This window comes from Candidatus Saccharimonadales bacterium (assembly GCA_036397795.1).
Classification (GTDB): Bacteria; Patescibacteriota; Saccharimonadia; order Saccharimonadales; family DASWIF01; genus DASWIF01.
Genome location: DASWIF010000040.1, coordinates 1 through 57,671, shown reverse-complemented (window position 1 = coordinate 57,671; position 57,671 = coordinate 1). Strand labels below are relative to the sequence as shown.

56 protein-coding genes and 4 tRNA genes (1 of these 60 running past the window's edge) are annotated in these 57,671 nt (G+C 50.1%); 30 read left to right on the top strand and 30 right to left on the bottom strand.

The window, feature by feature from the left end; genetic code table 11:
• Both VGA08_02740 and VGA08_02735 read right to left on the bottom strand, forming a co-directional pair.
• On the bottom strand, nt 1–44 hold the 5' end (the start) of the coding sequence (locus VGA08_02740; GenBank protein HEX9679512.1) for a hypothetical protein. 226 nt of this gene lie to the left of the window's left edge; only the first 44 of its 270 coding nucleotides appear in the window; it begins with the start codon at nt 42–44; the stop codon falls past the left edge of the window.
• 157 nt (nt 45–201) lie between these two features.
• A complete protein-coding gene (locus tag VGA08_02735; protein ID HEX9679511.1) occupies nt 202–414 on the bottom strand; it encodes a hypothetical protein in 213 nt (70 codons plus the stop codon).
• A gap of 76 nt (nt 415–490) precedes the next feature.
• On the opposite strand from VGA08_02735, the gene VGA08_02730 reads away from it, so the two are divergent.
• The gene (locus tag VGA08_02730; GenBank protein HEX9679510.1) at nt 491–952 is read left to right on the top strand and encodes a hypothetical protein; all 462 of its coding nucleotides are present in this window, start codon (nt 491–493) and stop codon (nt 950–952) included.
• A 334-nt stretch (nt 953–1,286) separates the two neighbouring features.
• Here the strand turns inward: VGA08_02730 and VGA08_02725 are convergent, their stop codons facing one another.
• From VGA08_02725 to VGA08_02705, 5 genes are all read right to left on the bottom strand, one after another.
• On the bottom strand, nt 1,287–1,418 hold the full coding sequence (locus tag VGA08_02725; protein ID HEX9679509.1) for a hypothetical protein: 132 nt from the start codon (nt 1,416–1,418) through the stop codon (nt 1,287–1,289).
• A 124-nt stretch (nt 1,419–1,542) separates the two neighbouring features.
• Nucleotides 1,543–4,107, bottom strand: a complete 2,565-nt coding sequence (locus VGA08_02720) for a valine--tRNA ligase (protein HEX9679508.1) — start codon at nt 4,105–4,107, stop codon at nt 1,543–1,545.
• 185 nt (nt 4,108–4,292) lie between these two features.
• Nucleotides 4,293–4,787, bottom strand: coding sequence for a hypothetical protein (locus tag VGA08_02715; GenBank protein ID HEX9679507.1), 495 nt, complete (start codon nt 4,785–4,787; stop codon nt 4,293–4,295).
• A 103-nt stretch (nt 4,788–4,890) separates the two neighbouring features.
• The gene (gene tsaD, locus VGA08_02710; GenBank protein HEX9679506.1) at nt 4,891–5,967 is read right to left on the bottom strand and encodes a tRNA (adenosine(37)-N6)-threonylcarbamoyltransferase complex transferase subunit TsaD; all 1,077 of its coding nucleotides are present in this window, start codon (nt 5,965–5,967) and stop codon (nt 4,891–4,893) included.
• A gap of 37 nt (nt 5,968–6,004) precedes the next feature.
• Nucleotides 6,005–7,306 (bottom strand): hypothetical protein, encoded by a 1,302-nt coding sequence (locus tag VGA08_02705; GenBank protein HEX9679505.1) that lies wholly within the window; start codon nt 7,304–7,306, stop codon nt 6,005–6,007.
• Between the two features lie 102 nt (nt 7,307–7,408).
• On the opposite strand from VGA08_02705, the gene VGA08_02700 reads away from it, so the two are divergent.
• Complete coding sequence (locus tag VGA08_02700) at nt 7,409–8,686, top strand: UDP-N-acetylmuramoyl-L-alanyl-D-glutamate--2,6-diaminopimelate ligase (protein ID HEX9679504.1); 1,278 nt, start codon at nt 7,409–7,411, stop codon at nt 8,684–8,686.
• Here the strand turns inward: VGA08_02700 and VGA08_02695 are convergent.
• The gene (locus tag VGA08_02695) at nt 8,679–12,077 is read right to left on the bottom strand and encodes a metallophosphoesterase (protein ID HEX9679503.1); all 3,399 of its coding nucleotides are present in this window, start codon (nt 12,075–12,077) and stop codon (nt 8,679–8,681) included. The two genes, VGA08_02700 and VGA08_02695, sit on opposite strands and share 8 nt — an antisense overlap.
• Nucleotides 12,078–12,218: 141 nt before the next feature.
• On the opposite strand from VGA08_02695, the gene VGA08_02690 reads away from it, so the two are divergent.
• Nucleotides 12,219–13,502: a hypothetical protein gene (locus VGA08_02690; GenBank protein ID HEX9679502.1), complete on the top strand. Its 1,284-nt coding sequence runs from the start codon at nt 12,219–12,221 to the stop codon at nt 13,500–13,502.
• Here the strand turns inward: VGA08_02690 and VGA08_02685 are convergent.
• The gene (locus VGA08_02685) at nt 13,499–13,792 is read right to left on the bottom strand and encodes a hypothetical protein (protein ID HEX9679501.1); all 294 of its coding nucleotides are present in this window, start codon (nt 13,790–13,792) and stop codon (nt 13,499–13,501) included. The genes VGA08_02690 and VGA08_02685 overlap by 4 nt on opposite strands.
• Before the next feature lie 78 nt (nt 13,793–13,870).
• Between VGA08_02685 and VGA08_02680 the strand changes: the two genes are divergently transcribed.
• Complete coding sequence (locus VGA08_02680) at nt 13,871–14,725, top strand: hypothetical protein (protein ID HEX9679500.1); 855 nt, start codon at nt 13,871–13,873, stop codon at nt 14,723–14,725.
• A 229-nt stretch (nt 14,726–14,954) separates the two neighbouring features.
• On the opposite strand, the gene VGA08_02675 is transcribed toward VGA08_02680, so the two are convergent.
• Nucleotides 14,955–15,383, bottom strand: coding sequence for a hypothetical protein (locus VGA08_02675; protein ID HEX9679499.1), 429 nt, complete (start codon nt 15,381–15,383; stop codon nt 14,955–14,957).
• Nucleotides 15,384–16,581: 1,198 nt separating this feature from the next.
• On the opposite strand from VGA08_02675, the gene VGA08_02670 reads away from it, so the two are divergent.
• From VGA08_02670 to VGA08_02660, 3 genes are all read left to right on the top strand, one after another.
• Complete coding sequence (locus tag VGA08_02670) at nt 16,582–16,851, top strand: co-chaperone GroES (GenBank protein HEX9679498.1); 270 nt, start codon at nt 16,582–16,584, stop codon at nt 16,849–16,851.
• 105 nt (nt 16,852–16,956) lie between these two features.
• Nucleotides 16,957–18,597: a chaperonin GroEL gene (groL, locus tag VGA08_02665; protein ID HEX9679497.1), complete on the top strand. Its 1,641-nt coding sequence runs from the start codon at nt 16,957–16,959 to the stop codon at nt 18,595–18,597.
• A gap of 101 nt (nt 18,598–18,698) precedes the next feature.
• Nucleotides 18,699–19,838, top strand: coding sequence for a hypothetical protein (locus tag VGA08_02660; protein ID HEX9679496.1), 1,140 nt, complete (start codon nt 18,699–18,701; stop codon nt 19,836–19,838).
• Nucleotides 19,839–20,032: 194 nt separating this feature from the next.
• Here VGA08_02660 and VGA08_02655 read toward each other — a convergent pair whose 3' ends face one another.
• Complete coding sequence (locus VGA08_02655) at nt 20,033–20,611, bottom strand: hypothetical protein (protein ID HEX9679495.1); 579 nt, start codon at nt 20,609–20,611, stop codon at nt 20,033–20,035.
• 93 nt (nt 20,612–20,704) lie between these two features.
• Between VGA08_02655 and VGA08_02650 the strand changes: the two genes are divergently transcribed.
• Both VGA08_02650 and VGA08_02645 read left to right on the top strand, forming a co-directional pair.
• A complete protein-coding gene (locus VGA08_02650; GenBank protein ID HEX9679494.1) occupies nt 20,705–21,742 on the top strand; it encodes a bifunctional phosphoglucose/phosphomannose isomerase in 1,038 nt (345 codons plus the stop codon).
• Nucleotides 21,743–22,070: 328 nt separating this feature from the next.
• Entirely contained in the window at nt 22,071–22,316 is a 246-nt protein-coding gene (locus tag VGA08_02645; GenBank protein ID HEX9679493.1) for a hypothetical protein, read from the top strand.
• A gap of 435 nt (nt 22,317–22,751) precedes the next feature.
• Here the strand turns inward: VGA08_02645 and VGA08_02640 are convergent, their stop codons facing one another.
• The 3 genes from VGA08_02640 to VGA08_02630 all read right to left on the bottom strand — a co-directional run bounded on the left by VGA08_02640 (nt 22,752) and on the right by VGA08_02630 (nt 25,716).
• Complete coding sequence (locus VGA08_02640) at nt 22,752–23,375, bottom strand: sortase (GenBank protein HEX9679492.1); 624 nt, start codon at nt 23,373–23,375, stop codon at nt 22,752–22,754.
• Between the two features lie 377 nt (nt 23,376–23,752).
• Complete coding sequence (locus VGA08_02635) at nt 23,753–24,970, bottom strand: ABC transporter permease (GenBank protein ID HEX9679491.1); 1,218 nt, start codon at nt 24,968–24,970, stop codon at nt 23,753–23,755.
• An 8-nt stretch (nt 24,971–24,978) separates the two neighbouring features.
• Complete coding sequence (locus VGA08_02630; GenBank protein HEX9679490.1) at nt 24,979–25,716, bottom strand: ABC transporter ATP-binding protein; 738 nt, start codon at nt 25,714–25,716, stop codon at nt 24,979–24,981.
• A 40-nt stretch (nt 25,717–25,756) separates the two neighbouring features.
• Between VGA08_02630 and VGA08_02625 the strand changes: the two genes are divergently transcribed.
• Complete coding sequence (locus tag VGA08_02625; GenBank protein HEX9679489.1) at nt 25,757–25,993, top strand: hypothetical protein; 237 nt, start codon at nt 25,757–25,759, stop codon at nt 25,991–25,993.
• A gap of 296 nt (nt 25,994–26,289) precedes the next feature.
• Here VGA08_02625 and VGA08_02620 read toward each other — a convergent pair whose 3' ends face one another.
• Entirely contained in the window at nt 26,290–27,399 is a 1,110-nt protein-coding gene (locus tag VGA08_02620; GenBank protein ID HEX9679488.1) for an inositol-3-phosphate synthase, read from the bottom strand.
• 151 nt (nt 27,400–27,550) lie between these two features.
• On the opposite strand from VGA08_02620, the gene VGA08_02615 reads away from it, so the two are divergent.
• Both VGA08_02615 and VGA08_02610 read left to right on the top strand, forming a co-directional pair.
• Complete coding sequence (locus VGA08_02615; GenBank protein ID HEX9679487.1) at nt 27,551–28,480, top strand: LysR family transcriptional regulator; 930 nt, start codon at nt 27,551–27,553, stop codon at nt 28,478–28,480.
• Nucleotides 28,481–28,546: 66 nt separating this feature from the next.
• The gene (locus VGA08_02610) at nt 28,547–29,104 is read left to right on the top strand and encodes an NAD(P)H-dependent oxidoreductase (GenBank protein HEX9679486.1); all 558 of its coding nucleotides are present in this window, start codon (nt 28,547–28,549) and stop codon (nt 29,102–29,104) included.
• A 278-nt stretch (nt 29,105–29,382) separates the two neighbouring features.
• Here VGA08_02610 and VGA08_02605 read toward each other — a convergent pair.
• Nucleotides 29,383–29,472: transfer RNA gene (locus VGA08_02605), tRNA-Ser, on the bottom strand.
• Nucleotides 29,473–29,523: 51 nt separating this feature from the next.
• On the opposite strand from VGA08_02605, the gene VGA08_02600 reads away from it, so the two are divergent.
• Both VGA08_02600 and VGA08_02595 read left to right on the top strand, forming a co-directional pair.
• Nucleotides 29,524–30,309: a DUF5996 family protein gene (locus tag VGA08_02600; protein HEX9679485.1), complete on the top strand. Its 786-nt coding sequence runs from the start codon at nt 29,524–29,526 to the stop codon at nt 30,307–30,309.
• A complete protein-coding gene (locus tag VGA08_02595; protein ID HEX9679484.1) occupies nt 30,309–30,809 on the top strand; it encodes a dihydrofolate reductase in 501 nt (166 codons plus the stop codon). The genes VGA08_02600 and VGA08_02595 overlap by 1 nt, the downstream gene beginning before the upstream one ends.
• A 20-nt stretch (nt 30,810–30,829) precedes the next feature.
• Here VGA08_02595 and VGA08_02590 read toward each other — a convergent pair.
• The 5 genes from VGA08_02590 to VGA08_02570 all read right to left on the bottom strand — a co-directional run bounded on the left by VGA08_02590 (nt 30,830) and on the right by VGA08_02570 (nt 33,242).
• A tRNA-Arg gene (locus VGA08_02590) sits at nt 30,830–30,906 on the bottom strand.
• Between the two features lie 212 nt (nt 30,907–31,118).
• On the bottom strand, nt 31,119–31,736 hold the full coding sequence (locus tag VGA08_02585; GenBank protein ID HEX9679483.1) for a hypothetical protein: 618 nt from the start codon (nt 31,734–31,736) through the stop codon (nt 31,119–31,121).
• Nucleotides 31,737–32,139: 403 nt separating this feature from the next.
• Nucleotides 32,140–32,232, bottom strand: a tRNA-Ser gene (locus VGA08_02580).
• A 415-nt stretch (nt 32,233–32,647) separates the two neighbouring features.
• A tRNA-Ser gene (locus VGA08_02575) sits at nt 32,648–32,735 on the bottom strand.
• A gap of 39 nt (nt 32,736–32,774) precedes the next feature.
• Nucleotides 32,775–33,242 carry a phosphoribosyltransferase family protein gene (locus VGA08_02570; protein ID HEX9679482.1) on the bottom strand — a complete coding sequence of 156 codons (468 nt, stop codon included), beginning with the start codon at nt 33,240–33,242 and terminating at the stop codon, nt 32,775–32,777.
• Between the two features lie 314 nt (nt 33,243–33,556).
• Here VGA08_02570 and VGA08_02565 point away from each other — a divergent pair, with 314 nt between their 5' ends.
• On the top strand, nt 33,557–34,024 hold the full coding sequence (locus tag VGA08_02565; GenBank protein ID HEX9679481.1) for an Hsp20/alpha crystallin family protein: 468 nt from the start codon (nt 33,557–33,559) through the stop codon (nt 34,022–34,024).
• A 68-nt stretch (nt 34,025–34,092) separates the two neighbouring features.
• On the opposite strand, the gene VGA08_02560 is transcribed toward VGA08_02565, so the two are convergent.
• Genes VGA08_02560 through VGA08_02540 form a run of 5 tightly spaced genes read right to left on the bottom strand, consistent with a single transcriptional unit; the run spans nt 34,093 to nt 36,226 of the window.
• Nucleotides 34,093–34,461 (bottom strand): pilin, encoded by a 369-nt coding sequence (locus tag VGA08_02560; GenBank protein ID HEX9679480.1) that lies wholly within the window; start codon nt 34,459–34,461, stop codon nt 34,093–34,095.
• A 56-nt stretch (nt 34,462–34,517) separates the two neighbouring features.
• Complete coding sequence (locus tag VGA08_02555) at nt 34,518–34,961, bottom strand: hypothetical protein (GenBank protein ID HEX9679479.1); 444 nt, start codon at nt 34,959–34,961, stop codon at nt 34,518–34,520.
• A 2-nt stretch (nt 34,962–34,963) separates the two neighbouring features.
• Nucleotides 34,964–35,488: a hypothetical protein gene (locus VGA08_02550; protein HEX9679478.1), complete on the bottom strand. Its 525-nt coding sequence runs from the start codon at nt 35,486–35,488 to the stop codon at nt 34,964–34,966.
• Nucleotides 35,485–35,841, bottom strand: coding sequence for a hypothetical protein (locus tag VGA08_02545; GenBank protein HEX9679477.1), 357 nt, complete (start codon nt 35,839–35,841; stop codon nt 35,485–35,487). The genes VGA08_02550 and VGA08_02545 overlap by 4 nt, the downstream gene beginning before the upstream one ends.
• A gap of 1 nt (nt 35,842) precedes the next feature.
• Complete coding sequence (locus VGA08_02540) at nt 35,843–36,226, bottom strand: hypothetical protein (protein HEX9679476.1); 384 nt, start codon at nt 36,224–36,226, stop codon at nt 35,843–35,845.
• Nucleotides 36,227–36,374: 148 nt separating this feature from the next.
• Between VGA08_02540 and VGA08_02535 the strand changes: the two genes are divergently transcribed.
• The 10 genes from VGA08_02535 (at nt 36,375) to VGA08_02490 (ending at nt 49,200) form a co-directional block, all read left to right on the top strand.
• Nucleotides 36,375–37,319, top strand: coding sequence for a hypothetical protein (locus tag VGA08_02535; protein HEX9679475.1), 945 nt, complete (start codon nt 36,375–36,377; stop codon nt 37,317–37,319).
• A gap of 55 nt (nt 37,320–37,374) precedes the next feature.
• Entirely contained in the window at nt 37,375–39,861 is a 2,487-nt protein-coding gene (locus VGA08_02530) for a hypothetical protein (protein HEX9679474.1), read from the top strand.
• A gap of 53 nt (nt 39,862–39,914) precedes the next feature.
• Complete coding sequence (locus tag VGA08_02525) at nt 39,915–40,871, top strand: PrgI family protein (GenBank protein HEX9679473.1); 957 nt, start codon at nt 39,915–39,917, stop codon at nt 40,869–40,871.
• 77 nt (nt 40,872–40,948) lie between these two features.
• Complete coding sequence (locus tag VGA08_02520; GenBank protein HEX9679472.1) at nt 40,949–41,323, top strand: four helix bundle protein; 375 nt, start codon at nt 40,949–40,951, stop codon at nt 41,321–41,323.
• Between the two features lie 60 nt (nt 41,324–41,383).
• Nucleotides 41,384–42,250, top strand: coding sequence for a hypothetical protein (locus VGA08_02515; GenBank protein ID HEX9679471.1), 867 nt, complete (start codon nt 41,384–41,386; stop codon nt 42,248–42,250).
• 10 nt (nt 42,251–42,260) lie between these two features.
• Complete coding sequence (locus VGA08_02510) at nt 42,261–42,653, top strand: four helix bundle protein (GenBank protein ID HEX9679470.1); 393 nt, start codon at nt 42,261–42,263, stop codon at nt 42,651–42,653.
• Nucleotides 42,654–42,705: 52 nt separating this feature from the next.
• Nucleotides 42,706–44,640: a DUF87 domain-containing protein gene (locus VGA08_02505; GenBank protein HEX9679469.1), complete on the top strand. Its 1,935-nt coding sequence runs from the start codon at nt 42,706–42,708 to the stop codon at nt 44,638–44,640.
• A gap of 3 nt (nt 44,641–44,643) precedes the next feature.
• Complete coding sequence (locus tag VGA08_02500) at nt 44,644–47,271, top strand: hypothetical protein (GenBank protein HEX9679468.1); 2,628 nt, start codon at nt 44,644–44,646, stop codon at nt 47,269–47,271.
• 38 nt (nt 47,272–47,309) lie between these two features.
• Nucleotides 47,310–48,542 carry a phage tail tip lysozyme gene (locus VGA08_02495; GenBank protein ID HEX9679467.1) on the top strand — a complete coding sequence of 411 codons (1,233 nt, stop codon included), beginning with the start codon at nt 47,310–47,312 and terminating at the stop codon, nt 48,540–48,542.
• Nucleotides 48,532–49,200, top strand: a complete 669-nt coding sequence (locus VGA08_02490; protein ID HEX9679466.1) for a hypothetical protein — start codon at nt 48,532–48,534, stop codon at nt 49,198–49,200. Before VGA08_02495 ends, VGA08_02490 begins: the two co-directional genes overlap by 11 nt.
• On the opposite strand, the gene VGA08_02485 is transcribed toward VGA08_02490, so the two are convergent.
• The 3 genes from VGA08_02485 to dnaA form a co-directional block, all read right to left on the bottom strand.
• Entirely contained in the window at nt 49,188–50,249 is a 1,062-nt protein-coding gene (locus VGA08_02485; GenBank protein HEX9679465.1) for a DNA replication/repair protein RecF, read from the bottom strand. The genes VGA08_02490 and VGA08_02485 overlap by 13 nt on opposite strands.
• 17 nt (nt 50,250–50,266) lie before the next feature.
• Nucleotides 50,267–51,355, bottom strand: coding sequence for a DNA polymerase III subunit beta (gene dnaN, locus VGA08_02480; GenBank protein ID HEX9679464.1), 1,089 nt, complete (start codon nt 51,353–51,355; stop codon nt 50,267–50,269).
• Nucleotides 51,356–51,616: 261 nt separating this feature from the next.
• A complete protein-coding gene (gene dnaA, locus VGA08_02475; protein HEX9679463.1) occupies nt 51,617–52,969 on the bottom strand; it encodes a chromosomal replication initiator protein DnaA in 1,353 nt (450 codons plus the stop codon).
• Between the two features lie 302 nt (nt 52,970–53,271).
• Here dnaA and rpmH point away from each other — a divergent pair, with 302 nt between their 5' ends.
• From rpmH to VGA08_02455, 4 genes are read left to right on the top strand one after another with little or no spacing between them, the layout of a single operon-like run.
• Nucleotides 53,272–53,409 carry a 50S ribosomal protein L34 gene (gene rpmH / locus VGA08_02470; GenBank protein ID HEX9679462.1) on the top strand — a complete coding sequence of 46 codons (138 nt, stop codon included), beginning with the start codon at nt 53,272–53,274 and terminating at the stop codon, nt 53,407–53,409.
• A 6-nt stretch (nt 53,410–53,415) separates the two neighbouring features.
• A complete protein-coding gene (rnpA, locus tag VGA08_02465; GenBank protein ID HEX9679461.1) occupies nt 53,416–53,775 on the top strand; it encodes a ribonuclease P protein component in 360 nt (119 codons plus the stop codon).
• Between the two features lie 34 nt (nt 53,776–53,809).
• The gene (locus VGA08_02460) at nt 53,810–54,664 is read left to right on the top strand and encodes a YidC/Oxa1 family membrane protein insertase (GenBank protein HEX9679460.1); all 855 of its coding nucleotides are present in this window, start codon (nt 53,810–53,812) and stop codon (nt 54,662–54,664) included.
• A complete protein-coding gene (locus VGA08_02455; protein HEX9679459.1) occupies nt 54,661–55,164 on the top strand; it encodes a R3H domain-containing nucleic acid-binding protein in 504 nt (167 codons plus the stop codon). The genes VGA08_02460 and VGA08_02455 overlap by 4 nt, the downstream gene beginning before the upstream one ends.
• Nucleotides 55,165–55,173: 9 nt before the next feature.
• On the opposite strand, the gene VGA08_02450 is transcribed toward VGA08_02455, so the two are convergent.
• On the bottom strand, nt 55,174–55,446 hold the full coding sequence (locus tag VGA08_02450; protein ID HEX9679458.1) for an ArsR family transcriptional regulator: 273 nt from the start codon (nt 55,444–55,446) through the stop codon (nt 55,174–55,176).
• Nucleotides 55,447–55,611: 165 nt separating this feature from the next.
• On the opposite strand from VGA08_02450, the gene VGA08_02445 reads away from it, so the two are divergent.
• Nucleotides 55,612–57,671, top strand: a 2,060-nt coding sequence (locus VGA08_02445; protein ID HEX9679457.1) for an SGNH/GDSL hydrolase family protein, incomplete at its 3' end; no start/stop codon positions are given.

The following is a 57,671-nucleotide window of genomic DNA, read 5'->3' as shown; positions in this document are numbered from 1 at the left end:
TCGATTAGCTGGCGGCGCCAGTCTTTGAACGTCCTAGCGGGCATCGGGCACCCGCCTGACGAGTCGCAACCGACCCCGGTCGAGCCACCAGCCCAGCGCTTCGCGTTCGCCCTCGGTCGGGACTCGCTGGTTCTTTTCGAGCCAGATTTCTAGCCACGGTGGTAGCTTTTCCAAGTTTTCTCCTTGCCTGTCAATGGGCGATCAGCGGCGCCCGCGGGCTCTGGCGTTCAACCAGACACCTACGCCGATACCGATACCGATCGCTAAACCCAACAGAGTCAACCATCTCCCCCTTACTATCTTGATCATCCAATCCATGAACCATGGGTGTCTGACGACCAAAAACAGCAGCCCCACCATCAGGGCAAAGCTCAACACCTGTTTGAGGGACGGCACGTGACTCTCCTTGCTCACCGAAGTTCGCAACTTACACTATTAAATCATTTTTTTTGGCATTATTCAACGTATAGAAGCGGCGTATAATATCGATATGGAACGAACCGGACCAGACCGCCATTTACACTTCTCCGCGGTTGCGCTGGGAACAGAGATACCGGAGGGTTACGAGGCTGGCTCCGAAGGACTGCTCGATTTGCGCGCGCGGCAAATAAACAACGTCATCTACGACGAGCTGTTCCACCAAGGTCTGGAGTTGGAATTCACGTCGACATCCGATGACGACGGCGAGCCCGCTCTTATAAGCGCTTCGTTGCAACCTGAGCCGGCCAGTCTTAAGTCGATTACATTAAGGCAGGACTTTAAAAACTATCGTCTGGCCTATAACCTTTCTCTTGAAAGCCGACCCAATCGCACTTTTTCAATTTTTGATCGAGTTTACGGTAATCAGTTACTACTAGCTTATCAGGCCAGGATGGATGGCAGCCACCTCGAGGAAATGATAAACTTAGCCCAAATTGTCTTTAGCCGTTCTCCCACTTTTCAAAACCCTTGAGTCTTAGATCAAAGTCTTTGAAAAGTTGAAGATCAAGCAGAAAGGTTGGTCCTAAAGACCAATAGGGTGACGGCCCGAGTTGGCCGCCCCCTTTTAGTGTGGCTGTGGTCTCAACGAGACTGGTTGTCTCGGTCTCGCTGAAACTCATTGAGCGTGGCTGTTGCTCGCCACAGAAAGGCGAACACCACCACCGACAGCCCTCCCGGTATCAAAGTGCTCCCCAATGAGCCGGTCTGCTCAAAACTGCCGCCGGTCCAAAGCAGTAGGACCACGAGCAGTAGTAAGAGGGCCGAGAAATTGCGCGACGCGCGCCGACTGGCTCGTTCGTAGCCGGTCATGTTTCCAGCCAGTCTGCGGCCAGGGAGTCATCGACTTCGTAGTCGCCCCGCCGGGCAGCCTGCTCGATCAGGTCGATGACCGTCACCAGTAGGACGATTGCGAACAACGTCAAAATGAACGTCAACACGGTAGTTCCTTTCTGCTTGTGAAGAGGCCGTTTAGCCCCTGCAATTCCCGTGAACAAAGACCACGAGAATCAACTGTAATCTAAGCATAAACCGATTAATGAGTCAAGAGCGGCCACAGGGGTACTAGTTGTTGATTGTCGCTTCGGCAGCCGTAATTTGCGCGTCAATTCTTTGCCGGCTGGCTTCAATCTCGCCAAGCTCGGTTTTACTCTCGCTGACGAGTGCTTTGGGCGCGTTCTTAATATAGGCTTTGTTGTCCAGCCTGGTTTTGATTTGCTTTTGACGGGATTCGAGATCTGTTTGCTGCCGGCGCAAGTTTTCCAGATATACCTTGATGACGTCGTGTTCGACGTCCAGCCAGGCCTCGACGCCCGGTTGACTCAGGTGCAGGCCGGTACCCGATTCTACTTCGCGGCAATCGATTATCCGGGCCAGTTTGGCAATCAGTTCGGCGTTTTCGGCAATGATTGGATCACCTTGATGATATAGCGTGTTCTGCCTTAGCCTAAGTTGGCTTTTGAGTTCTCTAATCTCGGTTACGACGTTCTTCACGAGCTCAAAGTCTTCGGCGCCACTAGCCGCCGCTTTAGCGGCTTTGGGCCAGCGGCCGCTAATGAGCTGGCCTTCGGTCCAGCTGAGGGTCTGCCAGATGGTCTCTGTCACGAACGGCGCAAACGGATGGGCCAGGGCAAGTAAGGTCTTTAGCCCATGGGCCAGCAGGTGCTCGTTTTTATTGATTTTGCTGGCTTCCAGGTACCAATCGGCCAAATCGTCCCACAACAGGTGGTGGAGGCGTTCATAGGCTTCCGAGAAGCGGTACTCGTCCATCAACCGGCCGATATCGCTCACACCCAGGCTAAGCCGATGGATGAACCAGTCGTCGGCGGGGTATTTGGCCTGGGGCTCAAGATAGGCGTAGTCGTCGCCTAAAACCCCTTCGATATAACGGGCGACATTCCATAGTTTGTTGGCAAAGTTGCGCGCCCCGATAATCTTATCCTCGGCAAAGGCACTGGCCACCCCGGCCACCCGTCCGCTGATCAGCCCCATTCTCAGCGCATCCGAACCGTGGCTGGCAATTACGTCCATCGGGTCAACTACATTGCCTAACGACTTGCTCATCTTGGTGCCGTCGGCGGCAAGGACATAGCCATGGATATAAACAGTAGTGAAGGGCACATCGCTGGTGGCATAAAGCCCGAGCATTATCATTCTTAGCACCCATTGGTTGAAAATCTCGCCGCCAGTTTCCATGACAGAGGTGGGATAAAACCGCTTAAAGTCCTGGCCGTCTGGATAGCCGAGTGTGGTAAACGGCCACTGGCCGGAGGAAAACCAGGTGTCAAACACATCCGGATCGCGGACGTAGTGCTTCTTACTGACCTCGATAACTTCTTGGACCACACGCTCGTCAAACAGCCAATCATCCGGGTTGTCGACATTACGAAAAGCCGGAATCGGTATACCCCAGGCTATTTGCCGCGAAATATTCCAATCCTTGACGTCGCTTAAGTACTTCAGCGCTTGGGCTTTTTTGGCCGCCGGGTAAAATTTAATCTTGTCGGCTTTGATGGCCTTGATGGCCGTTTCCGCCAGCGGTTGCATGCGGATAAACCACTGGTCTTTTAAGAGCGGCTCGATGACGTTATGACATTTATAACAGATCCCGACCGAGTGCCGGTAAGTTTCTTGTTTGGCCAGCGCCTTGAGCTTTTTGAGGTCGCTAATTACCGCCTGGCGGGCGTCCTCGACGCTGAGGCCACGATATTTTTTCGGCGCTTCCGAAGTAATTTTGCCGTCGAAGCCGATGACCGATATAGCCGGCAAGTCGTGCCGCTGGGCGATGTCAAAATCGGTCGGGTCGTGGGCCGGCGTGACCTTGACGGCACCGGTGCCAAAACTGGCGTCGATGGCCTCGTCCGCCACGATTGGGATCTCGCGGTTTGTCAGCGGTAATTTGATAGTTTTGCCGATAAATTCTTTATATTTTTTATCTTTGGGATGGATCGCTACGGCGGTATCGCCCAGCATGGTTTCCGGCCGGGTGGTGGCCACTGTGATCTGGCCGCTACCATCGGTCAGCGGGTAATTTATATAAGTCAATTTGGTGTCGCGCTCGAGGTATTCGACCTCAATATCGGAAAAACTGGTGTCGTGCACGGTGCAGTAATTGACAATCCGCTCACCACGGTAAACCAGGTTGTCATCCCACAGTTTTTTAAAGGTTTTATAAGTCGTATCCACCACCGATTGGTCCAGGGTAAAGGTGTAGCGGCTCCAGTCCACGCTGGCGCCCATGGCTCTGACCTGTTGTTCCATCCTCCCTCGATTAGCCGCCACGAAATCCCAAACCTGCTTAAATAACTGGTCGCGGCTAAAATCAAACCGGGTTTTGCCGTCTTTATTAAGTTGCTTTTCGTAGACTACCCAGGTCTCAAAGCCAGCGTGATCCGCGCCGGGCAAGTATAAAGTAGCCTTGCCCTTCAACCGGTTGTAACGGACCATAACGTCTTGAATCGCGTTGGTCAGGGCGTGGCCGATGTGCAGCGGCGCGTTGGCGTTGGGCGGCGGCATGATGATGGTAAAGGTATCGCTGCTACCGGACGGCGCAAAGGCACCCGCCTGCTCCCATAACTGATAAATATCAGCCTCGTACAGTTTGGGGTTATAAGTTTTTGACAGTTTCATTTAGGTCTTGGGTCAATCCTCTTTCACATGAAAGACAAACAAATACATAACTAGCAACACTTTACTAGTATCCTAATCCCACCGTTATGACCGGGTTTGGTTTTAATGTTTGTTTACCCAACCAGTGTAACCAAATCAATAAAAAACCTCCAGGGGAGGAGGGTCATCACTTCAGTCGCGGCGGATTAAGCCCGCCACTCCGCTCTTAAATTGTCCAGTATGACACTCAATATGCCAGCCGATTGTTCGTGCTCAGCCGGATTGAACTCGTCGCTGTGCAGTCTTCGGTCGGCTTCGAGTAGACAATCTTCAATTAACCCGAAAGCTTCAGCGTAATCGATTTGCCCGTTATCATCAGTGACCATTCGCTCTACAACATCTTCCACCCGACCGGCAATTACCGCGGCTAAGCTGCCCTTAGAGTCACCGCTAGGGGATACGGCGGCTATTAAATTCTCCTCGGGCATGGCTAGTAATGAAACTATACTGTTGATGGTTTTGGCTCTAGTTTGAGCCTGGTCTTCGGCTTTGTCGTGACCGCGCAGCAGACTAAGCAAATCATCGGTGGCCAGATTGTGAGCATTGTTAGCCTGGTCTTCATCGTGAGCCTTCAACTCCCGCCTTAAGCCCTCGGTGGCGGCCCGGTGGGCGGCGTTTTCGGGGTCAATGGGAGATTCCATTGGATGAGAAGGTGATTGTTCGGTTGACATTTTGATTTTGAATTGAATCGTAATTAAATATTAGCATAAGTTTTATAAAAAAGCAAGTATCTGTTGTTTTAATTTATAGGACTAGGCTAGGATTTATGTCCAGCTTAAAGGGGCTGTCCGGCGCAGCTTTAGCCCGCGCGCGGTAGAAGCCGAGAGCCGCGATCATGGCGGCGTTGTCGGTGCAAAGCGAGATTGGTGCGTAACGGATATCGAGCGGCAGCCGCTTAGCTAGTTGCCGCCTGAGTTCGCTATTAGCCGCCACGCCACCGGCGATGACCACGGTCTTGGGTCTAAATTGACTATAAGCCGACTCGGCGGTGTCGACAAGAGTTTCGATCGCAATCCGTTGAAAGCTGGCCGCGATATCACTTATTTGCGTCTTATTGAGTTTATTAGCGAGCTCGGTTGAAGGAAAATTATAATCGACACCAACCAGTGCTTGGACGGCGCGAAGCACGGCCGTCTTTAACCCGGAGAAGCTGTAATCAAACCCCGGCATACTGGCTTTGGGTAATTTTAAGAAGTCGGGATGGCCGGCTTTAGCGGCGGCCTCGATGCTCGGTCCGCCGGGATAGGCTAAGCCTAGCAATTTAGCCACCTTGTCAAAGGCCTCGCCGACAGCGTCGTCCTGGGTTTGTCCCAGAAGTCGATAGCTTTGATGGTCTGATAGCAACACTAGGTGGCTGTGCCCGCCGCTGACAATCAACGCTAATAACTCAAATTCCGGCTCGGCCCAGGCGGTGGCGGTCGACAAGTCGAGTTTGGCTTTAGCGGAATGGTCCCAGTCAATAAAATTGGCGTAGACGTGCCCCAAAGCGTGATGGACACCATAAAGCGGCTTATTTTTTATCAACGCCAGCGTCCGAGCGGCCAAAGTACCGATTAACAGGCTGCCGCCCAGTCCCGGGCCATTAGCCACGCAGACGGCGTCAATCTCATCCCAACTCAGGCCTGATTGATCGATGGCTTGGTCAATCGTTGGAGTCATAACTTCAATGTGGCTACGAGCCGCTACTTCTGGCACCACGCCGCCGTAGAGCTTGTGCAGGTCGACTTGGCTCAAAACTACATTGCTTAAAAGCTGGCGGCCGTCTTTGACGACGGCCGCGGCGTTTTCATCACAGCTGGTCTCGATCCCTAGGACATTCACGCAATCTTAATTTTACCGCACGCGCCCGCGGCGGGGCCTAATCGACGGTAAAGTACATCACCGGCGACATATTGCCGCGGTTACCGGCTTTGTCCTCGGCACGAACGATCATTTTATAGACGCCGGCTGGCAGGTTTACGTTCAGGCTCCAATCGGCGTACAGCGGGTTGGCTGCGGGTGAACTTAAACTAGCCGGAATCCGGATAAGTTTGGCCCGCCAACTGCCGTCCGGTTTCAGCCAGGCGCCGTGAGTCATATCTTTGACACCAACCATAACCCGTTTAAGGCTGAGGTTGTCGCCAGCCACGCCTTTAAATGTCACTGCTCCGGCCGGGAAAACCGGCTGGGGGCAAACCCCGCTGACGGCGATTAAGCACTCGTAAGGTTTGGCGTATGGTTCAAGATTATCGCTAGTCGGCTGGTAATCATTAGCGTTGTCATAAAACCAGGGGTAGTTGCCCGTCCAGTTAATTTCTGAGGGTAGTGACACGGTCTGCTTGGTAATTGACCAGTCACCGGCTTTAGTCTTGGCCCCTGAGTTTTCAAACCGGATAAGTTTGGCCGATTTCAACGCGTTGAAACCCTGGCCCCAGCCCTTGGATTCGGCAAAATCCATCAGCAGCTTAGGAATCCTGGTCGGAGCGCGTTTATCATGGCAATAGGTGTCCGGATACCAACTGCGGTTTCGGACCAATACCCCGCCGATGGTGTAATCCTGGTTGCCGTTTTTAACATAAAAACCGTCGCTTAGAGTATGCTCCGGCACGACCGTCCAGATACTTCTGATCTGATAGGGCACCAAGTTTGTCAAGGTTGCCACGTCTTCATTGGCCGCGCCGGCCCGTTTGTAAAGCTGATATTTGATCTTGAGCGGAGTACTATCGGCCCGGATATCCCAAAAAACCTGATGTTGAAAGATTTGAATCTTGCCATTTATGGGCGCGACGATAAATTGACCGGTAACGTTGATCGGCGCCTGGCCGCCAGCGGCGTTCGGATTGGGTACGTTGGGATTGTCAACCTTGCCAAACCGAGCAGGCGACAAATCCATGCAAGCTAGCGGGTGGCCATACCGGTCTAGTTCTTTATCGGGGAATAAAAACGGCTCAAATGCACCTTGTGGTAGGGCGCGCGCTTCGGCCCTGGCGTTTTGCTCACACTGGTCTTCCAGCCAAGCGATTTGTGAAGCGTTAAGGCGCGATCGGTTGCCGGCAATCATGGTCTCGCAGCGCCGGTCGCGAACCGTCGCGTTTAAAGGCAGCGTGGTCTGGCTAAGCGGCCAGAACAAGCCGGCTAATAGCACCACCGCTAGAATTTTGAAAATCACGCGTTTAAACATAACACATCCTTAACATTCTTATATTATATAACGAATATTCTATGAAGTCAATATTAGTTACGGCGGTTGGCGGCGATTAGCCGCCATTGTATGATGTAGTCAATGATGGCTTGGTTAAAACGGATAGTCCCGATTTCGCTGGCAAAACCCCTTTTGCCCGCCTATCATCGGCTGCAAGCGATAGCGGCCAACCTTCGTTACGGCCTGCCCGCTCGGTCGCTTAAAGTAGTGGCCATTACCGGCACCAACGGCAAGACTACAACGGCGGCTCTACTGGGCAAGATCCTGCAACAACAAGGCTGGCGGGTCGGAATAAGTACGACCGCTTTTTACCAGGTCGGCGACCGACAAACCCCGAACGACACCAACATGACCGTGACCGACCCGTTCCGCCTATTTAAGCTGCTAAAGCAGTTCAAGCAAGCCCAGGTTGATTGGGTCATACTGGAGACTACCTCGCACGCGCTCAGCCAATCCCGCATATGGGGCATCCCGATCGAGGTAGCGGCCATTACCAACTTAACGCAGGACCATCTTGATTGGCACGGGTCGATGGATGCTTACGCCGCCGCTAAAGGCAAGCTCTTTAGAAGAAAGGCTCGTCTGCATATTCTCAACCGCGACGATGAGTGGTTTCATTTTTTTGACAAGTTCGAGCCAAAAGACCGGGTAATAACCTACGGTGTCGATCCGGATGCCGACTGCCGGATAGCCGCCGCCAAGCTGGGCCCGCACGGTTCGGTGTTAGAACTCAAGCTGGAACGAGCCTTAATCAAGGTCAAACTAAAGCTGACCGGCAAATTCAACGCTTATAACGCGCTCTGCGCCGCGGCCATCGCCCACGGCTTGGGCTTGGAGCCGGAGGTTATTAGCCAAGGTCTTAAGAACCTGGAGCAAGTACCGGGCCGGATGGAGAACTTGCCGACAAAACGAGGGTTCAACATCATTATCGACTATGCTCATACGCCCGACGCGCTCAAGAACGTGTTAGAGACCCTCCAGGGCGTAACTAAGAGACGAATTATCACCGTGTTCGGCGCCACCGGAGATAGAGATGCCAGCAAGCGTCCCCTCATGGGCAAAATCGCCGCCCGTCTTAGCGATGTCATGATCGTGACTGACGACGACCCTTACAGCGAGAACCCGCTGTCGATTCGGGCCGCTGTACTGCAAGGGGCTGACAGCGTAGTCGACGGCGCCGAGATTTATGAAGTCGGCGACCGGCGGGGTGCTATCGCCAAAGCAATGGAGCTAGCAAAACGGGGAGACACGATATTACTGGCCGGCATCGGCCACCAAACATACCGAGTAATCGGCGATCAGAAAATCAAATGGTCAGAACGAGCGGTCGCCGAAGAATTATTGGCTAAATCTAATTAACTGAGAAAGTCACCCAGCTGGCTATCGGTCCCCAGTTATTAGCGGCGTCGATAGCATAGACCGACATCAAATAGTCATTGGATGGCAGGTTGGCAATAAAGTAAGACCAGCCGACCGACTGGCTGCCGGCGTTGGTGACGGTGGCGTTGTGCCTGATAGTACTAGCGGCAAAGGTTCCGTTGGCTTGCAACCACAGTTGTGAGCCAAAGCGTTGCCTGACACCAACTTTGACTTGCGTGACGCCGACGTTATCGGTGGCCGTGCCGCTCAAGGTGACGCTCGGCCCGTTAAAGACCGTGCCAGCCGTAAAACCGGAAAACGGTTCGGGCAGAGTCGTATCCGGCCCGGGCGGCGGAGGCGTTGGAGCCGTATTGGCGATCAACTCCAGGTCAAAACTGATATCCGAGCTGGTACTGCCGTTATTGTGAATCTCTACCGCGATGGTGTTAGTACCGTTTACCAGGCTAGATTTGCTGACGGTAAAGACGTTCCAGGCGCTTTCGTCGGCACCGGCAATCGTCGAGGCCGCGTTGGTGTCAAAGTTTATGGTGCCGCTCGGCATGTTGGACCGAACAACTTCAACGCCGTTTAGGTAGACCACGGCACCGTCATCGCGGACAAGATTGAGCGTCAGGTCGCTGATGGCTGAGACGTCACTAACATTGAATTTCTTCCTAAAGTAAGTGGTAATGCCATTTTTTATAGTTACCGTTGCCTCGTCGCCGTCACCAAAGCCCAGTTGGGCCGGGCCATTAGACCACGAGCTATCATCGTAGCCGGCGCCACGCCAGGCAGTGCCTAAATTAGCTCCACTGTCGTTATAGAGCCAGGCCGAGCCGGGATCAATTGGCAAATCCTCCACGGCCGGCGGAGGCGGGGGCGGAGGTGTTGACGGAGCGCCATGGACCGCTTGGCTGCCGCTGTCGGTATATGTACCACCGGCCACGTGGACAAAGTCCCAGGCGTAGCTGTCAGCCGTCAGGGTCAGCTTGAGCACACCCCAATCGGTGAAGTTGCGGGTCTCGGAGTAAACCGACGGCGTTTGCATTTGCGGCCGGAGAGCAATTCCGCCAGTGCCGACTATGAATTCCCGGATGCCAAAGTTTGAATCCGGTAGACCGTTAGCGTCCAGCGGCATGTAACGTTCATAGTGATGCTCGTGGCCAGCTAATGCCAAATCAACGCCAAAATCATACAGTGCCTGCCACAGCGGTTGAACATTTAAGTGGTCGTTATAGTTGTTCTTGGTAAAGCGGGGGTGGTGCCAATAGGCCAGGACATTCTTGTCAGAATTAGCCGCTAAATCAGCTCGGAGCCATTGGGTCTGGGCGCTGCTGGCGCCGCAGCCGCCACCGGCAACCTCCGCGCACATTGAGTTGAGTACGACCGCGTGCCAATTGGCGTCGATGTCATAGGAGTAATAGCCTTGAGTCGGGTCGCCCGCCCGGGCGCCGAAGTAGTTGTAATACGGCGTGGCGCCGCTGGTGTGGTACTCGTGGTTGCCTACCGCCGGATAAGTAATATCTTTGAATTCGCCCCAGGTTGGATCGTAGCAATTGGCAAATTCGGCAGTCGTGCCGTCATTGTAGGCGTGGTCGCCTACCGTCGCTACGCTGCCACTGCCGCTGGCGAATATACTACTAACTACCGAGGCTGTTTGTTCGTCGCCGGGCGAGGAACAGCTGGCAATATCGCCGGCGGCCGCTACCACGCTAAAACCGGTGGGCGGAGGAGGTGGCGGTGGTGGCGGTGGTGGCGTACCTTCGTCGGTCGCCGTCAGGATGAGTTCAAGATCAAAACTTACGTCCGAGCTGGAAGCGCTGGAGTTATGAACCTCAACCGCCAGCGTATTGGCGCCATTAACCAAATTAGCCGGGCTAAGGCTGGCGGCGTGCCAGGCATTTTCTTCTGCGTTTGGAGTCCAGTTGGCCAGAGTGCCAAATGTAACCGTGCCGCCGGGCATGCTTTGGCGGTTAACTTCCACGCCGTTGACGTAGACTACCGCGCCGTCATCGCGGACTAAATTGAGATCAAGCGCCGTCACCTGGCTGATATCGGCCACGTCAAAGGTTGTGCGGTAGTAAGAAGTGATGCCGTTGTTGGGGATGGTGGTCGCTTGGTCGTTTTCGCCAAAGCCAAACTGGGTATTGCCGACCGGCCACGAACCGTCGCTGTAACCGACACCGCGCCAGGCCGTACCAAGATCGGTTCCGCTGGCGTTGTAGCGCCAACTGGAGCCTGGGGCTACTACGGTCGTCGGTACTGGGTCACCGTCGGGCGGGGGTGGAGGTGGGGGTGTGCCAGTTGGCGGCACGTAAGTTATGTTCTTGCGATACAGTACCCCGCCACTGCCGCCAAATTCCGGCCCGTATAAAATATGGCTCATATCGGTAGCGAAGGCAAAGGACTCCGAATTAAAGGTTAAAGCCTGCCGAGAATCGCCATAAGCAATCTGGACCTGAGCGGCCAAGGCTTGATCCCACGTCTGTCCGTCTTCTCGGTAGCGAAGAGTGGCATAAGCGTCGCGGTTAGTGCAGTTGCCAAACCGGGGAGCGGTATTAACCCCAAACACGTGTCCGTCGACGGAAATATCACCCCCGCCAATCATATTAAACGGGTTATTAGGCGCGCCCAGCGGCCGCCCGGCCACGCCGCTGGTACTAGTCAACTGGACGGTGGAGCCTACGCTAACTTGGGCGGCAAAGTTATCGGCCTTCCACGTTCGGTTAGGCGTATCGTCGGCCGACATCGTACAGCCAGAATTAGAACGGCGGCGCTCAACGAACAGCGCCGTGTCGGTTGTACTGTCATAAGCCAGTGTCTCAACTTCCACATTGGAGCTAAGAGAAAAATTCAAGCTGACGTCTCTATCAACCGCTACCGTGGCGGTGTTATTAGTCGGCTGCGAAAGCGTGACGATTGGTTCCTCGATCCGTAATAAATGATTCGTGCCAACGCCGGGTAAATTCTCGTACAAGTAAAGATACCAGCCGGTCGAACCGCCGGGGCCGGTAGCCATGTCTTCCATATCCGTCCAGCTATAAGGCGAGCCAGCGGCAGTCGTAACGGTGTAGCGGGCCAGCACCCGCCAAGCGGCCGGGTCGATAGCGTACAACGTTTGGCTGCCGCCATCCGGCCGATCGCGCTGGTCGTTCACCAGCCACAGCACGCCCGGATTCTTGCGCGAATAAACAATACCTGAAGTCCCGGCGTTAACGCCGAGTAAGTTATTTAGGTTACCCAAGGTTTGGGCGCTCGAGCTAATCGTGGTCGATGGCGGTGCGGCTTTAACTACACCAGCAAACGGCACCAACAACGTTAACAGTAAAACTGCCGCTGCTATCAGATTGAACAGCCGAATATTTGGACGAACAAAATATGTAGTGCGCACCAAGCTTACCCCCAAGTTAGATAGCTACCATTATTTCACTGCCTGACGATTAATGTAAAGCACGAGGGTTTTGACAAAAGCGAAAGTTTTTGTTTACACTAGACTCTAACATGCCGAATAAAACAAAAAGGCTAGCCTGAGATGACTCAACAAGCCCCTCAGAGGATGAACCTTGAGGAGCTTGTCGGTAACCCGGATATAACACCCCTAAATTTTTGGACTGAAGTTGAAAGACTTAACAACGACCGCGTGACCGCGCTAGGTAAACTTGCGGTGCAAGACCCAGCCAGTGGTTTAGCTCCTAAAACGAGGTTTAGTTCAAATCAAAAATTTCTTAAGAATAATTTCATTGTTAATAACGCCCACCCCTCACGGTTGCCAACAATAACCGATCACGAAGCCAAAATCGTCGCCCACAAAGCTTATTGGTCGCTCGGAGTGTTGGAACCTGAGGCTAATACGGCGGAGTATGTGACCGCTCTCGTACCGGCTCTAGTCGGCAGCAGAAGAAATTCTAACAACACTGAAAACGCTGCCGGCTTTATAAACGAGCTGGATCCTGAATCAATAATCAAAATTAGCCGCCTCATTGAGGGACCTTCAAAACGACACACGTTTAATAATGTTATGGCGGCTATGCTGCAAGAAGCCGGCATCTTTTTGATGATACCGGGATCAGGGTATGAGAGTGCAGGCAAATCAGCTCTGGAATCCTCGAAAATCCTGTCGAAGCTGGACGTTGATAGATTGCACGAAAATCCCGAGGCCGTGACTTCAATGCTCAGACGACAATTTGATATTGAGTTTTACAAACTTCACTTGGAAGCAAGGGCCGGACACAAAGCTAGCGACATCGAAAATAATTTCAGACGAGCACAGATTCGATACATTAATACTTACACAGACTGGATAAAATCCGATCAGGTTTTGCCCGGCATAGCCTTTGAATGGTTAGTTACATTAGCCTATAGAGACTACATAATGCGCCACCAGTTATACGCATCGTCATATGTCAGGAGCGCTTACCCTCGAGAAGATTATCCGCGCCACGAGATGACAGGGGGCATATGGGACAATAAACAGTCGATTGACATCTTAGTGGCTGATAGAAGCGGGCGCCACTTTCTGCAATGTAAAACCGATGGAGCTGGGACCGAATCAATAACTGATATTGGACATATCGACGGCTTCAGTAAAACAAGTGGATGGTATGCTCGACCCATAACAATAATCAGTGCCAAAGAGGCTATTAGTAACGACCGCGAAGCCAATGAAAATATCGATACTTATTTGAAACGTAAGTTTACAGAGCATGCTCAAATGGTCAAAATGAGATTAACCGCTAACAACAGATTCAAATTACCAACTGTTGATTCAGTCTTAAGCCACTACGACACAATGTTTGAAAAGAAGTTAGCCGCTTAAAATTCGGCGGTTAAACTACCCTTTTCATCAGTTTTTTTAACCGTCACGCCCTTAAGAGATTCCGGAATAACCCGCTGAGGGTCAAGTGAAACTTCGTTTGGCTCGTGGTCTGGTTTTGGGCCGTCGCCCAAATCTGGCCAAAGATTCCATGGCTCGCCGGTGGCGGGATTCCTCATCAAACGATCGGCCGCGTTGTCCAGCACCATACCAATCAACAGTTTGGTTATGCCCCGTACGCCCCGCCGAATGGGGACAGTCTCATCTTGGGCTGGTCGTCCAGATAGTTCCATAGCAAATATTATAATACAAATATTGACTTTTTACTAGTTATTTGGTATTATATATGGGTTAAGTCAGCCAAAACAAACATGTCATTAAAATCTCCTACAGACAATGAGCAGTCGAATGCAGAAGAATCCTCTGAGAATTTTCAATATCAGATTCTAACTGGCATACGTCGCGCTGGTGAAGATGTATCTGATGAACAGCTCAGAGCCGAATATCTAAGACGCACCGAGAGGTTGATAGACACCTTGGCGGATAGCCATCCGGACTATGTCGTGTTTCTAGACAAGTCAGCCCGCCCGGTATCATGGATGATGGATCAAATGTGGGATACCGTCAGAAATGACACTCCCAGGCCGGATATAAAATTTGTAAACATTGATCGAGAACAATGGAGAGATGAGGTAGGATCTAATCTGTCCCATATCAACGCCGATCGCATAGACTTTCATAGAATTAATGAACTTAGAGCACTCTTTTTGCAAAGACCAGTTCAGGACAACGGCGCAGGCGAAGTTGGCTCAGATGTGATGACTAAACCTTCTATATTTGACGAAAAAAATGTAGTGATAATTGACGAGGTTAAGACATCTGGGGACACCCTCGATATCGCAAAGGCTATTTTTAGGCGGGCTTTTCCTCGCGCTAACATATCAGGTAAATACTGGATGATCCCCAAGCATATAACTATTGCCGGCGGTGGAACTGCTAACGCCGAGCTACCAGTTTGGTATAGAGAAGATTCAATTATTGGGCGGGGAGTAGGGAATAGAGACACCATAAATTCAGCCCGCTCAAATAGTAAGGCCCAACGAGTAGGCAGATGGTTCCTTAGTACGAGATTTGAATCACCTGATCCAAGATCCCGTCAGCTAAGAGAAGAAATAGAACACTTAACGAGTACCTTCATGAGTGGAAGTAGTCCTAAAAAAAATTAAGGGCCTTGGTTCTCGTGATATCTCAGGGTAACAGTTCCGTTAGGAACCATTGAAACCTGTTATATCCGAGAGCCTAGGCCCTGGTTTTGGTCTGAAGGCTGCATAAGCAGGGGTAGAACCTACACTTAAGCAGCTCCAGACGAGCTTGGAGGTAAGCAACGTTGACCCGAGGTGGGGGTCACGTGAGCGTATTCGCCAAGGCGAATTGATAGCCTTTACGCGCCTCTGATCAGGTGAGGGCTACCACGACTTCTTGATCGAAATCGTTGGTCGAGGGCAGGCCGTGGACTGCGGTCCCGCTGTCCTCGAAGTACCGAGGCGAGAACAGGGCCTCGAACTCGATTTCGTCGAGCGCAGCGATGCGCTGGCACAGCAGCTTGACGAACTCGTCGACGGCTTCCTGAATACCTGTGCCATACGGCACGCGCAGAACGAGCGCCGCACAGCAAACTGGTATGTCCTGAATGGTCTGGCTCCGGATCTCTCCGATCAGCCGACTCAGCCGTCTGACGTTGCACGTCCTGCTCAGAGCCTGGTAGTTGATGGCCAACCTGAGGCTCAAACCGCCGTCGTCCTTGATCTCCACCTCGCGGCCGATGTGGAGACTGCTGAGACCTATGACGTCGACGATGTAGACGTCTGCGTCGTGGGTGGTCATGGTCACGAGCGTGAACTCCGCTTGGCTCCCCCTGAAGCTTGGTTGAAGACCTCTTCGTCGAACCACGTCTCGAACACGCCGAGGATGGTCTTGCCCCCGATCTCGAGACGAGTTAGGTCACCCCCACATGCTGGACGATACGTCCCCGAGAGAAGTGAGCCGTCGAGCATGATCTGGACCGAACCGGACGATGTTCCGATCCGATTTCGGACGTTCAGAACCATTTTTAGGTTCCCCTTCCTTGCACTGGCTGAACCGGCCAGGGTGTCGCTACCCTGGGCGGTTTGATCTCACCTCAGACGCCGCGTGGCAAGGACTGCCTGCATCGTCTGGCGGCGAGTGCTCCGTGGCTTATCACGTCTTGACGTACGTCGAAAGACGCGGGCGTCACGAGGCCGAATTCTGTCTGCCAAAGGATATTCCTCCCACGTAGGCGGACAAATTGCTTGCTTACCTCCAGTCTCTAAAAGTGCCTTCGAAAGCACCAAAAATGGCCGATTTTGTTGCGCACCGACCAGGCGCCTTCGATATGGCATTAAAGATAACCACTAAGTGCTGCCTCTGTCAAGCTTAGAAAAGAAAGAAGCTCAGGTTTTTATCGATAATTTGCGGCGGTGGCGGGTGAGGCCAAAACTATCGGTAACCTGAGCTTAATAGAGAGGATTATTGGTAATAATCCCGGGTTTAATCCGGAACGCGCGGTTGAGGAAATCTCTTGCAGGCAGCTTGAGCTGTCCCGCCAGGAACGGAGACCTCAACTCAACCGGCGCGTCCGGATCTCGATCAGCGAGTCTCCGCCAGCGCGGGAGAGCCTCGCCGGTCGATACCTTCATCGCTCTCTCTGCGACAGAGATTGCCTATGCTAGAGTCGTGGGAGGAGACTCCGGCTTGCGGCGGAACGACGAAGGCGGGGCTGATATTCTAAATAAAGTGCGACGAAGTGGTTTAACGGCTCTTCGTTTCCGGGGTAGATATACTAGCAAAATATGGGGTCAGAGTCAACTACGCATAGTCCTTATGCTTGCTGGCTTAACCGCCGGGTATCGCGGCCCTAGACTACACTAGATTACCGACCGAAACCTTGACAGACCGGCCGGTGGTTTGTACTATCTTTAACTGAAATTAGCACTCACATTAACCAAGTGCTAAAATATTTTTAGAAGAACACGAGTTTAACTTTAGGAGGAGAAGATAAGTTATGAGCGCCAAAATTACCCCCCTGGCTGAGTGGGTCGTAGCCGAGCCGGTCGAACGGGAGGCCAAAACGGCTTCTGGACTCTACCTGCCGGACAACGCCAAAGAAAAGCCCGTTATGGCCAAAGTCATTTCTGTCGGCAAAGACGTTAAAAGCGTCAAATCCGGCGACAAAATTTTATACAAAGAGTATTCGACCACGGAAGTGAAACTGGATGGCAGCGAATATATCCTGGTCAAAGAAGAAGATATTTTAGCAACGGTAGGTAAATAATGGAGTCCGTTGCTGGTTTGCCTAAGTTTGAAAATTTTTTGGATAAAGAAACGGGGGAAGTCGAAACGCTTTCTAAAAGAGAATTAGCTGAAAGGAGAAGACTAAATGGCTAAAAAAATATTTTATGACGATGACGCCCGCCGCCGAGTGCTGGCCGGCGCCCAAATGCTGCACGACGCCGTCAAAGTAACCTTGGGGCCCAAGGGCCGAAACGTGGTTTTAAGTAAGAGTTACGGCGGGCCGACTGTCACCCATGACGGCGTGACGGTAGCCAAGGGCATCGAACTGCCGGATGAAGACGACGAACTGCTCGGCTCAAGTGTTGGAGCAGAGCTTATTAAGCAGGCCGCTAACAAAATGAACGACGTGGCTGGTGACGGAACCACAACCGTTACGGTTTTAACTTTTCATATCTTAAACGAAGCCAATAAATTGATCGCCGCCGGCCACAATCCGATGGAACTCAGAAAGGGTGTCGAAGAAGCCGCCGCCGAAGTCATTAAAAAGCTGGCCGGTATGAGCGAGAACATCGGCAGCGATAAGTCCCGCGTCGCTGAAGTCGCTACTATCTCCGCCGGCGATAATGCGATTGGCAACCTTATCGCCGACGTTATCGATAAGGTCGGCAAAGACGGCGTCGTAACGGTCGAGGAAGGCCAGGGTCTGCAAATGGAATCTGAGGTCGTCGAGGGCTTTACAATGGATCGCGGTTTCGTATCGCCCTACATGGTGACCGACCCGGCCCGGATGGAAGCCGTTTACGAAAAGCCCCTGATATTGATCACCGACAAAAAAATCTCCAGCGTCCAGGAATTTCTGCCAGTCTTAGAGAAAGCCGCCCAGGCGGGCAAAAAAGACCTCGTCATCATCGCCGAGGATATCGAGGGCGAGGCCATGGGCACACTAATTCTAAACAAACTAAAAGGCACATTTAATACCGTCGGAGTCAAGGCTCCGGCATTTGGCGATCGGCGCAAAGACATCTTGCAGGATATCGCTATTTTGACCGGCGCCACCGTCATCACCGAAGACCAGGGCTATAGCTTTGAGAACACCGATCTAGCTATGCTCGGTACGGCTAGAAAAGTCATCGTTACCAAAGACGACACCACCATTATTGAAGGTAATGGTTCGCCAACTGAAGTCGACGCCAGAATCAAACAAATAACCGCCCAAGCCGCGGCCGCCACCAGCGAGTATGACAAAGAAAATCTGGAAAAACGCCGGGCGGCCTTGAGCGGCAAAGTCGCCGTCATTAAAGTTGGCGGAGCGACAGAGACCGAAATCGAAGAGAAGAAATTCCGCGTCGACGACGCCGTAGCGGCCGTCAAAGCCGCCTTAGATGAAGGCATAGTAGCCGGCGGGGCAGTGACGCTGGTCGATTTGAGCAAGCTGATAGACGCCAGCGGCAACGATTCTCACGCCGCGGGCGCGACCGTGTTGAAAAACTCTTTGGTCCAACCATTTAGGCAACTCATGTCCAATGCCGGCATTAACGCCGATGAAAAACTGCCGGAAGTCTTAAAAAGCAAAAAGACCGGCTGGGGATTTAACGTCAATAGTCCGAGCAAGCTAATCGATATGAAAACCGACGGCGTGGTTGATCCGACCACCGTGGTCAAAGAAGCCGTTCAAAACGCCGCGTCAATCGCCGCCACCGCTATGACTATGGGCGCATTAGTCGTCGATATTCCCGAGAAGAATACCCCAGCCCCGGCCAGCGGCGGCATGGGAATGGACTACTAGACTTAAAGAAGGTGTCCAAATACCAGTTTTAAGCGCAAGCTGGCAACGATCTCGTTGCCATAGGGCTTGATTTATTAGCTATAATATGTTAATATTTAACAATGCTTAGCCCTGTTGCTTCATTTGAAAATTACCCTCTTACTAGCGAGCCCATAGCTATCGAACGCGATAGTTTTGACAATGGCCTCAACATTTTAAAAAATGCCGCCGCTGTTCATCAGGACGCCTATACCAAGACAAATGAACTACTCGATGAAGTATTGCTCGGCGGGGTCGTAACCGACGCCACAAAAACCGGCATAGAACAGTATCTAAAATCCCAGACCGATTTAGCCGCGCTGGAGTCAATTCCAGTCACCGCTAAAGACGAGAGTCTAGCGGTTAGAAACGAATATTTATCACGCTCGCCCAGGCAGCTTCAGGATTTGATCGAAATGGCGTGGCAGGCCAAGCAAGAAGCCACTATAGAAATGACCAGCGTCAATCTGAACCAAGATAAAAACCGACGGATATCCAGACACTTGATCAATCAGGCGCTATTTCAGCAGACGTTGGAAGAATACAAAGATAAATACCGCCTAAACACCAAAGACATAAGTATTATCGAACACTTAAGAGACCTAGCCGACGATGATCTGGAACACGCCTGGTACTCATTGAGTCCCGCTGTGTCCCTTCAACGGGCAGTCGAAGACAAACGGCAAATGGTTCCTAAAAAAGCCCCCCACCCGGATAACGGTATCCGCCCAGCCGCTGGTCAGAAACCGGCCGCCCAAACCCCTGAAACTGTCGATCAAAACGCCGTCTTACTTAGTGTCGTCAACGAGGCCCGGGTAAAAGCCCAGCGGATACTCTTCGGTCTGAATAAAAAACTCGAGCTAGACGATATACGCGACCTGATCGGACGGTACAAGCGGATGGATGAGCCCAGGGCTAACTGGATCGTTGACGGCCTGGCAGAAGATATTCAACGCTCAGCCAGCGACGCCCAGGATGCCCAGTCAATAATTAATCAGCGAGTAGAATTAAAGGTCGGGCAGTTAATTTATGGCAATCGCAAGAGCTTTTTAATCCCGTGGCGAATATTTTCCGTAAAGCTCGATATTCCAGAACTTCAGTTGCTGGAGACACTAGATGATGCAAACGTTAAACCGACCAACAATCAGCTAGCAGAATTAGGAAAATTTGCCCGAATTACCTTTAACAAACTAGATCAGCGTAAGCACAAACACCGAGTTTAGACTGGCAAGTAAAAGTGTCTAACAGATTAGAGATTGAGATTGAATTGTACTAATTACAATAAAGTTGGTTATTGGCTTTGAACAAATAAAATGTACGTTACAATAAATACTACAAACAAAAATGCGTTTGACCCGCCCGCCTAAAAGGCGGGCGGGAATTTATTTTACCGGCACCCTTTAAAGCGTTCAAGGCTTTAATTCTGGTCGGTTGAGTTCTGGTTCTGCGCCCGAGTTAGGTAATTGACCTCGTTAACTACGTCGAGCAGGGCTTCTGCCCGCTTTTTGTCGTCTTTTATCGCTTGGGCGGCGTCATAAGCCGGCTTAATCAAAGACGGATCGTCCGATGCTCTGAGCATCATCAGCAAGGTGTCGAATCGGTCTTCCGGTGACTGGTCAAGATGCTTAACTAACGGCCCTAATTGCTGCAGGGCTTCTTGTTTAATGTCATACAGCTCGCTGAAATTGCCGCTGCCGCGATTGTCGATATCATCGGTGTTACCAGCAGGGGGGTTGTCCGGCTCGACGGCCGGAGTTGGCTGCACCGGAGGTTGAGCGGGCGGCGGCGGTAGGGCTGGCTCGGGCGAGTCCGAAGACGCCGGGCCAGATGATTCCGTTTGTATTTGCAAATTATTGCGCTGCGGTTTTATTACCGTCGGCGAAGCGACTGATCCGCTCATTGGCGGCTCGTCTTTCATGGCTGAGGTAATAGCGCTCGCCACATCGTCGCTGATTAAATCTTCCTGCTGGATATTTGTACCGGTATCTTCTTCCACTCCACCCTCTGTTTGTTTAAATTAGTTGCTTTTATGCTAGCACAACCAGGGGTTTAGTTCGATAGCGCTTAAGCTATACTTAGTAGCAAAGGGATGACCATGCTCGACGATCTAAAATATATCCATAACCGCGACAAGTCCGACGCACTAGGCGAAGCCGAGAAATCACCGGCTCAGCTGCGTCATGAATTTAAGGTCGAGCTTAAAACCTTAAATAAGATTGACAATATCGTGGTCGCCGGCATGGGCGGTTCGGCCTTAGCGGCCAGCCTGTTTCTAAACTGGACAAGCCCGGATAGGCCATTCATTATCAACCGCCAATATGATATTCCCGGATTTGTCGGTTCTAAGACCTTGTTTGTGGCTTCCAGCTACTCAGGTAACACCGCTGAAACAGTCGCCGCCTTGAATCTGGCAGCTGAGCGCCGGGCCCAGATTGTGGTCATGGCCTCGGGTGGAAAGTTAGCGGCCATTGCGGCTGATAGAAGTTACCCAATTTATGTATTGCCAGGCGGCTTGCAGCCCAGAATGGCCGTCAACTATAACCTACGGGCACTGGGTGAGATGATTGAATCTCTGGGTCTTATGAGCGATATCGTCGACCAGCTGGAAACCGCTTCGATTTATCTTGAACAAGCCGTCCTAAGCTGGCGGCCGGACGTCGCCACCGCTGGTAACCTGGCCAAAGAGCTAGCCGAGGAGATTTCCGGCAAAAGCGCCGTTATTTACGCCGGTCCCAGGCTGAGCGCGACGGCCTATAAATGGAAGATCAGCTTTAACGAGACGGCAAAAAACCTGGCTTTTTATAACCAATGGCCAGAGTTTAACCACAATGAGATTATGGGCTGGACCTCGCATCCGGTGGAGAAACCCTTCCAACCGATTGAGCTGCGCTCCAGTTTTGACGACGAGCGCATAGCCGAACGATTCGTCGTCAGCAACCGGCTATTGTCCGGTCGTATGCCCCACCCTCTAGAAATTCAGGCCGAGGGCAACAATCTTATCGAGCAAATGCTCTGGACGGTACTGCTAGGAGATTTTGTCTCAATTTATTTAGCCTTGCTTAATAACGTCGACCCCACGCCAGTCGATTTGATTGAGAAGCTGAAAGAAGAGTTGAAGAAAAATTAGCCCTTCCAGACCGGAAGTGTCGCTGCCAGCGATGAGGGCTTTGCCACTTTTAACGTAAAAGTGGCGTAAAAACTTGGGACGGCATCGCCACGGTGATTGAATCAGACCAGGTTCAAAGCTGAACTGCGAAACTCCTCGGGTTTTTATCTAAACTTGTGCCACTGGCATTCCAAACAGAAAAACCCTCGTCAAACATTCTCGTTCCTAGACGCTTTTCACCTGGTTTGATCCATCAGTGGCTGCTGATGTCCCCAGAAATTACGGCTCAGACAGTGGTTGAGCGACGTTGTTCGGTATAATGAAGCCAAGAGCAAATACAGAAGGGCTTATGGAAGGCATGCAGTCGGGTAGCGAAAACGAAGTTTGGTTTGAGATTGATGAACGGCACATAGAACGCCCCCGGCCTGAAGTTGAAGGCCCCAACCCGATTCCTACAAATGGAGATATCGAAACCAACACCGAGCCCTATGCTGCTGGCTGGCCAACTAATCGGAAAAACGCTTGGTCAGCTAAACTAGCAGCTGAAAACCTGGCAAAGCGCAGAGAAGCTAGGCAATCCTCACTGGCGGAGTAAAAAGATTATATAATTTAGTTATATAGTTTTTTACTTGTCTGAGTTTAATTTTGGTTTTTGGCATAGACAACTAGGCGTTTCATTTGCTGGGCCTTTGGCGAGTTCCTGAGAGTGAGTGTCAAGTCAACAGCTATCAGGCGAGGACTGTTTGAGCGAACGATTAGTGAGCGAGTTCCGCAAGCTGTTGTTGACCTTGACGATGAACGCCTCAAGAACAAGCCTGGCCCGAAGAGTTTTTGCCTACTTTTTGTGATTCAAAAAGTCGGTCGCCAAGCGCCGCGACCGGCGCATTTTTGTGGTGGAGGCGACCTTAGCCGGACATGCAGGACTAAAACTGATCAGTGAAATTAGTTTGATATTCGTTTTTCGTCCACCAAATAAACCCAACGGCGATAGTCAATAAGACGACAAGAATAATGGTCCGGGTACGCTCGTTCATGGCTTTGGCTCCAGAATATCAGTATTTACCAAATGGCCTTTTATGACCAGCCGATTGGTAGCGGTCCAGATTGGCGTACAGGTGTAGAGGGTAGCTATTGGATCCGCCGTATCAGCCTCAATCTCAATTGCCGAAGCCGGTACGACGGATTTATCGAATACCTCGTAGATGTATTCTTGCCGGTTCCACCAAATCGCAAACCGCTCGCCGACGTCAATCTTGTCGAGATTATAAAATGCCGCCTCGCTGGAATAGCTGAATCGATGGCCGATAATGACTGTGTTGCCGCCCTTGTCCGGCGTGCTGGTTTTGGGCCGCCGCCAGCTGCCACCGACGCCGAGCACGCTGATATCCGCGCCCTCGACTACCGGCACATCAAGCGCGATAGACGGCACGAGCAATGTATTCTCCTCTGGCGGATCCGATAACTTGCTGCTATCGACCTGGCCACTGGCTAAGTCGCCCCGGTAAACATAGCCGTTAGTGTCATCGAGTAATTGGGTTATCCAAAGTTTGATACCGGGCAGCCAAGGCAAAATCGTAATATAAAGCCCCAAGGCAATCACCACACCTGACAGCCAATTATTCACCTGCCGATGAGTCGGTTTTGTAAGTGTCATGCTGCTAGTATAAATCCTATGTCGGCTCAGATAGTAGTTGAGCCGACTATTTAGAGAAATTCATCAATGAAATTGGAATTTATTTCCATTTCATTGATACGTCTTCAGAGGGGAATCATGAGCTAAGCGAGTCTAAGGGGGAGATGTTCTACCTCCTACGGCACCAGCGTTTAGTTCGATTCGTCGACAAATGGATTAGCCTTGCTCTAACAGCCAGCCGGACCGTCGCCCGCTAAACGGCGCGAACAGTTTCAAGAAAATAATTGAAAAACTTCGAATTCATTTCGAGTTTTTCAATACTGGTTGAGGGGGAGAATCGTAAGCCGAAGGCGAACCTAAGGAGAGGGTGTCCCCCTCCTTAAAGCCACGACTTAGTCTTAGTCGTGGCGCAATGATTCAATCGGATCTTTCCTGGCCGCCTTGGCCGCGGGCACAATACCAAACACTATGCCAAACAGCGCCGCCGCGGCCGCGGCAATGGCGATGCTAGACAGCGTAATCGAGGGCTCGAATTCCGTCGTCAGTTCCACGATTAGGCCAATTAGGGCGGACAAGCCGACGCCGATGGCGGCGCCGATGACAGTAATGACGATGGCTTCGATTAAAAACTGGGATAGGATTTGGCCGTTAGTGGCGCCAATAGCTTTTCTGATACCGATCTCCCGCGTTCTTTCGGAAACCGTGACGAACATGATATTCATAATGCCGATGCCGCCAACCAGCACTGAAATCGACGCGATCGCCGTCACGGCCGTCGTCAACAGATTAAGAATTGTGTCGACGGTGTCTAAAAACTCTTCCGGTTTACTGATGGAAAAGTCATCGCTGCCGCGGGTTTTGAGCAACGATTGGCTGATGTCACCTATGGTCTCATCGATCCGTTCGACATTTTCAACCTTGATATCAAATTCAATGAACTGGGCCACGCCCTGGTTAAAAGCTTTGCCGGCGCCAATTGGGATGTAGGCATAGCGGTTGAAATCGGAGCCAAAGCCACCGCTTAAAACCGACTGGTACTCCGCCAGTACGCCGATTACCGTAAACTCCCGGTTTTTAATCTCAACTTTTCGGCCTAAGGCCGAACTTTCTCCGAACAACTGTTGCTTAAGCGTGCTGCCCAAGACCACCACAAAATCATTCTCGATCTTATCATCCAAAAAAGTCCCATCGGCTACCTCCTGGCCCAAAACTTCCAGTATGGCTGGCTCGGTCGACATCACGAACAAGCCTTTTTGCTCGTTATCGCCGACCACCACTTCGTTGGCGGCCAGCATAAAGCCGGTGGCGATGCGAACATTGTCTAGCTTCTTAATCGCGCCGAGGTCTTTTTCGGTAAAGGGCGGGGCGGTGAAGGTAGCTAGAAAATCAAAGCTTTCGATCTTGCCTTCCTCGTCACGGACAATTGACTCGCCGGGGTTGGCTTGTAAAAAGTCGTTGCCAAATGATCGAACTTCGTCTGTCACTTGCTTTTTTAGCCCTTGGCCAAATGACACGAAAGTTACAACCGACATGACCCCGATAATAATGCCAAGCATGGTTAGAAAGGTTCTGAGCTTGGAACCGCGCAAGGCGTTTATGGCCATTTTAAGGTTCATAACAAACATCAGGTTTTGGCCTTTCTGCTAGTCTTTTTGGCGGGTTTTTTTCTGGGTTTGGCCGCCGCCGGAGCGTGCCTGGCCTTTATCTGTCCGTCCACCACGTGTATGGTGCGCTGGGCATACTTCGCTAGATCCGGGTCGTGCGTCACCATAATGACGGTGTTGCCCTGTTCGTTAAGGTCTTTTAAGGTGTCTAAGATACTGAGACCGGTTTTGGTATCGAGGTTGCCGGTCGGCTCGTCCGCCAGAATGATTGCCGGGTTGTTGACTAGTGCCCGGGCAATGGCCACCCGCTGGATTTGGCCGCCCGATAATTGATTAGGGAGGTAGTACTCACGCTCGCCCAAGCCGAGCCGCCGCAGGATGGTCGAAGCCCGTTCCAGCCGCTCCACATGGCCCACTCCGCGGTACATCAAGGGCAGGGCGACGTTATCAATTACTGTCATCCGGCTTAGCAAATTAAAGGACTGGAAGATAAAGCCGATTTGCTCCCGCCTGACTCTGGCTCGGGCGTTGTTGCCTAAATTGGCTACCGGACGCTCGTTTAGCATATAAGAACCATGGGTCGGGGTATCTAATAGTCCGATTAGATTAAGCAACGTCGATTTGCCCGAACCGCTGGGACCCATGATGGCCACAAATTCGCCCTTATCGACGCTCATCTCAATATCGTCCAAAGCAATAGTAGTAGCATCGCCCAAACCATAAATCTTACTGATTCCGGACATCGAAATAACTGACATTATTTCTATTTTACCACTGTTTGGTTGATATAATTCGGGTATGAAACAAGTGTTTATCAACATCGTGGGTTATCCCGCCAGCAAAAAATCAACCCTGAGCAAACAAATCGCCACCAAGTGGCCACAGTTGAACGTAATCGACGGGGGTCAGATCCGTAAACTCTTAAATCAAAAAAGTACTACAAGCGGCCAGCGGCGATGCAGGGGCGGGGTGTCAATGACTCATTTAGGCGGGTTGTGGACTTGTGGCGAGTCGAACTATTCAAGGAACTGCTGAGCCGGGGCCAAAGTGCTATCGTTGAAGGCGGCATCAACCCTATCAAGCCGTGCCAAATACGGCAATCTCATAAAAACTCAATCTCCCTTGGTTCCAATCATAATGATTCACTGCCAAGTTGATGAACCGCAGCTGATTAAACGCTTGAGCGAGAAGCAACCACCCTAAGTAGATTGGTACCAATCTTACGCTAAAACTGCCATAAAACCGCCGCTTAGAACTGAGTATGATCAGCTAATTATCTACCGACAGGATAATCTCCCAGACGTATTGGAACAGCTAGACAAATTAATGTCCTAGACCGCTGTTCTGGCCTTCGATTTTTGGCCGTATTTAACAATATATTCTTCGACCAGCTCCCGCGCTCGGCGGTCTTCAATCTGGACAGGCGGATGTTTTTGGAAAAACGCCGCCGGTTCGACGATTGCCCCTTTAAGCCCATGATCAAGCGCCAGTTTTAGGCATCGGACCGAATCGATGGCTACGCCGGCCGAGTTGGGCGAATCTTCAACGCTCAAACGCACTTCCATATCCATCGGCACGTCGCCAAAATGCTTGCTTTCAATCCGAAGAAAGCAAATTTTGTTGTCTTTTTGCCAGGGCACGTAATCGCTGGGGCCAACATGAATATCGTCCGGGTCGATACGCTGACCCCGCGCTTCGATCATAGATGTCACGGCCTCGGTTTTTGACGTCTTTTTTGACACCAACCGATCGCGCTCCAACATATTGAGAAAATCGGTATTCCCGCCAGTGTTGAGCTGGTAAGTCCGCTCGATCTTCATGCCGCGGTCTAAAAACAAATTAACCAGCGTGCGGTGGGTGATGGTCGCTCCTACCTGGGCTTTGATGTCGTCGCCGATGACAGGCAGATCGGCATCGGCAAATTTCCTGGCCCACTTCTTGTCCGATGCGATGAAAACCGGAATACAGTTGACGAAACCGCAGCCAGCGTCAATCGCCGCCTGGGCGTAAAATTCGGTGGCTTCCTGGCTGCCGACCGGTAGATAATTGATAACCACCTCGGCGCCAGCGGCTTTTAACTCTTTGACAACGTCGACTGGTTTTTTATTGGGTACCGGCACTAACTCGGCGGTATATTTATTGACCCCATCGAGTATCGGCCCCATCTGAACCTTAACACCGGTTTTAGGCGCCTTAGCAAACACCGTGGTGTTGTTCGGTTCGGCATAAATGGCGTCGGCCACGTCTTTGCCGACTTTATTGGCATTAACGTCAAAGGCCGCCACGATTTCGATATCCTTTATATGATAGCCGCCGAAATTAACGTGCATCACTCCCGGCACGAACGAATCGTCCTGGGCGTTTTTATAATATTCAATACCTTGGAGCAGGGAGCTAAAACAGTTACCGACTCCTACCACCGCGAGTTTTATCTTACCCATATATTCCTATCATTTTTCTAGGCCAGCCCGGGTACTCCCCTTAAGCTCAAGCCATTAATAAACCTTGCCACGTTAATTTAGCGAAAAATCTATCATAAATCTAATATATAAAGTATATATATTTATAGATTTTATTTATAATTAGGTATAAATGGATCACGAATTTAAGAAATTCCTGGCCGTCGCTGAAGCCGGCAGTTTTACCCAGGCTGCTGAGCACTTGCGTGTTTCTCAACCGGCGCTATCGGTAGCCATAAAGAATCTGGAACAACGGCTCGGCGCAAAGCTCCTGATCAGAGACCAGCAAAACTTTGGTCTGACCCAGGCCGGTAAAATCGTCTACGATAGCGCTGCTCGGTTGCGCCTGGAACTAGACGCTATGCGCCAGATTCTAAGCCAGTCGAGCGGGCGTACCGCCGAACGATTTAGAATCGGCACGATTGATAATGTCGGCCAACTACTGTTTAAAAGCGGTGTGGACGATACGGCCGAGAAGCTGGAAGTCGCCGTGTCCGACTCCCGACGACTGTTGGAGGATTTGCTGTTAGATCGTCTGGACATGGCATTTATAACATCGCCCCGGCCTCGGCCCAGCTCGCGGTTGGTTTTGGACGAAGTCGGAGTGGAGCCAATGGTGCTAGTAGCCAGCCTGTCGCTTAAAACCAATCTTAATCGGCAGCTGGCGCTGGGACGACTGGGACAGTTTCTAAGTTATAACGAGGAATCGAACACCCATCATTTAATTGATCGACAGCTTCGGCGGCTTGGTCTGGAGTATGCCCCCCAAGTCAGTTCTAGCGATCCCTATCTATTAAAAAGTCTGGCTCTGGCCGGACGGGGGGCGTCAGTTTTGCCATTTCAGCTAGTCGCGGCCGAGCTCAAACGGGGCCAGTTAGTATTGGCAAAAACCATTATCGGCCGGCCGGTTTATTCTGCCTATCAATCCGGCAAATACTTGCCGCCCAGCGTCGTCAAGCTGATCGCTAACATCGGTGATCACTTAAGCAGAAACTACACCGCCGCTTGCCGCCAGGCCGGAGTTGAGGCCAAAAGTCGTCAGGGTGTTTTGCCCAGGCCTTAAGCCTAGCTTGAAATAATCGGCATTTACTATTAATATTTAAGTAACTACTTAAACATTTGGAGGGCTATGGCTTATCGCATCGGCGTCTTAACTAGCACGACCCGCCGCGAGCGGGCGGGTGAGAAAATCGCTAAATGGTTTATCGAACAAGCTAATAAAATCGAAAGTGAATTGACGTTTGAGCTAGTCGATATCATAGATTTACCACTGTTAGATGAAGCTAATCTGCCGAGCCAGAGAAAATATGAAGACGAGTCGAGCAAGAATTGGTCTAAGGTTGTCAGCGGCTTCGATGGCTTTGTCATCGTATTGGCGGAATATAATCACACACCGCCCGCGCCGATCAAAAACGCTTTGGATACCCTGTTCCATGAATGGAGCCGCAAAGTCGTTGGTTTTGTCGGTTACGGCAGCTACGGCGCCGAAAGTTCGATCATGGGGCTGAGACCGCTGATTAGTTATCTCAACATGATGCCAATCAGAGAGAGCGTGCGCATCACAAAGGCCCACGAAGCCCTCGATCAAAACGGCCAGCCCAAAACTGACTACGTCTTGGGTGACATCAACAAATTCGTAGGTGAACTCGGCTGGTGGGCTAAAGCCCTAACCGACGCTCGGTCTTAATGTGATCTGATCGCGCGCTTGTCCTTTTAGCCAGCCATAGAAATGGTAAAGTACCGATTTGGAACACGCCGCTGACAAGGTAGGACGCTGGATAGCCGTAAATATCGGCGATTTTCGGCATTCATTTTACGAATAATACTACCCGGGGCGTCGAAAAATAACTATCAGAACCGGCGAAATACACTGGTATATAACCTTTTTTGGTTTGGGTGGCCCGAAGCGCACACAGCGCTTACAGCTATGAGTGGCCGAGGGCCGCACGAAGCTTTAGCGAAGTGTGGCGGAGAGGGAGGGATTCGAACCCTCGAGACGATTGCTCGTCTACACGCTTTCCAAGCGTGCCAGATCGGCCGCTCCTGCACCTCTCCGTCTTGGAAGATTATAACCCTTAATTTTTGGCTTACCGTATACTTTAAATCATGCCATTAGAGGTTAATGACGCTTGGTTTAAGACCCGAGATGCCCTCCATACGGGTTTGCGAGCTGTCGGTTGGGTGAAACGATTAGTCGCTCGGCCCATCCCGAATTATCTGCATTATGCCATCGTCCCGACCGAGTATGGCGCCAGCAGCGGGGATCTGCCATTTGGCGGTGAGTTGGTTGTAGACTATCCCGCATTATCCGTCAGCTACGCCAAGCCGGGCGGCGGGGCTTTTGACATCGCTCTGAGCGGCGCCAGCGAGCAGACGATTTTGCGGAACTTACTGGAGATGCTTGCCTCGCAGCACGATCAAATTAGCGCTGCTAATCTGCCGGAGAGTATCAGCGACGGCCGGCTCATAGCGGACGAAGCCAGCGCTGTCGCCTATCTGAAGATTCAAACCAAGATGAACCGGGTTTTAAACCAGGCTAGAAACAAACTGGCTGGTACCAAAACCCCGGTTGTGTTGTGGCCACATGGTTTTGATCTGTCATTTTTATACTTCCTAAAAGGCCAGTCAGAAGATCACGACCCTCACATGAACTTTGGATTTTCGCCCGGCCAACTCAAAGACCAGCCGTATCTGTACCACTATGCCTGGCCGGTCAGGGAGGAGTTGTTCGGGCTGGAGCCACCTAGCGGCGGCCAATGGCAAAGCCAGTGGAGCGTGCCCGGTATCAAATTTGAACTTGAACATATTCGATCAATGCCACTGGATGAAACTGTCGATTTGCTGATCAATCTGTCCGATACGGCCAAACCATACATTAAGGAGCGGGGTTGATGCTAAGTTTAGTAGCCGCCATGGCCAAGAACCGGGCTATCGGCTTAGGCGCTACTTTGCCGTGGGGTAAGACCATGAAGCATGACATCGAACATTATTTGAATATCATTAAAGGTAAAAGTGTCATTTTGGGACGCAAGACCTATGAACACAGCGATCATGCTAGAGATATAATTAAGCGCTTTATCGTTTTGAGCCGAGATGATTTGACTCTGCCGGTAGACACCCAGGTGGCCCATAGCCCGGAAGAAGCAGCCCGCTTGGCCAACCAGCTGGGTGAACCCGAGGTAGTCGTGACCGGCGGCGGTAAGGTCTATAAACTGATGCTGCCCTACGTTGACAAGATGTATCTAACGATCATCGATGAGGGATTTGTGGCGGATACATTTTTCCCGGCCTATAACGAGTCTGAATGGCAAATTATCGAGGATAGAAGCTATAAAAAAGACGAAAAAAATAAATATGATTATCGGTTTTTAACCTTGATCAGAAAAAAATAATAACCCGGGCGTAAGTCGAATGGCGTCCTCAGGAGGACTCGAACCTCCAACCTCCGGCTCCGCAAGCCGACGCTCTATCCAATTGAGCTATGAGGACTCGTTTAAGGAAAGTGGCTCCTATAAGCCTGGGTGCTTCTATCCGACTAAAGAACTAGGACATCATCACTGGCGTCATTCAGATCCATCCGGCGGGGCCAAATAGACCCGCTCGGACGGCTGAATGTTTCCTATAAAGGAAAGTGCTTTCTGCTTTTTAGCAAGCAGAACAGGGGTCACTATAGCACAGCCGGCCTCATACCCCTATAGGGGCTAAAACCTGATGATCCGCATCAGGCGGTCGACTAAATCGGGGCCATGGTCTTCGTGGGGCAACATTGATTCCAGGATGCTACCAATGCTGCCAGCGTCTTGGGGTGAAAAATAGATTGTAACCGGAATCATGAAACGCTTAATTGGCTGGAAAGTGATACTGAGTAACGCCCCTTCCTGCATTACGCTGTAAGACCGAAAGTCGTCCAGCGCAAAATCACGGTCGCCGATGCTGAGCCCGTTTTGGCTCAATGAATATCGTCTGACCTCCGGACGCCGGGCGCCAAATACGGCCAGGGCCACGGCCATTAAAATCAATACGATGACGGAAAATATATCTTTAATTAACAGATAAAGCGCCGCCGAAACAACCAACGTACCACCGGCCAAGATGAGAAACCAACTGCTGCTCTTCTGGTGGTGGATGTACTCTGAAGCCTCCCAGGTTACGACTTTGTCCTCGGCCGCGTCCGGCGCGATTTGTACTACGCCGCCAGACTTGTCTAAGTTACTTTGCTGGGTCTCGCCCACCGGGGCGTTGGCATGGGATTCAGAATGCGCGTAGAAGTCGTCTGATCCATCGGACTCTGGTTGAAAGTTATCGTTACCACCCGCCATAACCATAAGTTTAGCAGAAATATCGTGGCGTAAGAGGGAGGGATGGCGTTTTTATTAGGTTAGGTGTTTGTTTCTAAAGGCCTGTCCAGAACCGGATTTCAAATATTTTTCAAATCTCCTGGCTTCTATTCTCGTGGGGAAGGCACAATACCATATCAACTTCACCGGTAACAGGTTCTTAGTGGCTATGCTTTTTCCTGATTCATGTTCTTTGATCCTCTTTTTCAAATCAGGAGTTGAACCGGAGTAAACATTCCCATTCCTTAGTCGCAATAAGTAAACGTAGTACACTGTCCTCCTTCACTAAGGTTACGGACGACACACTTGCTAAAACTTGGCTGGAAGCGCACACAACGCTTACAGCTGTGAGTGGCCGAGGGCCACACGAAGCTTAAGCGAAGTGTGGCGGAGAGGGGGAGATTCGAACTCCCGCAGGGAATTGCTTCCCTCTAACGATTTAGCAAACCGTCCCCTTCAGCCTCTTGGGTACCTCTCCGTACAATCTTTGAGACCGTCATTAGTGGTCTCAAAGATTGTACGGCATGATGAGAATGCTCCCAAGAGCTGGAGGGGTTTACCCCTGAAGCCCGTAAAAGTCCAGTGGACTTTTACGTTTTCCTTTGAAAATGTTTGCTTCGTAAACAATTATGAACTTGGACCTATCCTTAGTCGAAAATGGCTATAGTGGCAGCCACTTTGCTTAAGGGCAAAGCTTGAAAAGCCACCCCGCAATTCCTCCTCTTAAAAATTGTAAGCAGCCAAGGCTTGGTTTCCAATTTTGTTTTCCTAAATTCATCAAACCAAGCAAAGCTGTTTGATGAATTTTAAGGAGCAGCAGTGGAAAACTAGCTAGCTTTCAGAAACAATCTTCAGTGATTCTGAAAGCGTACAGTTTGGAGCTTGCTGGGACGTGGCGGAAGGGGTGGGATTCGAACCCACGGTGAGTTTCCCCACGCCGGTTTTCAAGACCGGTACCTTCAACCGCTCGGTCACCCTTCCACGACACCGGCATTATACACCAGACATAAGAGGTGACTCTTAGCTTTTTTGCGCGATGACGATGGCCGAAACGGATTTAGCGCCAGATTCTTTTAACGCCTTGGCGCAAGCCGTTAGGGTCGCGCCGGTCGTAACTACGTCATCAACCAGCAATATCTGCCGGTCCTTTATATACTCCGAGCGGACGGCGCGGAAAGCTTGCTCCAACTGAACCAACCGGCTAGCCCGTTTCGTACCGACCTGTTTTAACTGGTCACTTCGCCTTAATAGCGGCACGTACCGGTAACCGGTTATAAGCGCCAAGTTCTTGGCTAGCCGACCAGCATGATCATAGCCTCGTTGTCTAACGTGCGAAGTCGTCGTGGCTACTGAAGTTAGCAGCGGAGCTTGCTTAAAGTATGGTAAGCGCCCCTTCATTAACCAAGCCAGCGGACGGGCCAAACCTCGCTTGTGCTCAAACTTATGCCGCTTGATGGCTGACTTTATAGCTCCCTCGTATTCGCTCACAACCCAGACTTTGCTCAACGGAGCGTAGCGGCGACAATTTGAACACGTTTTTGAATCAGGCGACAGCCTTTGACACCTAAAGCAACGATCTGGCAATTTAACAACAGATGAATCCGCGCAAATATCGCATAGTGATGACCCTTCAACATTGCAGATTATGCAAGTCTCAGGCGCGATGACGCCAATAAATGATTCAAGCAATGACATTTATATCTCCATGAACACTTTTTACAACACAATTTGTTGCAACTGGTCTAGTGTATTAGCTATAATGGTCAGAAGTAAAGCATGAAGCAGGTTTCCCGGGAGGTATTATGGCCAGAGGCCAACAACAAGATGATGATTTATTAGGAATTGAGGACGAACTGGCCTCAGCTTTTTTAGATGAGGACACGCCAGCCGACAAGAGCGCTGACGACACCTCGTCCGATTGGTCCGAAGATTCCCAGGATACAGTGCCCGGCCAACTGGCGCTCGATGTGTTTGAGACTACCGACCGGCTGGTGGTTAAGGCTCGCGTAGCTGGTGTTAACAAAGAGGATCTGGACGTTAGTATTTCTGACAATACGCTGACGATTCGCGGCACCTTAAGTTCCGGCGACGAAACCGACGCTCAGAACTTTCATCTGCAGGAATGCTATTGGGGCGAGTTTTCCCGGACTATTACTCTGCCGGTAGCGGTCAAGGAAGAAGAAATTGACGCGGTCTTAAAAGACGGTGTGTTGACTATCGGCTTTACTAAACTCAAGCAAGATACAGTTAAGAAAATCGAGATTAAGTAGTTTAGGCTTAAGAAATATAAAAACGACCGGATTACCCGGTCGCTTTTATATTTATTTTTTACTTAAGCTCAGCCTTGTAGCTGGTTAAACACAAATTCAACGGCGACGAACGCCAGAAAAGCTACTACCACGCCAACGATCGAGTAAAGGACCGTGTTTTTAGCGTTAGCTACGGCTTGCTGATCTCCGGCCGAGACCACGTAGCGAATGCCGCCGACGATCAGCATGACAACAGCAGCCACACCGACGACAAATAGCAAAACATTAATCACGTTTTGAATGATATCTTCCAGTTCACCTTCGTTCTGACCTGGATCGGCCGCATCAATGCCAGTATCTATCTGGGCAAACACCCGCGTTCCGCCCAAAAAAGAGGCGGCGGTAGCCAGCGTCGTGGCGGCTGTTACTGTCTTCTTATTTAGAAACTTTTGATTCACCGTTAATTCTCCTTTTCATACCCTGACGGAATTGTAGCACGCTTAAGTTTAGCCTGTCACGTTAATCCACTTAATTTGGCGCCACCGCCGTTCGACCCGGTCGTACCGCCAACCTCGTCAAAAACAAACCTAACTATAACTATGGCAAGTACCGCCACGACTACCCCGACGACGGCGTAAACCATGGTGTTTCTGGCACTGGCTACCGCCTGCGGGTCACCGCCTGACAACACAAGCCTGATGGCTCCGATAATGAACGTAACTACCGCGGCGATTCCAACGATATAAAACAGAATGTTGACCACTGATCTGATGGTGTTTCTGACGTCTCGTTCTCCGCCTTGACAATCAGCCCCGGTGGCTTCGATTCCTTGGCAGGCCACGTCTGACGGATCGGATTGCTGGGCGTAGGCAGGAACCTGCATCGTAAAGACCATAACCAAGCCCAGTAGAATTATTAATACTGGAAATATCTTGATGTAGTTCAGGCTGCGTCGCACTGTCAAATCCTTCCTAATACAAAGGTTACAATAAGACGCCCGGCAATAGCTACACCTAAACCGATTAGCGCGTAGATAATTGTATCCCTAGCCCCCTGGGCCGATTGTGACTGGCCCCCGGAGGTGACAAACCTGAATGCACCAATAATAACCATGATGACGGAGGCCACGCCGACCGCGAAACTTAATTGATCAACCAACTGGGTTATCACGCCATCCCCGCCAAAAAACGGGTTGGCCTCGCCAGCGGCCCGGTTGGCCACGCCTTGGACAATGGAAGTTATCGCCAAGGCTGTAACCGAGATACCCAAGCCCACCAGCGCATAAATTAGGGTTCGTCTGGCGTTGGCTATCTGCTGCGGATCACCCGCTGAGATCGTAAATCTGATGGCGCTAATAATGACGTATACCAGCGCTAATGCCGCGGCCAGCTGGAACATAAAATTGATAGCTGTTCGGAGGCTGGCCTCATTGGCCTCGACTTTAGGAATATCCACCCCGCCCAATTGGGCGAACAACCACTTCACCCCTGAACCCCAAACTGGCTGAAGATATAGCTGACAATTCCCTTAGCCACTACCGCTACCACTAGTCCGGCGGCGGCGTAAATCAGCGTCTGCCGGGCCTGGGCTACCCGATCGGGCGCCCCTTGACTGGTAATAAAGGCGATGCCGCCGTAAATCATCCAAAAAACCGTCAAGACCCCGGCCACGAATATAAGTATCTCGATTATGGCCGCCCCGATGAGCAGAATGTCGTTAAGTTCATTGATTTGCGGCGCACTGTTGGTGCATTCTAAATACTGGTACCAGGTCGGCAGACCTAGAGAAAAACCAGCTCCCGGTCGGCAAGCCGCGGCGAACAAAATCAATAAATCCATACTAGAATATTCCTCCTGGCACAGCCCACTGCAGGATAGCGTACATAAAAATGTATAAAACTAGAGCGATTAACGCGTTTCTGATGCGGGATTTGGCCGAGCTAATCTGTTGGGGATTGCCAGCCGAAGTAATGTATTGAATTCCGCCTACAACTAATAAGCCGGTAACTGCAATAGCCACACCCAGCCCCAGGAAGTTAACAATATCCGCTAGACGCTTAAATATAGGATTACTTTCTAACGTATCGACTTCGCCGCCGATATTGTTTACGCAGTCAATGTAATCTTGGTTATTCTCTGAACCGGTCTGATCAGCACAGTGTTGTATCGTATGGTCGGCGTAAACTTCTTGGGCAGTCGTTAACAACAGAGCAATAGAGAACATTAGCACACCAATAATCAAATGGGGCCAAAGGTATGAATACTTTTTCAAACTGAGTAACATCAGAGATGATTGTACCAAACAACCTAAGCTTCGGTCAGCAATTGAATAAATCAGGTATTTCTGTTACAATAAGTTTAGCGAGCGAAGTATGGCAAGAACAATTCAACGATCAACGGACCAGTTGCCGAGGGTCACACCCGATAGACCCTCAGGCCGACCGCATAGATTTGGTGTGAAGCTAGGCGGGCTTATTTTGGCGGCCAGTAGTTTAGTTGGGGTCGGATATGCTATAGGCCAGGGCGGAGATAGCCCGGAAAGTGAACCGCCGCCGACAACAGCTGGGCCTTTGTCTAATCCAGAAGCGCCTGAAGACATACTTGCCGGAATCACAATTACAACACCTGCGGTTGAATCAGCCACTACGCCTCCCGTGGCTTCCGAGACAACCGTCGGGCAGGAGGTTGGCTTAGATTATGAACTAACCCCGGCGATTATCTCGCAGATGCTCTCAAACGAGGCACTTCTAATTTATCCTGAGGATTTGAATCCGGTCTTTGAGGAAATCATTGAAAAGCAGGCCATCGTGTCACCCTATGACGTCGCGATTAAGACAGAGGATTATCCCAACCCCGGCGACGATATTGATTTATTCTTAAGACGCGTCTCATTGAGTATGTCTCTTGCTTATACGCATTCTGCCGGCGATTTGGCCTTCTGGCATGTGCTGGTGGACGAGCCGCACGGACGGATTGACCCAAAATTAAAAGGTATGGTTGACTTCTCGCTGGCCGCCGAACGCTACCGAAACCCGACCGGTGAATTTGAAGTCCACAAGGGCTACGTTCACTTCCGGCGGTTATTGGGTGGTGATAATACCGGCTGGTCAATGCAATCAGGTGACCTAATCCTAATAGACGGTTTGCGGGTAGATGGTTTTGACGGCGAAAAGATTGATGGTGAATGGCAATTGTTGGAAAGGGAAACTACGGTTGAATCCGGGCAAATACGTCTAAGAAAAGCCCTGATAGATGCAATCAGAGACGACGGGTCGCAGGAACAAATCGAAGTTTGGCGGCTGGTTCTGTCAGATTAAACCCCTTAAGCTTAACTAGAACTTCTTAGCGTCATTGGGTTACAATGTTGGCATTGTGAAGCTTAGAAACAAAAGTATTGTTCTACTATTTTTGTTGTCGTTCGTTGGGGTCTTGTTTTTCCAGATTATCCCAACCGTGACTCCAGTCTACGCCGACCACCACATTGATGAATATTGTGAAGCCAGAGGCTCTCCGGCGGATCAGGAAGGATGCCGTCGGGACAACAGTGGGCTTACGGTTGAAGAAGCCTGTGAAATTTTTACAAATCAGAGTAGCGGGCAAGAGTTCAGCGACTGTGTTGCCACCTATGATCACGACGATACAACAAACCCCGGAGATCCGCCTGAAGACGATGCTCCGGTTGAGGCCGAGCAAACCTGCCGGAGCGAGAACGCTGGTCTAGGCTATATAATCTGCAGTGTTCTGGAGTGGATGGGTGATGTCGTCAAAAGCATAGTCAACTTTGTACTTGGCAAGCAAGGTGATGAATATGCGAACTTGCGGGTAGACGAAGTCGGTTTTGCTGATTCCGGCAATGATGACAGCACCGCTTATCGAACCTGGACAGCTTTTCGGCTGATTGCCAATTCATTTTTTGCATTGACCTTTCTCTACGCTATTTACCTAGTAGCGTTTTCTAGCGGTAACAATGCTTTTACCATCAGATCCTTGTTGCCAAGACTGGGATTGGCCGCGATATTAGTCCAGCTTTCATTCTTCTTATCCGTTTACTTTCTAGACTTTGTTAACGTTCTAGGTGCCGGTGTGGAGGGTATATTCAATTGGGTATTTAGGGGCGAGAATTTTGAAATAGCGTCAGTCTTAGTCCAAAGCGGGGATGGCGCCAGGCCTTTCTGGGAAGATGCCACTGTCGGCGGTTTTCTGGTACTGGGCGTGCCTTTAGCAGCCGGAGCGGGATTGTTTACCATGCTTGCTTCTTTAGTAGGCGTCGGTGTAATCCTTATGGTCGTATTCTTTATATTAATCATACGGAAAGTCATATTGATTATGCTAATCGTACTCTCTCCGCTGGCAGCCATAGCCTGGGTCCATCGAGAAACCGATGGGCTCGCCAAAGCTTGGTGGCAATTGTTTTCCAAGGCCGCTTTGATGTACCCGATAATAATACTTCTTCTTAAAAGTGGTGAAGTTCTAGCTCGCACTCTAAGCGAGGTTAGCACGGACGATAGTGCTGTGTCGGAAGGTACTTTTGACATAGTTGTTTATTTGGCTTATTTTGCACCGTATTTCTTAATTCCTTATACTTTCCGTCTAGCGGGGGGTGCTATCGGCCAGCTGGCCGGGGTAGCCGACCGAATGAGAGGAGGGCTGACTGGTGGATTGAAAGAGCGAGCCAAGGCTTCAGATGAAGCCAGAAAAGCATTCAGCAACAGAGGAAGGCTTCGTAAACTGGCCAATACCCCTGAGGGCGGCGTAAAAAATACGTTGAAAAGAGGATATCTAAGATCAAGAACAAATGTTTGGGGAGCCACCAAGTATGGACGTGCACTTGAAAGCGCCAAACTGTCTGGTGCCGCTAAAGAAGGCAAGGAGTTAGCTGACCAAGCAGTAGCGGAAGCGCTACCGACGGTTAGTTCTGACTTGCAAAAGCAAGTGTTAACAGCTTCTACTTATGGAAGTACGGAAAGCTGGAAACAAGCTGCTAATTCAAGATTAGCTTATGCATCATCTATAGGTGATCGCGAGGGCATAAAGAGTGCTCAAGGTGAGCTTGGGGATATTAAAAAAGTACAAGGTGATAGTCAAGCAACGGCCGCAATTAGAAGAATCGCAAGTAGCGGGGCCTTCGCTAGAATCTCTGCCTCAGAGCAGCTAGTTAGTACTTTTAGGGAAATCGGTGCGTTTGAAGACTATGCCGACCACATAAAATCAGCTGGTAGTTCCGCAGAACAGAGCGACCTGAATAGGATGGTTACACTCAACGCACCGGTTCTTGCCACTATCGGACCACAAGTATTGAAGGGCACGCTCGCCTCAATGTCAGCTATACCAGAGCAGTTGACCCAATATAAACCTGAATCTGTCCGAAATATAACCACTAAGGCTATCTATCAAGAAGCTCCTAATAAAGCAGCGTCTGGAATGCAAAAAATGGCGGCAACATATGTGGAAGCTCTCTCTAATCCGCAAGCACGAAGTAAAATGACCATCGATACAGCAGATGCGTTCTACAATCAAGTTAACAGATACATCAGCGAGTATTATGACGTGACAACTAATACGGTTAATGTTCCTGCTTCAATATCCGACCCGGCACAAAGAGCTGATTTTGAGGAAAATATAAGAGAGACTATTAACATATCTAGAGATTTTGACACCTACTATGACAATCTGACAAAAAGATATCTTGATGGTACACGCCCTCCGCCGCCACCCGCTGGTGGCGCTGCTCCACCACCTCCTCCGCCGCCACCCGCTGGTGGCGGTCCTACGATTTTCACACCTGGCTCACCCGGTTATACCCCGCCCGGTCCGGGCGATTTGCCGCCCCCACCAGGTTCTCCGCCATCATCACCGTAAGCTTGCCGGCCAGACTTGATACTTCAATCTTTATCCTTAATACTTAAGCTAATATGGCAACCTATAAAATCCCCCAGGACGTCGAGGCTGAAGACAAGCTGCTTGGCCCATTTACCCTCAGACAGTTCATTTACATAATTATTGTTTTTATATCCGGTTGGCTCAGTTTTCTTTTGGCGCGCAATTCTATCACGTTGGTGTTCTTGCCGTTAACTATCACACCCGCCCTGTTCTTTGGACTATTAGTTGTCTTGGGCGTTAAAAATTCGGCCCAGCCAGCTGAGAGCTACTTGGCCTCGTTGGTTAGATTTTACTTTAAGCCCCATAAGCGCATTTGGAATCAGGAAGGCGTTATGGAAAACGTTCGGATTACTGCTCCAAAATCAGTCGAACTGCATCAGTCCGACAATCTTAGTACCGGCGAAGTTAGAAGCCGGCTTAAGCAGCTAGCCACTACCATGGATTCGCGTGGATGGTCCAGCAAGGATCCGCGGTTCCAAACTAATATCGTAATACCGACCCAGTCTGTTATCGAAGGCGATCGACTTATCTCGCTTAGCCAGCTGCCGGGCCAATTAGCCCCCCTCGAGATCCACCCCCAAGACGACGTTATGGACGAATCCGCCAGCCCAATTGCGGCTCATTTTGACAAGATGATCAAGGACCAGCAAAAACACGTGATTGACGATGCTGTCGCACACATGAACGACCCGAGTTTTAACCCCTATCCTCAAATGACGCAGCGCGTCATCCAGCCAGTAGACGACGATAGTATCCAGGGATCGGTATCTAGGAATAAGGCTGGGAATAAAAAAACCAGACCAAAAAAAACCGAAGCTAACCATATTCCCAAATACCAGTTCCAAGATTCCAGCGCGGCTGCGTCGGCGCCTGATCCGGCCATTACCAATCTGGTCAACAACGCCAGCGATCTCAGTGTTCAGACCCTGGCCACCGAAGCGCAGCGGCTGAAGTCGCTCGAATCTGGAGATGAAATTTCTCTGCATTAGCAGAGAAAAACTATCAATTATCAACTTGCAACTGGCAAGCATACGAATAGGTATAGAGAGGTTATAATGTTTGTTGTATGCATCGGAGTCAACAAACAAAAGTGGCTACTAAGCCATTCGATCTAGAGGATCGAACGTTGCTTTTTGCTCGCTTATGTCGTGATTTTTGCGGTAAACTACCCCGATCTGTTTCCAATCACGAATATATAAAACAACTCATACGCTCTTCGGCTTCAGTTGGCGCTAACTATATAGAGCACAGAGAATCGCTTGGTTCCAAAGATCGGCTAATGAGACTTAGAATTTCCCGCAAAGAAACTAAGGAATCCATTTACTGGCTCAAGTTGGTTGACACCCCAGATAATGCTATGCTTGAACGTAGACAAGAGCTGCTAGTCGAGGGGTATGAGTTACTCAAAATTCTGAGCAGCATTTTGGAGAAATCAAAATGAAGGAATTGTCAGTTGTTGGTTATCAGTTGTTGGTTATGGCCTATTTAATTGGTGGGCGAGATGCAGCCGGATAATCAAGTTCAACCCAATCAAGGTCAGGTGGGCCCCCAACCAACCAATGTTCCACCCACCCCAGGGGCCCCGGTTCAAGGCACACCGCCGGCCGGGATGGTAGCGGCCAAGAGCACCAACCCCAACAGCACACAAAATACCCTCCACATTGCCGAGATAAGGGACGGGATTGTCATCATGCGTGACGGTTCGTACCGTTCGGTGGTAATGGCCCAATCAATCAACTTTGATCTTATGAGCCCGCAAGAACGAGAGGCGGTCGAGTATGGCTACCAAGGATTTTTAAACTCACTGTATTTTCCCATTCAAATTTTTATCCGATCAAAAAAGATTGATATGCGTCCTTATTTGGAAAAATTAGTCCAGTTGCGCTCCGAGCAGGAAAATATGCTACTCGGGCTGCTAATGGAAGACTATGTCGCTTATATTGACGCTTTGGTGCAACAAACCAATATTATGGATAAGCAATTTTATGTGGTGGTACCTTACTTTCCAACTATCGATATCAGCAAGCCGGTCGAGGCCGGCAAGAAGGTATTTAGCGGATTCTTTGAACTGTTTAAAATTAACAAGTCGGCCGGCAATGAGGTTATAACGATTAACGAGGGCGAGCTTGGTAAGGCCAAACAAGAACTCAAAAATCGTGTCCAGAGCGTTGTCGGCGGGCTGAACCAAATGAGCGTCCAGGCTATCCCGCTGGACACACAGGAGTTGATCGAGCTGTATTATGATGTTTATAACCCCGACACAGCCACTAGGCAAAATCTAAGAAACGTAAGTGATTTGGAAGCCCCCATCGTTGAGAAAGGCGAGTCGCCGGCACAGCCAGAGCAGTATACGGGAAGTAGTATTTAGGAATATGGAAATGGAAAGTCCAACAATTAGCAAGATCAAGAAGTTCACCGACCTGCGAGCCTGGCAAGCAGGCCATCAATTGTTACTAGATATTTACAAAGTAACATCCAGCTTTCCGAGGTCAGAAGATTACGGCCTGACAAGTCAATTGAGACGCGCCATCGTATCAGTTACATCGAATGTCGCCGAGGGTTTTTCGCGCAATACACGTGGAGATAAGGTTCAGTTTTACACTATAGCTATTAGTTCATTGACCGAAGTTGAGAACCAGTTAGTCATCGCGAGAGATGTAGGATACATTAACACTTCGGATTTTACAAAGTTAGTTAAACAAGTTGAAGATACCCAAAAGTTGATATCCGGTTTAATTAAAACAGCCAGAAGCTGGGGCGATAAAAAATGACTTCTTTCCTTATTCCCAAATACTATTTCCTAAATACTGTTGAGGTTGTCTAGTGGCCCTTTTTGGTAATAAACAACCTCAACATGATCCGATTGATTTGGCCGCATATCAGCGTGCCCGAGAGCAAACTGAGGTCGAACAAGAGTTTAGAAAAGGCGTTACGGCTCTTAGAGACTTCATCGCGCCGAGTTCAATCGAGCTCGAATCCGGCCATTTTAGAATCGGTACGCGCTACGCCCGAACATTCTACGTCTATGGTTACCCCCGGCAAATTTACACCGGCTGGCTGTCACCGATTATCAATGTCGATGAAGAAATAGATATTTCCATGTTTGTCTACCCGGTGGAAAGCCAAGTCGTGCTCCAAAACCTCAAGAAAAAGGTCGGGCAGCTGGAAGCCGGTATCCAGATTAACGCCGAAAAGGGCCGGGTTAGAGATGTCGGTCTGCAGGCCGCTATTCAGGATGCCGAAGAGCTAAGGGACAAGTTGCAAATTGGCGAGGAACGTTTCTTTAGGTTCGGTTTTTACTTTACGATTTATGCCGGCAGCCTAGAGGAGCTTGATTTTGTCGAACACAAGATTGAAACCATCCTGGGCCAGCAGTTGGTTTATTCCAAACCGGCCACAGTCCAAATGGAGCAAGGTTTTAATTCCACTATCCCTCAGGCCTTGGATCAATTGCAAATTCGTCGCAATATGTCGACCGGCGCGCTGTCTACCAGCTTTCCTTTTACCTCGGCCGACTTAACGGACGAGGACGGTATTCTTTATGGTGTCAATATGCACAATTCCGGCTTGGTCATATTTGACCGTTTTCGGCTGGAAAACGCCAACTTGGTGGTTTTTGCCAAATCGGGTGCCGGTAAATCGTTTGCGGTCAAGCTGGAGGCTCTGCGCTCCATGATGTTTGGCACCGAGGTTATTATTATCGATCCGGAAAACGAGTATCAACGGATGTCGGACGCCGTCGGCGGCTCTTACGTCCGGCTGAGTCTTAGCTCACCCACCCGGATTAACCCATTCGATCTGCCCCAAGTAGTTGAAAAGGAAGACGCCGACAACGCGCTTCGCGCCAATTTGATCAGTTTGCACGGCTTGCTCAGATTGATGATGGGCGGCGCCCAAGCTCAAGCGGCCGCGGCCGCCAGCGGCGGCGTGGCCATGCCGGCGCTCAGTCCGGTCGAGGAAGCCGATCTAGACCAAGCCTTAATCGAAACGTACGCTAAAGCCGGTATCACCAATGACCCGTTGACCCACCGCACTCCGCCGCCGACGATCAACGACTTGTATGAAACCCTGCTGCACATGGGCGGCACCGGCCCGCAACTAGCCCAACGCCTGAGAAAATACACCAGCGGTACGTTTGCCGGTGTCTTTTCGCAGCAAAGCAACGTTGACATCAACAACAGCTTAGTAGTGTTTAATATCCGCGATCTGGAGGACGAGCTCAGACCGGTAGCCATGTATATCGTGCTTAATTACATTTGGAACAAAACCAAGACCGACCGCCAAAAACGCATGCTGGTGGTTGACGAGGCCTGGCAGCTGATGAAATATGAGGATTCGGCCAATTTCTTATTCTCCTTAGCCAAACGGGCCAGAAAATATAATTTGGGGTTAACCGCTATTAGCCAAGACGTCGAAGACTTCATGAGCTCCAAGATGGGCCGGGCGGTGGTGGCCAACAGCTCGATGCAAATCCTGCTCAAACAATCGACTTCAGCCGTCGACGTTCTGGCCGATACCTTCAAACTGACCAGCGAAGAAAAGAAGCGCCTGGCGCAGTTTCCGGTCGGACAGGGGCTACTGTTTGCCGGTCAAAATCATGTCCATATCCAGGTTATCGCCAGCGCCACCGAGACCTCGCTTATCTCAACCGACCCGAAGCAATTAAAAGCTATTGAGCAACTGTCGCAAATAAATGAGCCTGAAACGGCAGTAACACAGCCGAATCAAACCGACCAGCCGCAAGTGATGGAGATTTAATAAATGGCAACCAAGACTGATCAGCCGCCCGACACCGACCCCAACCCCATCCAGGACGACTACGACCAGAAGTTCAATGACAAGACCGCGCCGGAAAATTATGCCAACACGGCGAAGGAACCGGATCTGCAAAATAAAGAAGACGCCGCGGCAGACCAGACTACCAGCGGCAAAACTGCATCGTCCGGCCTAGCCGGGTTAGAACAAGGTTTCTACAGCCAGTCCCCCCAGCCAAAGGCCAAAAAGCGCTTGAGCCTTCGGAAGAGTTGGAAGCGCTATGCCCTGATAAGCTCTGTGGTCGGACTGGTAGTCGGGGGATTTGGACTCATTATTACCTCGCTGTTGCCGCTGAAATTTAGCTTTATTTTTGAGAACCTTGACGACGTAACCAACGTGAACATGAACTCGATTTTTGACCGTCGGTCGGACAAATATAAAATCGCTTACTTGCGAGCTCGTTTGATGGAGTTTGATAAACCAGGTACAAGTGAATGGTTCCGGGCAAGGAGCGTTGATACCGACCGGCCCCTGACTGATTGGTACCGGACTCTTAGGACTAGCGACTTCGAGGCCAGAGTGTTCAATGATCACGGCACTTTTTTTGAAACGCGGGCGGGGCCCGACGGCCGGCCTCAACTAGCCCGGATTACCGTCGGCGATGATTTTGGCGAAATCACGGCAAGAGAGTTCCGAGCGGGAGAGATTACCGCCAATAACATTGAGGGTTTTACAGACGAATTGTTTGACAGCGACAAAGCCGCCCGTCGAGCAATTAAGGAAACTGTCAACGACAATACCCGGTGGTTTCAGGTTATTAAACGCCACAATGTCAGGCGCAATCTCCAAAATATGAACGGTGTCAGACGTTGGCGATTCTTTGAGGGAACCCGGGAGAAACTGGAAGTTCATCGACGCAATTTCCGGATAAAACTCTGGGAAGGTATCAAGACTAGCTTGCGCAGCGGTCTGTTTATTGGCTGCTTATTCAGCAACTCAAGGTGCTCTAATTCGTCCGACCCCGTTAACCCTAAGAATGACAGCCTCAACCTCAACCTTGACGGATCAGTTGTGGGTGAAGACTTCGGCGATCAGGCCTGCAGCGATACTCGGACCACCAACTGTGTGCCAGGTGGTGACTCGGACAACCGCCCCTTACAAAAAGAAATCCAGGAAGAAATCGATAATGCTGCCAAAAATGCTGGCACTAGTCCTGATACACCAAGCAGCCCGCGTAAAGTTCTTGTAGCCAAAATAGCTTCTAAACTACTCGGTGTAATCAATCTAGCTGACACGCTCGATGTCTTGGTGTCAATACATAACAATTTCTTAAAAGGTACTTTTAGCAAGATGATAACTGTCGCTCGGGCCGCCCAATACACCGCTGTTTATACTCAGTTTAAAATCATGTCGGATCAAATTATATCCGGTGAGGACGTCAGCGGCGAGGAACTGACGGCCGCCTATGAATCCTTGGAGGGTTTTGAGGCCAGTGAGGCTCATCAAGTCCTGATAGAAAAAAGGCCGATTGACCAAGCCAAAAAAGCCGATTGGTGCGAGCTCGATCAAGCCAGAATAGAAGCCGAGGAAAAAATCAAGAACAAGCCAACCTACCAGTACTTTTGCGACGATCAAAAGGCCGATGCCACAAAGTATGCAAAAACCATCGAGGCCACCTACAACAACAGTGTTGGCATATTAATACAACCTATTGCGTCAACGTATGGCTTCATAATAAGTATTCCCATTTTTGGAGACTTAGTAGAAGCAGTGATAGACCTTTTTAATACTATCGCCGGCGGTGTGATTAACTTTGTCTTAAGTCTTATACCTGGCGCCCAAGCTGGCATAGAGTGGGCAGTTGGCTGGATAACGGAACGCGTACTAGCGTTCTTTGGCGGTTCGCCGATAGTTGACGGTACTCAACAGGGCGGCGAATTAACAAACATCCTGGCGGCTGGCTCGATCATCACGGCGGAAAACACTCTCCGCTTTGCCGGTGCAAGGGCCGCTACCGAAGAAGATCGGGCATACGTTGAGCAGTTGGCCACTCGGTTTGATCAAGAACGTCAAGACTCCTCCGATCTAACGGGACGGATTTTTGCCCTGGATAACCCGCGCTCACTAATCGCCAGGCTTATCGCCATTTCTCCAACTTCTTATCAAAGCACGCTAAGTGGAATCGCTTCACTGCTTAGCCCGGCTAAGCTAATAGCCTCCGCCTACGGCAATGTCGCCGCCTCTGTTTGGCGGCCGGTTTATGCCCAGTCGGTCGAAACGCCGACCGAATTTGCCGGTACAACCCAATATGCCTTTCCTGAAAGCGTTTTGGAAATGGATCCGGCCGACGTTACTCCGCAAAATTGTTCCAACGTCCACCAGGTATTAAGAGCCGCTGGTGCCTCTGTTGCCGAAGCAGGTCAACTTGTTCCGTTAAGCTGGGAGCTGCTGACGGATCAAGACGCTTTTTGGAATGCCACCCACAGCGCGCTAGAAAAGCTGCTTACGACCGAAACCGAATTAAAGGAGTACGACGACTACGCGCAGTCAATCTATAACCTCTGTTTGCTCGACGCTCAGGTAATGAATTCTATGGCCTCGCTCTTCACCGATGCCGATGATGGGGGACTTTAACTTTGATCGGCCGCTTATATCGATACCTGTCCATCATTATGATCATTTGGTTTAGTTTTTTTATACCGACCAACGTGATAGCGATCAACGACAATGACAGAGAGGCGATATTAAGAAATCATGTATTTTATGACGCCGATGATGAGATTTGCGGCGTCGACGGTATTGTAGCTGGCGGTAATAATCTAGAAGTTGTCTGGAATTATTTCATAACTCACGGTTTCTCCCAAGAGCAAGCTGCAGGTATTATTGGCAACCTACTCGTTGAATCGGCTGGTACTTTAGACCCGCGTATCAGGCAAGGCGGCGATTTTGTTGAAGATCCTAACGATCCGTCCGGCCAAAAGGGTAGGGGTATTGCCCAGTGGACCTTTAGTGAACGGTGGCAAACTCTGCTTCGTTATGCCGAGGCCCTGAATAAGGACCCTCTGACATTAGATTTACAGCTGGATTTTATTATGTTTGAGATGACAGGTCAGCCACCTGCACCAGGAGTAACAGGTGGTTCACGAGCAAATGCTTTTGAGATGCTTACAGCCACGCAAACCGTGGAAGATGCGGCTGTTGCGTTTGCTCGTTACTATGAAGCTAACCAACTCTCAATTGACTACGCGGAGGGTAAGATTAGTTACGAACAAGCCTTCCGCTATCGCATAAGCCCAGCTGAAGATGTGTATGAGGATCTGGCAGGGACTAGCGGCAGCACCGGTGTAACTTGCGGTGGGGGTGATCTCGATCTTGAAATAATTAAAGGAGATACAACAGAGGTACCATGCCAGGGGCAGATACTTGGAGAGCAGCTCGTTGATGGTTATGATGATGGGTCCAGATACAGGATTAGGATATGCCAAATTGCACTGCCCGACGGCAGTGCCGGCCCTTGGGTGAATTCGCAAATTTCCGGAGTTTATTATCAGATGGCCCAGTCAGCGTCGGCTAGTGGAATTTCATTGCGTGGTGGGGGTTTCAGGACCATGCAGGGCCAGATAGATGCGCGCATAAGAAACGGCTGCCCGGATATTTATAATGCACCGGCCAGTTCTTGCCGAATACCCACCGCACGACCGGGTTATTCTAACCACCAAATGGGTTTTGCGGTCGATATGAGCAGTATCCCAGTCTCTTGCCCGCATGAGATAATAATTGACGGACGAAGCTTTTGTCAGGCACCGGGCAACGCAACGTGGGAATGGCTAACGGCCAACGCTGGCCGGTACGGCTTATATCAACTAAGAACCGAGATCTGGCACTGGTCAATTGATGGAACCTAACAATAACCAACTACTAGAATTGATTTTGCGCAATCGCGCTTTGGCCTTTGCTCTTGCTATCATTGTGGTAGTCATCCCGCTAATAATCCTCATAATCTCTTCCAGTACACGCGAGGAGCCTTTCCAGCTCATTTCGGTGAGCCCTCAAGCTGAAGTTTCAACTAATCAGTTCGCTACAACTTTTACTTTTGAGTTTAATCGCGAAATGCCGTTGGTCCAAAGCGATGTGTTCAGCGTTGTTGTTGACCAAAATGTGAAATATATTTACGGTATTTTAGAAAACAAATTGACTATCAACTTGAGTAACTTGCTGCTCAATGATGAGCAGACTTATACGATAACGATTAGCAATCTGACCAGCAGATCGGATGAGCTGATTAATGAATTGACTAAAGAATTTACCGTCAACCTATTACCAGCTACCAGTGATTTCCTGTCAGATTTACCATATTCCGGAAACGGCTTTAGTATTATCAAAATATCTGATAGTAGTCTACTCGTTAACATTACTAAAAAACCCGAAGGAAAGGTTGAAGCCGCCGCGTTAGCTCTGCTGGAAGAAAATGGTATAGACTCGACTAAGTTTAATATCGACGTCAATCTACCCAGCGAACAAGAGTTTGAAGATGATAGCAACCTAATACGTCACTTTGAATAGTAAGTTATCGGAATCACATTAGCTCTTTTCAAAAAATGTGCTACAACTGCATCAGCGTCAGTTGTAGTTATTATTGTTTGATGTTCCAAGACCTGTTCCGACAACCGCCTACGCCGGGCACCGTCGAGCTCGCTAAAAACATCGTCGAATAATAATATTGGCTTTTGTCCGCTGCGGCTTTCCAGCAGCTGGATTTCAATCAGCTTGCTAACTAGCACCAAGCTCCTAACTTCGCCCCGCGAGGAACTGTCGCTGCTAAGACTGTTACCAAGTTCGATTCTTAAGTCGTCCCGGTGAGGCCCACAGGAAGTAAACCCCAGATGAATATCACGCTGGCCTTGGAGGTGCGAACTAAGTTTAGTTTGGTAGGACTTAGGCGGACTTAGATTACTGTCGTAACTGAATTTAACTGTCTGCTTAGCGCCAGCTATGAGCGAGTATATCTTACCGGCTTTTTGGTTCAGTTTTTGTATAAGCTGCAGGCGCCACTCGACAATCTTGCCCCCTAACTCGCTCAATCGTACGGCCCAAACAAACAGTTCGTCCGGGTCAGGATTAGGGTACTTAAGCAGGTTATTCCGCTGCAGCAACGCTCGTTGGTACTGCGATAGTACCGAGGTCGCTTCTGGCTCTAATTTAGACACCAGATCGTCTAAAAACCGGCGCCTTCGCTCCGGCGATCCGTTAACCAGACGTAAATCGTCGGGAGTAAACAAAACGACTGGTATTTTGTCGTCTAGGGTAAGACGGCGCTTGGTCAGACCATCAAGCACGAATTCTTTTTTGGGCGGTTGGTCTCGTCGCAGCTTGATTACCCGGCTGCCTTTATCGGTTGTCAGCTCAACTCGGGACCACGGCTTTTTGTGCTGGATTAGTTTGTCGGTCGTCCCGCGAAATGACTTGCCCTGGCAGCCGAGATAGATGCTCTCAAGGAGGTTGGTTTTGCCGCTAGCATTGGGGCCAACCACAATGTTTACCCCTGCTTCCAGTTCGAATACTTGCTCCTTATAGGACCGGAAGTTATTAAGCCCAACCCCAGTTATTATCATGGCGCCTAGTATAAGCCCTAGCTCTTAAGCGGCATGATGATATGGGTAGTTTCGTCATTTTCTGCCGGTGTTAATACACACGGGCTGACCTTGCCGCTAAAGCGGAACCTTACCGCCTCGCCTTCGGTCGCGTTGAGTGCTTCAATTAGATATCTTGAGTTAAGTGTCACCTTGCCTTCACCCTCTGTCTTGGCCTTAGCCTTGGATGTATTCTCTCCAACTTGGGACGCCACGGAATTAATACTTATCTCCCCTTGGCTAACTTCCAGCGTAACACTACCAGCGCTCTCCCGGGCGAACAAGCTGGCTACTTTTGCGAGGTTTAGAAATTCAGCTTTTTTAATCGTAAAGCTCGCTTCGCTGTCTGGGCTGATCAACTGTCGGTACTCTGGAAACTGGCCTTCGATTTGCTTGGTTATTAGCGTGCTTTGGTCGTAGTCAAACTGGATTTGGGTATCATCGTAGATAACCATTACCGTACCCTGGCCGTCGCCAATAATTCGCACTACGTCGCCGAGCGCATTTGCCGGAATAATTAACCTGAACTCTCCGCTGGGCTTGCCACTAAGCTGTTTTTGTGCCAATCGATAGCTGTCGGTTGAAACCATATAAATTTTATTCTCGTGGGTGTGAATATAACCGCCGGTCAACACTGGTCGGGTTTCGTCGCTTGAGGCGCTGAAGATGGTTTGCTGGATGGCGTTTTTTAGCTCTTGCGCATCAACGCTGAACTTTTGGCTTTTACCCATGCTTGGTAACTCCGGAAACTCCTCGGCTGGCATCCCGTTTATGGTTGACGTATATTCACCGCTTTTAACATGTAGCTTCTGGTTTTCACCGGCTAACTCTACTAGCTCCTCCGGCAAAGAGTTAATGTAGTCATTAAACAGGCGGGCGGGGACTGTAATCGCTCCGGGTTGGCCGACTTTGCCACCGATTGTTTGCGTTATTGCAATCTCCAAATTAGTAGTCGTTAGGACAGTCTGCTTTGAGTCAACCTTGATTAAAACGTTTGCCAGCACCGGCAGAGCGGCTCGGCTGGTTGCGACTCGGCCTACTAACAACAATGCTTGTGCCAGCTTTTCTTGCTTCAGCGCAACCTTCATACTAATACCTCCTTATTTAATAACTTCGTATAAGTCGTAGTAGACGCTGGGGAAACTGTGTAAATAAGCCGGCGCAACAGTAACGGACTAAGGCCGCCAAACTGTTTAAAACCGATGCAAAACGCGCCCAAAAACAACACCAGCCTGTTGTTAATCGGCGAGCGGAGTTGCGTTTTTATAACAGTGTGGCCTGCCGTTGTGGATAAGAACCCAACTAATCCCAGGCCTGTCCACCTAGAAGGCGCGCCAAACGCACAACTTTTACGCATAAAGCCGCTCCTTAATATTATTAACATGATCGCGAATCAACGGGTCGAAGCGAATAGCTTTTTCAATTTTATCGATCGAGTGAATAGCAGTGGTATGGTCTTTTCGGCCCAACTCATGCGCGATTTTTGGGAAGCTTAGGTGTAACTCGCTTCTAAGCAAATACATTGCCACTTGCCGCGGTACCACGATGTCTTTGTCACGCTTGGGCCCGGTGATTTCCTCAATCGGCAGCTGGAAGTGTTTGGCCGTACGTTCCACTACGCCTTTGGCGGTAATGTGTTTTGGCCGTAGTTTAGTGCTGTTGAGCAGAGCCACCGCGGTATCGGTGTCGGGTTCTAGTCCGCGCATCTCGCAGTAGGCAATAAGCTGATTAAGCGCGCCCTCTAGCTCCCGGACGTTAGTTTGGACGTGGGTCGCCAAATATTCGACGGTGTCTCGTGGCAAATCAAAGCCGTGATGGGATGCCTTGATTTGCAAAATTGCGCAGCGGGTTTCAAAATCCGGCTGCTGGATATCGACCGTCATACCCCATTCAAACCGTGAGCGCAGCCGGTCGGTTAGGGTCGGAACGCTCTTTGGTGGCTTGTCGCTGCTGATGATAATTTGCTTGTTACTTTGGTGCAGCGCGTTAAACGTATGGAAAAACTCTTCTTGGGTTTTTTCTTTACCGGCGATGAACTGCATATCGTCCACTATCAGTACGTCGACTGAGCGGTACCGGTCGGCGAATCCCTTTTTCTTAAACCGGATGCTGTCGAGGAATTCATTAACAAAGGTCTCGGATGTAATATATACCACCGCAGCTTTAGGGTTTTTCTCAAGCAAGGCATTACCGACTGCTTGGATAAGGTGGGTCTTACCCAGTCCGACACCACCATAAACAAACAAAGGGTTGTACTTGACACCAGGGTTTTGGACTATTGCCTGACAAGCCGCATAAGCCAGCTCGTTGTTCGACCCGACGATGAAACTGTCAAACGTATACCGGGTATTCATGCCGCTGGGGGGCTGTCCAGCCGGTCCAGAACTTGCTGGGCTGGATCGCGGACGGATGTCGAGTTGGGCGGTCGGTTGTTGGCGGTTGTTTCCCCCGCCATTCGCACTTGAGTGGATTGTAAATTCAATGGCCTTAAACTCTGGCAACTTGGTTTTTAAACTGTCAACCACCAGGTCCTTAAATTTGGACTCCAACTGTTGTTTAGCAAAGATGTTAGGGACACCGATAGTCAGCTTACCCGCATCGTTTTCTATTAGGGCGGTGTTCTTAAACCACGTGGCAAAACTAGCTCGTGAAACACTGATCTCAATTTCACCCAGCACCGACTGCCATAGGCGTTCGTCCATGGTCTACCTAACACCCCTTGAGTTAAAAGCTACCTAACTACCATAACGAGATTTAGGTTTTTCCACAACCGCAACCGGGATTGTCACAAAAAGCCGCTCCTTCAGATTGATAGTTGTGCACAGTTCGTTGGCCCATCTGGAAAGTTGTGGACACGACAAAACTCTTTGTGGAAAATTAACGTTAATAAACAATTAGTCCGGCTTAGCAGCAAGGCGACCAGCTACTAGAACGGCTGAAGATGCAAACCAGTCGGCCGGGAGGTTTTTACATTTATCTATAATTAGGGTAGGATTGCCAAGTTATGCCCAAAAGGACCCATCAACCCAAGACCAGAAAACGACAGCGTGTGCACGGCTGGCGGGCTAGGATGTTGTCGGGTACCGGCCGAAAAGTTATCAAGTCGCGGCGGCTCAAGCAACGCTCAAAGCTGAGCGCTTGAACAACTATGATCAACCGCCGCCATCGCTTGAGTGACAGGCGTGATCTGGCAGTCGTCTATCGCCGCGGCCGCAGTGTCCGCGCGGGTCCGCTGTCTGTCCGGTTCCTACCAAATGACACTAAGCACAATCGACTGGCGGTAATCGTCAGCAAGAAAACGGCCAAATCCGCTCCGGCCCGCAATCGTATCCGGCGCCGGCTATTTTCTACCATGGCAAAACTCTGGCCTGAACCCACCAATGGCCACGATCTAATCGTTTCGGTCTTCTCGTCTGACCTAGCTAAAGTCGAGCAAGCCGAGCTGGAGCGCTTAGTGGCAGACTCGCTCGCTAAAGCTGGTCTAAAACCCGCCAAAAATGCCGACTGACAGGGGTGTTTAGCGTGTTATGATTATGTGAGCTATGTTTGAAACGCTAATCGTACAACCGATATTTAATCTATTGGCGTTTATTTACGCCATTATTCCTGGCCATGATTTTGGCCTGAGCGTCATTATTTTTACGATTGTAATTCGCCTAGCGCTTTGGCCGTTGCTAAAAAAGCAGCTGCACCAGACCCGCATCATGCGCGGCCTCCAGCCCGACATAAAAAAAATCAAGAGCAAAACCAAGGGTGACAAGCAGCGCGAAGCCCAGCTTTTAATGGAGTTGTATAAAGAGCGAGGTGTCAATCCATTTGGCTCGATCGGCATTTTGTTTGTCCAACTGCCCATACTGATTGGGCTCTTCCAGGGGCTGCGACGGCTGGCGGAGAACAAGGACACCATAATCGATCTGACCTACGGCTGGGTGCAAAACATCGGTTGGCTGAAAGATGTCAAACTGGATATCTCAAACTTCGATGAGCGGCTGTTTAGCTTGGTTGATCTTACTCGCAGCGGCTTCGGCGAGCTCGGTACTTACTGGCCCGTTTTATCACTGGCTGCCCTAGCTGGGCTTCTGCAGTTTTACCAGTCCCGCCAGTTGATGCCCAAATCAGACGATGCCCGCAGCTTGCGGCAGATACTCAAATCTGAAGCTGGCGGCCAGCGAGCCGATCAAGCGGAGATAAATGCCGCTGTCGGCCGTAACGCTCGCTATCTATTCCCGTTGTTGACTTTTATCTTTGCTAGTTCGGTGCCCGGCGCCCTGGCGCTGTATTGGGCCAGCGGCAGTGCCGTGGCTTTAATTCAACAGCGTCGGGTCTTATCGACCGACGTCGAGGAAATGGAACAGCAGGTGGTGGCCAAACCAAAGTCAAAAAGGTCTAAAAAATGATGGGTGATCCAATAACCTACGCCAAACAGTATCTAGAGGACTTACTCACCTTTTTTGGATTGAATGTCGACGTCCAAGCTAGCCATGAGGACGAGGTGATTGAGTTGTCCATACCCTCAACCCACCTCAACGGTTTTTTGATCGGACAACGAGGCGAGACCCTGCGCTCGATCCAGTTCTTGGTGTCTTCGGCGCTCAAGAACCAGGAGTTTGATTTAAATCGGGTTAACGTTGACGTGGCCGATTACAAACGCCACCGTCGTGAACGACTGGCTCGCCAAGCGGAGCAGTGGATCGAGGAAGTTAAGACTAGCGGGCAGGCCATGCCCTTAAGCCCGATGAACGCAGCTGATCGGCGGGTGGTGCATAAAACCGTATCAGATTACGGCGGGGTAGAAAGCGAGTCTGACGGCGAAGGCCGCGACCGTCATGTAGTCATCAAGCCAACCAGTAACGACTCTACCGCGGGACCCGACGCAACGGAAAAATCCGAAGACTGAGCCCTATATCTATAGGGCCGATAGGGTCTTAATGAACTTACGGCCTAGCGGCGTTATATGATGGGTCATAAAGCTTGATTGATATTTTTTAGAGATTAGGCCAGCCTGGCTGAGCTTTCGGGTGTGTTCGCTGGCCGTTCTAAAGTTAATTTTGAGCTCGTCAGCTAAATCGGTAACTGACTGATCGGGGTTTTCAATTAGACTGAGCATAATTCGCAGGCGGTGTCGATTAGCGCCGCCTTTTACAACGACAGTTAGCCAGTCTAGGTTGAGTTTATTCATAGACCACAATCTAACTCATTTAAAACCCATAGACAAGTTCTGCAGAACTTGTCTATGGGTTAATAACACTAGTGTTTAATAAAACGCTTATATTAATAATTATTTACTTGAAAGTTAGTCAAATAACTGATACGTTATGCGTTAATTTAAATATTTTTTTTCGCCATGTCCGGATTACAGCAACTACTCAGAATGTTCGTCTGTTTGCTAGTGACGATCGGCTTTCTAGCCTCGCTATTAAGGGCGCCGGCTCAAACCAAGGCCGACACCGCCACTTCCCCGTCTTGGATTACTGGCTTGTTAGTCCACCATGATGAAGTATTGCCGGCTGGCCAGAGCGCGCCCGCTGCCAGCCCAACCGGCGGCCATTGCCTGGACTATACCTTTAACTTTAAAGTCAAGCCGATCGGCCAAGCCGTCCAGTATAACGAGCAACCCGAGGCCTGCGCCGTAATCACGAACTACGGTATAGCCGCCGGCCGCTACCTTCACGAGAACGGAGAAAAATACGCCGGCCGGATGTCGCGCGGCAACACGGTTTATCTTCCGGTGCCAAACTCTAACAAGTTGCTAGAGATTAAAGGCGGCTTCTTCCCCAAAAAGCACCTGCACGTTTATCGAGATTTTATTAACCAATCACTGGTTCGGACTGAGAACAACTGGTTTATGACCTATGCGCCCTCCGGTTCACAGATTGTCCAAGATCAAGCTGGCAACCTCGTTAATATCGATTCGAACTTCCTCAAAACCTCAACCAACAGTTTATGGGCAATAGCGTTCTCGCCAAACAAAAGCTTAATTAGAGTCAATTTGGATTCGACCGAGCCTTTGCCGTTTGGTCTTTCGACCAAACCACTGACTGGCGCTGTGAGTAATAGTGGCCAATTTGTCGCCGCGCATTACATTAATGAAGCTACGCTGATTTACGATCTGTCTATATGTGGCTCAGTGCCATCGACGATTAATGGACCGGTAGATTGCGACGAAAGAGACATCAGCCAGTATCTGATTGATCAATTCGGACCAAATAATGGTGTTGAGCGGATCAAGTTTCTCGATGACTATCATTTGGAGCTTTACGTAAAACAGACCAACGCCAACAACGAGATCTATTTTAGAAAGGTGCAACTGACTTTAAATGGTCATCAAATAATCGATAACAGCTCAACTTATATCGCTATGGGCGATTCATTTGCCTCGGGCGAAGGAGACTTAGACGACAGTTGGTACGAACTAGGCACCGATGAGCCGGAGAACAAGTGCCACCTTAGCCGCCGGAGTTACCCGTACCTACTGGACCTAGCCTTAGGTTTTGAAGAATTCCACTCAGTGGCCTGTAGTGGAGCAGAAACTGTACACGTGCTTAATATAAGACAAAATAATGAATTACCACCCGTTAATTCTTTAGGAGAATGGCTACCAGGTGTTGTTCCTCAGCTAGAACTATTAAAATTCTCCCCACAATTTGTAACTATATCAATCGGCGGCAACGACCTAGGCTTTAAAGACAAACTCATTAATTGCCTACTACCAACAACTTGCGATTACGCCGACAACCCAGAAAAACGGGCTAACGTTGCTAAAGAAATCGCCAATTTGTTTAAGACTTTAACCAACGCCTACAAACAATTGGTGGTTAAAACCGACGCCCAAACTAAAATCTACGTAGTTGGCTATCCCCAAATTATTCAGCCCGCGGGTGCTTGTGGACTTAATGTCCACCTAGATTCAGCTGAAAGAGAGTTTGCTTACCAAACCGCTAAATATCTTAATCAAATCATTAAATTCGCCGCTGCAAGAGCAGGTGTTTACTATCTGGACACAGAAAGTGCTTTTGGTGGATTTAACCTATGTAGCGGGGTGGATGATCAAGACATGGTTGTCAACGGTTTATCTATTACCAACACACCGGCTTTTAGACTTAATAACGGCTGGCTGAGTTTTGGCGGCCGGGCCAAGTTTGTTTTACCGGGTTTTAGTGAAAGTTATCACCCCAACCCTAATGGCCACCAGTTACTAAAGCAATCAATTATGGCGCTGACAGACAACAATCCGGCACTATTTAATGTTTGCGTCGAATCGGCCGTCAAAGTTTGCCCACAGGATGCCCAGATCCCATTGCCTAATGAAACTTACTGGGGCCAGTCGACTGTCGATTTTGTTGCCAGCCTCAATAATAATGAAACTGCAGGCTCATTGCCGCCGATTTACCATAAGTTATTAGA

Coding starts and splice junctions, on each gene's coding strand:
- VGA08_02730 (HEX9679510.1), top strand. CDS start 491: ATGGAACGAACCGGACCAGACCGCCATTTACACTTCTCCGCGGTTGCG.
- VGA08_02720 (HEX9679508.1), bottom strand. CDS start 4,107: ATGAAACTGTCAAAAACTTATAACCCCAAACTGTACGAGGCTGATATT.
- VGA08_02715 (HEX9679507.1), bottom strand. CDS start 4,787: ATGGAATCTCCCATTGACCCCGAAAACGCCGCCCACCGGGCCGCCACC.
- VGA08_02705 (HEX9679505.1), bottom strand. CDS start 7,306: ATGTTTAAACGCGTGATTTTCAAAATTCTAGCGGTGGTGCTATTAGCC.
- VGA08_02700 (HEX9679504.1), top strand. CDS start 7,409: ATGATGGCTTGGTTAAAACGGATAGTCCCGATTTCGCTGGCAAAACCC.
- VGA08_02690 (HEX9679502.1), top strand. CDS start 12,219: ATGACTCAACAAGCCCCTCAGAGGATGAACCTTGAGGAGCTTGTCGGT.
- VGA08_02685 (HEX9679501.1), bottom strand. CDS start 13,792: ATGGAACTATCTGGACGACCAGCCCAAGATGAGACTGTCCCCATTCGG.
- VGA08_02680 (HEX9679500.1), top strand. CDS start 13,871: ATGTCATTAAAATCTCCTACAGACAATGAGCAGTCGAATGCAGAAGAA.
- VGA08_02675 (HEX9679499.1), bottom strand. CDS start 15,383: ATGACCACCCACGACGCAGACGTCTACATCGTCGACGTCATAGGTCTC.
- VGA08_02670 (HEX9679498.1), top strand. CDS start 16,582: ATGAGCGCCAAAATTACCCCCCTGGCTGAGTGGGTCGTAGCCGAGCCG.
- groL (HEX9679497.1), top strand. CDS start 16,957: ATGGCTAAAAAAATATTTTATGACGATGACGCCCGCCGCCGAGTGCTG.
- VGA08_02660 (HEX9679496.1), top strand. CDS start 18,699: ATGCTTAGCCCTGTTGCTTCATTTGAAAATTACCCTCTTACTAGCGAG.
- VGA08_02650 (HEX9679494.1), top strand. CDS start 20,705: ATGACCATGCTCGACGATCTAAAATATATCCATAACCGCGACAAGTCC.
- VGA08_02645 (HEX9679493.1), top strand. CDS start 22,071: ATGGAAGGCATGCAGTCGGGTAGCGAAAACGAAGTTTGGTTTGAGATT.
- VGA08_02640 (HEX9679492.1), bottom strand. CDS start 23,375: ATGACACTTACAAAACCGACTCATCGGCAGGTGAATAATTGGCTGTCA.
- VGA08_02635 (HEX9679491.1), bottom strand. CDS start 24,970: ATGAACCTTAAAATGGCCATAAACGCCTTGCGCGGTTCCAAGCTCAGA.
- VGA08_02630 (HEX9679490.1), bottom strand. CDS start 25,716: ATGTCAGTTATTTCGATGTCCGGAATCAGTAAGATTTATGGTTTGGGC.
- VGA08_02625 (HEX9679489.1), top strand. CDS start 25,757: ATGAAACAAGTGTTTATCAACATCGTGGGTTATCCCGCCAGCAAAAAA.
- VGA08_02620 (HEX9679488.1), bottom strand. CDS start 27,399: ATGGGTAAGATAAAACTCGCGGTGGTAGGAGTCGGTAACTGTTTTAGC.
- VGA08_02615 (HEX9679487.1), top strand. CDS start 27,551: ATGGATCACGAATTTAAGAAATTCCTGGCCGTCGCTGAAGCCGGCAGT.
- VGA08_02610 (HEX9679486.1), top strand. CDS start 28,547: ATGGCTTATCGCATCGGCGTCTTAACTAGCACGACCCGCCGCGAGCGG.
- VGA08_02600 (HEX9679485.1), top strand. CDS start 29,524: ATGCCATTAGAGGTTAATGACGCTTGGTTTAAGACCCGAGATGCCCTC.
- VGA08_02595 (HEX9679484.1), top strand. CDS start 30,309: ATGCTAAGTTTAGTAGCCGCCATGGCCAAGAACCGGGCTATCGGCTTA.
- VGA08_02585 (HEX9679483.1), bottom strand. CDS start 31,736: ATGGCGGGTGGTAACGATAACTTTCAACCAGAGTCCGATGGATCAGAC.
- VGA08_02565 (HEX9679481.1), top strand. CDS start 33,557: ATGGCCAGAGGCCAACAACAAGATGATGATTTATTAGGAATTGAGGAC.
- VGA08_02545 (HEX9679477.1), bottom strand. CDS start 35,841: ATGGATTTATTGATTTTGTTCGCCGCGGCTTGCCGACCGGGAGCTGGT.
- VGA08_02540 (HEX9679476.1), bottom strand. CDS start 36,226: ATGTTCTCTATTGCTCTGTTGTTAACGACTGCCCAAGAAGTTTACGCC.
- VGA08_02535 (HEX9679475.1), top strand. CDS start 36,375: ATGGCAAGAACAATTCAACGATCAACGGACCAGTTGCCGAGGGTCACA.
- VGA08_02525 (HEX9679473.1), top strand. CDS start 39,915: ATGGCAACCTATAAAATCCCCCAGGACGTCGAGGCTGAAGACAAGCTG.
- VGA08_02520 (HEX9679472.1), top strand. CDS start 40,949: ATGCATCGGAGTCAACAAACAAAAGTGGCTACTAAGCCATTCGATCTA.
- VGA08_02515 (HEX9679471.1), top strand. CDS start 41,384: ATGCAGCCGGATAATCAAGTTCAACCCAATCAAGGTCAGGTGGGCCCC.
- VGA08_02510 (HEX9679470.1), top strand. CDS start 42,261: ATGGAAAGTCCAACAATTAGCAAGATCAAGAAGTTCACCGACCTGCGA.
- VGA08_02500 (HEX9679468.1), top strand. CDS start 44,644: ATGGCAACCAAGACTGATCAGCCGCCCGACACCGACCCCAACCCCATC.
- VGA08_02495 (HEX9679467.1), top strand. CDS start 47,310: ATGATCATTTGGTTTAGTTTTTTTATACCGACCAACGTGATAGCGATC.
- VGA08_02490 (HEX9679466.1), top strand. CDS start 48,532: ATGGAACCTAACAATAACCAACTACTAGAATTGATTTTGCGCAATCGC.
- VGA08_02485 (HEX9679465.1), bottom strand. CDS start 50,249: ATGATAATAACTGGGGTTGGGCTTAATAACTTCCGGTCCTATAAGGAG.
- dnaN (HEX9679464.1), bottom strand. CDS start 51,355: ATGAAGGTTGCGCTGAAGCAAGAAAAGCTGGCACAAGCATTGTTGTTA.
- dnaA (HEX9679463.1), bottom strand. CDS start 52,969: ATGGACGAACGCCTATGGCAGTCGGTGCTGGGTGAAATTGAGATCAGT.
- rpmH (HEX9679462.1), top strand. CDS start 53,272: ATGCCCAAAAGGACCCATCAACCCAAGACCAGAAAACGACAGCGTGTG.
- rnpA (HEX9679461.1), top strand. CDS start 53,416: ATGATCAACCGCCGCCATCGCTTGAGTGACAGGCGTGATCTGGCAGTC.
- VGA08_02460 (HEX9679460.1), top strand. CDS start 53,810: ATGTTTGAAACGCTAATCGTACAACCGATATTTAATCTATTGGCGTTT.
- VGA08_02455 (HEX9679459.1), top strand. CDS start 54,661: ATGATGGGTGATCCAATAACCTACGCCAAACAGTATCTAGAGGACTTA.
- VGA08_02450 (HEX9679458.1), bottom strand. CDS start 55,446: ATGAATAAACTCAACCTAGACTGGCTAACTGTCGTTGTAAAAGGCGGC.